At 64.7% G+C, this 56033-nt stretch carries 53 protein-coding genes and 1 pseudogene (2 of these 54 cut by a window edge); 25 read left to right on the top strand and 29 right to left on the bottom strand.

Features of this window, described 5'->3' with window-relative positions:
- The 3 genes in view from AC0L3X_RS03810 to AC0L3X_RS03800 are tightly spaced (at most 7 nt apart) and all read left to right on the top strand, a layout consistent with a single transcriptional unit that may run on beyond the window.
- Positions 1-41, top strand: partial view of a hypothetical protein gene (locus tag AC0L3X_RS03810; RefSeq protein WP_157790313.1) — the final stretch only. It extends 118 nt beyond the left edge of the window; 41 of the gene's 159 nt are visible here — the last part of the coding sequence; its start codon lies off the left edge, out of view; it ends in the stop codon at positions 39-41.
- Between the two features lie 4 nt (positions 42-45).
- Positions 46-171, top strand: a complete 126-nt coding sequence (locus AC0L3X_RS03805) for an MFS transporter small subunit (protein ID WP_014495518.1) — start codon at positions 46-48, stop codon at positions 169-171.
- 7 nt (positions 172-178) lie between these two features.
- The gene (locus AC0L3X_RS03800) at positions 179-388 is read left to right on the top strand and encodes a hypothetical protein (RefSeq protein WP_354123658.1); all 210 of its coding nucleotides are present in this window, start codon (positions 179-181) and stop codon (positions 386-388) included.
- Between the two features lie 18 nt (positions 389-406).
- Here AC0L3X_RS03800 and AC0L3X_RS03795 read toward each other — a convergent pair whose 3' ends face one another.
- The 6 genes from AC0L3X_RS03795 to AC0L3X_RS03770 form a co-directional block, all read right to left on the bottom strand.
- Positions 407-1300 (bottom strand): LysR family transcriptional regulator, encoded by an 894-nt coding sequence (locus AC0L3X_RS03795; RefSeq protein WP_135213526.1) that lies wholly within the window; start codon positions 1298-1300, stop codon positions 407-409.
- A 75-nt stretch (positions 1301-1375) separates the two neighbouring features.
- The gene (locus tag AC0L3X_RS03790) at positions 1376-2095 is read right to left on the bottom strand and encodes a haloacid dehalogenase type II (RefSeq protein WP_135213525.1); all 720 of its coding nucleotides are present in this window, start codon (positions 2093-2095) and stop codon (positions 1376-1378) included.
- A gap of 142 nt (positions 2096-2237) precedes the next feature.
- Positions 2238-3239, bottom strand: coding sequence for a class II fructose-bisphosphatase (glpX, locus tag AC0L3X_RS03785; protein WP_063983497.1), 1002 nt, complete (start codon positions 3237-3239; stop codon positions 2238-2240).
- A gap of 139 nt (positions 3240-3378) precedes the next feature.
- Complete coding sequence (locus tag AC0L3X_RS03780) at positions 3379-4695, bottom strand: homoserine dehydrogenase (protein WP_085401211.1); 1317 nt, start codon at positions 4693-4695, stop codon at positions 3379-3381.
- A 30-nt stretch (positions 4696-4725) separates the two neighbouring features.
- Positions 4726-5946, bottom strand: coding sequence for an LL-diaminopimelate aminotransferase (locus AC0L3X_RS03775; protein ID WP_014495524.1), 1221 nt, complete (start codon positions 5944-5946; stop codon positions 4726-4728).
- Between the two features lie 209 nt (positions 5947-6155).
- Entirely contained in the window at positions 6156-6431 is a 276-nt protein-coding gene (locus AC0L3X_RS03770) for a hypothetical protein (RefSeq protein ID WP_135213523.1), read from the bottom strand.
- A gap of 253 nt (positions 6432-6684) precedes the next feature.
- On the opposite strand from AC0L3X_RS03770, the gene AC0L3X_RS03765 reads away from it, so the two are divergent.
- On the top strand, positions 6685-8493 hold the full coding sequence (locus tag AC0L3X_RS03765) for a PHA/PHB synthase family protein (RefSeq protein ID WP_354131281.1): 1809 nt from the start codon (positions 6685-6687) through the stop codon (positions 8491-8493).
- 63 nt (positions 8494-8556) lie between these two features.
- Entirely contained in the window at positions 8557-8955 is a 399-nt protein-coding gene (locus tag AC0L3X_RS03760; RefSeq protein ID WP_063983501.1) for an MAPEG family protein, read from the top strand.
- Between the two features lie 19 nt (positions 8956-8974).
- Here the strand turns inward: AC0L3X_RS03760 and AC0L3X_RS03755 are convergent, their stop codons facing one another.
- From AC0L3X_RS03755 to AC0L3X_RS03740, 4 genes are all read right to left on the bottom strand, one after another.
- The gene (locus AC0L3X_RS03755) at positions 8975-9562 is read right to left on the bottom strand and encodes a class I SAM-dependent methyltransferase (RefSeq protein ID WP_085401209.1); all 588 of its coding nucleotides are present in this window, start codon (positions 9560-9562) and stop codon (positions 8975-8977) included.
- Positions 9563-9576: 14 nt separating this feature from the next.
- Entirely contained in the window at positions 9577-10623 is a 1047-nt protein-coding gene (argC, locus tag AC0L3X_RS03750; RefSeq protein WP_208071604.1) for an N-acetyl-gamma-glutamyl-phosphate reductase, read from the bottom strand.
- A 96-nt stretch (positions 10624-10719) separates the two neighbouring features.
- A complete protein-coding gene (gene argC / locus AC0L3X_RS03745; protein WP_208071606.1) occupies positions 10720-11706 on the bottom strand; it encodes an N-acetyl-gamma-glutamyl-phosphate reductase in 987 nt (328 codons plus the stop codon).
- A complete protein-coding gene (locus AC0L3X_RS03740; RefSeq protein ID WP_063983505.1) occupies positions 11703-12371 on the bottom strand; it encodes an FMN-binding negative transcriptional regulator in 669 nt (222 codons plus the stop codon). The genes argC (AC0L3X_RS03745) and AC0L3X_RS03740 overlap by 4 nt, the downstream gene beginning before the upstream one ends.
- Before the next feature lie 388 nt (positions 12372-12759).
- On the opposite strand from AC0L3X_RS03740, the gene AC0L3X_RS03735 reads away from it, so the two are divergent.
- A complete protein-coding gene (locus tag AC0L3X_RS03735) occupies positions 12760-13761 on the top strand; it encodes an MBL fold metallo-hydrolase (RefSeq protein ID WP_085401206.1) in 1002 nt (333 codons plus the stop codon).
- Positions 13762-13801: 40 nt separating this feature from the next.
- On the opposite strand, the gene AC0L3X_RS03730 is transcribed toward AC0L3X_RS03735, so the two are convergent.
- The gene (locus AC0L3X_RS03730; RefSeq protein WP_354113167.1) at positions 13802-14332 is read right to left on the bottom strand and encodes a DedA family protein; all 531 of its coding nucleotides are present in this window, start codon (positions 14330-14332) and stop codon (positions 13802-13804) included.
- Positions 14333-14603: 271 nt separating this feature from the next.
- Here AC0L3X_RS03730 and parE point away from each other — a divergent pair, with 271 nt between their 5' ends.
- The 3 genes from parE (at position 14604) to AC0L3X_RS03715 (ending at position 18963) form a co-directional block, all read left to right on the top strand.
- Entirely contained in the window at positions 14604-16649 is a 2046-nt protein-coding gene (gene parE / locus AC0L3X_RS03725; RefSeq protein ID WP_071914292.1) for a DNA topoisomerase IV subunit B, read from the top strand.
- Positions 16650-17077: 428 nt separating this feature from the next.
- Positions 17078-17860: an outer membrane protein gene (locus AC0L3X_RS03720; protein ID WP_085401054.1), complete on the top strand. Its 783-nt coding sequence runs from the start codon at positions 17078-17080 to the stop codon at positions 17858-17860.
- Between the two features lie 278 nt (positions 17861-18138).
- Complete coding sequence (locus AC0L3X_RS03715; protein ID WP_473316262.1) at positions 18139-18963, top strand: outer membrane protein; 825 nt, start codon at positions 18139-18141, stop codon at positions 18961-18963.
- 89 nt (positions 18964-19052) lie between these two features.
- Here AC0L3X_RS03715 and AC0L3X_RS03710 read toward each other — a convergent pair whose 3' ends face one another.
- Complete coding sequence (locus AC0L3X_RS03710; RefSeq protein ID WP_354131279.1) at positions 19053-19703, bottom strand: hypothetical protein; 651 nt, start codon at positions 19701-19703, stop codon at positions 19053-19055.
- Positions 19704-19842: 139 nt separating this feature from the next.
- Here AC0L3X_RS03710 and AC0L3X_RS03705 point away from each other — a divergent pair, with 139 nt between their 5' ends.
- Both AC0L3X_RS03705 and AC0L3X_RS03700 read left to right on the top strand, forming a co-directional pair.
- Positions 19843-20028 carry a hypothetical protein gene (locus AC0L3X_RS03705; protein WP_007609848.1) on the top strand — a complete coding sequence of 62 codons (186 nt, stop codon included), beginning with the start codon at positions 19843-19845 and terminating at the stop codon, positions 20026-20028.
- Between the two features lie 21 nt (positions 20029-20049).
- Positions 20050-20820 carry an SDR family NAD(P)-dependent oxidoreductase gene (locus AC0L3X_RS03700; RefSeq protein ID WP_063983511.1) on the top strand — a complete coding sequence of 257 codons (771 nt, stop codon included), beginning with the start codon at positions 20050-20052 and terminating at the stop codon, positions 20818-20820.
- Between the two features lie 366 nt (positions 20821-21186).
- Here AC0L3X_RS03700 and AC0L3X_RS03695 read toward each other — a convergent pair whose 3' ends face one another.
- Positions 21187-21954, bottom strand: a complete 768-nt coding sequence (locus tag AC0L3X_RS03695) for an outer membrane protein (protein ID WP_354113164.1) — start codon at positions 21952-21954, stop codon at positions 21187-21189.
- Positions 21955-22133: 179 nt separating this feature from the next.
- On the bottom strand, positions 22134-23393 hold the full coding sequence (locus AC0L3X_RS03690; RefSeq protein WP_354113163.1) for an FAD-dependent oxidoreductase: 1260 nt from the start codon (positions 23391-23393) through the stop codon (positions 22134-22136).
- A 121-nt stretch (positions 23394-23514) separates the two neighbouring features.
- On the opposite strand from AC0L3X_RS03690, the gene AC0L3X_RS03685 reads away from it, so the two are divergent.
- Complete coding sequence (locus AC0L3X_RS03685; RefSeq protein ID WP_028148780.1) at positions 23515-23799, top strand: hypothetical protein; 285 nt, start codon at positions 23515-23517, stop codon at positions 23797-23799.
- Positions 23800-23848: 49 nt separating this feature from the next.
- Here the strand turns inward: AC0L3X_RS03685 and AC0L3X_RS03680 are convergent, their stop codons facing one another.
- On the bottom strand, positions 23849-25369 hold the full coding sequence (locus tag AC0L3X_RS03680) for a caspase family protein (protein ID WP_354113162.1): 1521 nt from the start codon (positions 25367-25369) through the stop codon (positions 23849-23851).
- A gap of 200 nt (positions 25370-25569) precedes the next feature.
- Here AC0L3X_RS03680 and AC0L3X_RS03675 point away from each other — a divergent pair, with 200 nt between their 5' ends.
- The 4 genes from AC0L3X_RS03675 to fabA all read left to right on the top strand — a co-directional run bounded on the left by AC0L3X_RS03675 (position 25570) and on the right by fabA (position 30287).
- On the top strand, positions 25570-26580 hold the full coding sequence (locus AC0L3X_RS03675) for a helix-turn-helix transcriptional regulator (protein ID WP_354095344.1): 1011 nt from the start codon (positions 25570-25572) through the stop codon (positions 26578-26580).
- 300 nt (positions 26581-26880) lie between these two features.
- Positions 26881-28419 carry a DEAD/DEAH box helicase gene (locus AC0L3X_RS03670; protein WP_063983517.1) on the top strand — a complete coding sequence of 513 codons (1539 nt, stop codon included), beginning with the start codon at positions 26881-26883 and terminating at the stop codon, positions 28417-28419.
- A 165-nt stretch (positions 28420-28584) separates the two neighbouring features.
- Entirely contained in the window at positions 28585-29652 is a 1068-nt protein-coding gene (locus AC0L3X_RS03665) for a GGDEF domain-containing protein (protein ID WP_354075576.1), read from the top strand.
- Positions 29653-29756: 104 nt separating this feature from the next.
- Complete coding sequence (fabA, locus tag AC0L3X_RS03660) at positions 29757-30287, top strand: bifunctional 3-hydroxydecanoyl-ACP dehydratase/trans-2-decenoyl-ACP isomerase (RefSeq protein WP_354095343.1); 531 nt, start codon at positions 29757-29759, stop codon at positions 30285-30287.
- 100 nt (positions 30288-30387) lie between these two features.
- On the opposite strand, the gene AC0L3X_RS03655 is transcribed toward fabA, so the two are convergent.
- The 8 genes from AC0L3X_RS03655 to AC0L3X_RS03620 all read right to left on the bottom strand — a co-directional run bounded on the left by AC0L3X_RS03655 (position 30388) and on the right by AC0L3X_RS03620 (position 37939).
- Positions 30388-30825, bottom strand: coding sequence for a TfoX/Sxy family protein (locus AC0L3X_RS03655; RefSeq protein ID WP_354095342.1), 438 nt, complete (start codon positions 30823-30825; stop codon positions 30388-30390).
- Positions 30826-30984: 159 nt separating this feature from the next.
- Positions 30985-31326 (bottom strand): HesB/IscA family protein, encoded by a 342-nt coding sequence (locus AC0L3X_RS03650; protein ID WP_028148774.1) that lies wholly within the window; start codon positions 31324-31326, stop codon positions 30985-30987.
- 118 nt (positions 31327-31444) lie between these two features.
- Positions 31445-31816, bottom strand: a complete 372-nt coding sequence (locus AC0L3X_RS03645) for an SUF system Fe-S cluster assembly protein (RefSeq protein ID WP_354095341.1) — start codon at positions 31814-31816, stop codon at positions 31445-31447.
- On the bottom strand, positions 31813-33060 hold the full coding sequence (locus tag AC0L3X_RS03640) for a cysteine desulfurase (protein WP_354095340.1): 1248 nt from the start codon (positions 33058-33060) through the stop codon (positions 31813-31815). The genes AC0L3X_RS03645 and AC0L3X_RS03640 overlap by 4 nt, the downstream gene beginning before the upstream one ends.
- Positions 33057-34361, bottom strand: a complete 1305-nt coding sequence (gene sufD / locus AC0L3X_RS03635; RefSeq protein ID WP_354131278.1) for a Fe-S cluster assembly protein SufD — start codon at positions 34359-34361, stop codon at positions 33057-33059. The genes AC0L3X_RS03640 and sufD overlap by 4 nt, the downstream gene beginning before the upstream one ends.
- A gap of 11 nt (positions 34362-34372) precedes the next feature.
- Positions 34373-35125: a Fe-S cluster assembly ATPase SufC gene (gene sufC, locus AC0L3X_RS03630; RefSeq protein WP_028161255.1), complete on the bottom strand. Its 753-nt coding sequence runs from the start codon at positions 35123-35125 to the stop codon at positions 34373-34375.
- A gap of 62 nt (positions 35126-35187) precedes the next feature.
- Positions 35188-36684: a Fe-S cluster assembly protein SufB gene (gene sufB / locus AC0L3X_RS03625; protein WP_208071631.1), complete on the bottom strand. Its 1497-nt coding sequence runs from the start codon at positions 36682-36684 to the stop codon at positions 35188-35190.
- Positions 36685-36799: 115 nt separating this feature from the next.
- Complete coding sequence (locus tag AC0L3X_RS03620) at positions 36800-37939, bottom strand: cysteine desulfurase family protein (protein ID WP_354131277.1); 1140 nt, start codon at positions 37937-37939, stop codon at positions 36800-36802.
- Between the two features lie 342 nt (positions 37940-38281).
- On the opposite strand from AC0L3X_RS03620, the gene AC0L3X_RS03615 reads away from it, so the two are divergent.
- Positions 38282-38929, top strand: a complete 648-nt coding sequence (locus tag AC0L3X_RS03615; protein ID WP_014495555.1) for an alpha/beta hydrolase — start codon at positions 38282-38284, stop codon at positions 38927-38929.
- A gap of 8 nt (positions 38930-38937) precedes the next feature.
- Positions 38938-39450 carry a DUF1697 domain-containing protein gene (locus AC0L3X_RS03610; RefSeq protein WP_354095337.1) on the top strand — a complete coding sequence of 171 codons (513 nt, stop codon included), beginning with the start codon at positions 38938-38940 and terminating at the stop codon, positions 39448-39450.
- Here AC0L3X_RS03610 and AC0L3X_RS03605 read toward each other — a convergent pair.
- The 3 genes and pseudogenes from AC0L3X_RS03605 to AC0L3X_RS03595 all read right to left on the bottom strand — a co-directional run bounded on the left by AC0L3X_RS03605 (position 39447) and on the right by AC0L3X_RS03595 (position 41672).
- Positions 39447-39768: pseudogene (locus AC0L3X_RS03605) on the bottom strand (DMT family transporter). The gene AC0L3X_RS03610 and the pseudogene AC0L3X_RS03605 sit on opposite strands and share 4 nt — an antisense overlap.
- 10 nt (positions 39769-39778) lie before the next feature.
- Positions 39779-40456 (bottom strand): glutathione S-transferase family protein, encoded by a 678-nt coding sequence (locus AC0L3X_RS03600; RefSeq protein ID WP_354131276.1) that lies wholly within the window; start codon positions 40454-40456, stop codon positions 39779-39781.
- Positions 40457-40568: 112 nt separating this feature from the next.
- Complete coding sequence (locus AC0L3X_RS03595; protein ID WP_014495558.1) at positions 40569-41672, bottom strand: anhydro-N-acetylmuramic acid kinase; 1104 nt, start codon at positions 41670-41672, stop codon at positions 40569-40571.
- Positions 41673-41836: 164 nt separating this feature from the next.
- On the opposite strand from AC0L3X_RS03595, the gene tyrS reads away from it, so the two are divergent.
- From tyrS to AC0L3X_RS03580, 3 genes are all read left to right on the top strand, one after another.
- Positions 41837-43090 (top strand): tyrosine--tRNA ligase, encoded by a 1254-nt coding sequence (tyrS, locus tag AC0L3X_RS03590; protein WP_063983526.1) that lies wholly within the window; start codon positions 41837-41839, stop codon positions 43088-43090.
- Positions 43091-43146: 56 nt separating this feature from the next.
- The gene (locus tag AC0L3X_RS03585; RefSeq protein ID WP_208086615.1) at positions 43147-44406 is read left to right on the top strand and encodes an MFS transporter; all 1260 of its coding nucleotides are present in this window, start codon (positions 43147-43149) and stop codon (positions 44404-44406) included.
- A gap of 219 nt (positions 44407-44625) precedes the next feature.
- The gene (locus AC0L3X_RS03580; protein ID WP_354131275.1) at positions 44626-45069 is read left to right on the top strand and encodes a DoxX family protein; all 444 of its coding nucleotides are present in this window, start codon (positions 44626-44628) and stop codon (positions 45067-45069) included.
- Between the two features lie 55 nt (positions 45070-45124).
- Here the strand turns inward: AC0L3X_RS03580 and AC0L3X_RS03575 are convergent, their stop codons facing one another.
- Complete coding sequence (locus tag AC0L3X_RS03575) at positions 45125-45268, bottom strand: hypothetical protein (protein ID WP_166341029.1); 144 nt, start codon at positions 45266-45268, stop codon at positions 45125-45127.
- A gap of 161 nt (positions 45269-45429) precedes the next feature.
- Here AC0L3X_RS03575 and AC0L3X_RS03570 point away from each other — a divergent pair, with 161 nt between their 5' ends.
- Both AC0L3X_RS03570 and AC0L3X_RS03565 read left to right on the top strand, forming a co-directional pair.
- The gene (locus AC0L3X_RS03570; protein WP_085401071.1) at positions 45430-47121 is read left to right on the top strand and encodes a methyl-accepting chemotaxis protein; all 1692 of its coding nucleotides are present in this window, start codon (positions 45430-45432) and stop codon (positions 47119-47121) included.
- A 270-nt stretch (positions 47122-47391) separates the two neighbouring features.
- On the top strand, positions 47392-49086 hold the full coding sequence (locus tag AC0L3X_RS03565; protein WP_231144950.1) for a methyl-accepting chemotaxis protein: 1695 nt from the start codon (positions 47392-47394) through the stop codon (positions 49084-49086).
- Positions 49087-49225: 139 nt separating this feature from the next.
- On the opposite strand, the gene AC0L3X_RS03560 is transcribed toward AC0L3X_RS03565, so the two are convergent.
- Positions 49226-53026, bottom strand: coding sequence for a YhdP family protein (locus AC0L3X_RS03560; protein WP_354131363.1), 3801 nt, complete (start codon positions 53024-53026; stop codon positions 49226-49228).
- A 202-nt stretch (positions 53027-53228) separates the two neighbouring features.
- On the opposite strand from AC0L3X_RS03560, the gene AC0L3X_RS03555 reads away from it, so the two are divergent.
- Positions 53229-53918: a peroxiredoxin gene (locus AC0L3X_RS03555; protein WP_084795150.1), complete on the top strand. Its 690-nt coding sequence runs from the start codon at positions 53229-53231 to the stop codon at positions 53916-53918.
- Positions 53919-54028: 110 nt separating this feature from the next.
- Positions 54029-55396, top strand: a complete 1368-nt coding sequence (locus AC0L3X_RS03550) for a M23 family metallopeptidase (RefSeq protein WP_187387717.1) — start codon at positions 54029-54031, stop codon at positions 55394-55396.
- Positions 55397-55428: 32 nt separating this feature from the next.
- Here the strand turns inward: AC0L3X_RS03550 and AC0L3X_RS03545 are convergent, their stop codons facing one another.
- Positions 55429-56033, bottom strand: the 3' portion of a protein-coding gene (locus AC0L3X_RS03545; protein ID WP_063983530.1) for a DUF5666 domain-containing protein. It continues 604 nt past the right edge of the window; only the last 605 of its 1209 coding nucleotides appear in the window; its start codon lies off the right edge, out of view — the gene reads right to left on this strand; the stop codon is at positions 55429-55431.

Raw genomic sequence — 56033 nt, 5'->3', positions numbered from 1 at the left:
CGGCCGCAGCCGCGGCGAGCAACAATCCCTCGGGGGCCTGACATCATGCAGACCGCTCAGACGGCAAAGACCACGCCGCTGCAATTGGCGTTGGCCTGGAGCTTTGCGGGCATCCCCCTGCTCGCGGGCGTGATCCAGACCCTGCTCAACGCCATGAAGCTGTTTCAGTAGGCGGCGAATGCGTCCCACGAACAAGCGTGCAACGCTTCTCAGCGGCGCACGACGGTTGATAACCGACGAAGGCTTCACCATCACCGTGCTGGCCGCGGTGATCGCCGCTGCAGTTCTCGCCGTCGGCTTCGACGCGACTGCGGATATCGTCGTCGCGACGCTCGCACTTGGCGCGGTGACGGCGCTCGCCGAGACCCGCCTGCACCGGCGCGGATAGATCCAGTCAAACGAGCCGTCAGCGGCGCCTGCGCGCGCCACGCGCCGGCGTTTCCGTCACGCGCCGGGTCTGCTCGGCGGCGAGGTCGCGCATGATCGCTATCGCGCTCTGCACATGGTCGTCGGGCTGGTCGACCGAATAGACGACATAGGCCGGCATCGAGAATTTCGGCGCTCCCACCACCAGGTGCAGCCGCCGCGCCTTCAGCAGCGGCTCGACGATCCGGTGCGCAAAATAGCCGGAGCCGCCGTTGGCGAGGACGTGCTGCAGCCCGAGCCAGCCGATGTTGGCGGTCAGCGCAGGCCCCGCGAAATTGGGAAAGACGGCACTGTGCCGGGCGTAGAATTCGGGCCCCCAGTCGACATAGACGTAGCCCTCCTGCGGCTCCGGATCGCTCCTGGGATTGGTCGACACCAGCACGAGCTGCTCCTCGATCAGCAACTCGACCTTGAGGCCGGGGCGGCTTTGCGGGGTGTACATCACGCCGATGTCGATGCGTCCCTCGACCAGCCCCTGCATCAGTTCGGGCTCAAGGGCACTCTCGGCCCGGATCGAGATCTGCGGATTGGCCTCCTGCATGCGCGGCACCCAAAGCAGCAGGAACTCCTCCCACAGGCCGATGCGGCCGCCGAGCACCAGCACCCCGCTAAAGCCCTTGGGGAGGCCGACGTCATGGCGGGCCTGCTCGACGGTGCGAACAAGCGTCGAGGCATGGCGCTGAAATTGCCGCCCCGCCACCGTAAGCGTCGCGCCTGCCTTGTTGCGCACGAACAGCGTGCAGCCGAGCAGCTCCTCGAGCGAGTGGATCCGCGTGCTGACGGTGGACTGGCTGACGTGAAGCCGGTCGGCGGCGGTGATGAAATTGCCGGTGGCAACCACCGTCAGGAATGTACGCGCGAGCTCGGTATCCAGGGGCGCACCTCACACATCGACATTGTCGATATGAAAGGCGCTGTCTTGAAGGATGTCAAACAGAAGCGATGCCGCTCAGCAGCCGAGCTTGTCGGCGACCCCGCCAAAATCCTTGGCGACGATGTCCCAATTGCCGGTCGCCTCGAAGTCGACCTTCTGAAGCGGACCGTATTCGGTCGGCCGCGCCACGAACGCGGTCTTCAGCCCGTTCTTCTGCGCGGCGGCGAGATCGCCGTTGTGGGCGGCGACCATCATCACCTGCTCCGGCTTGAGGCCGAGCAGGCGCGCGGCGCCGAGATAGGTCTCGGGATCGGGCTTGTAGTGCTCGAACAGCTCGGCCGACATGATGAGGTCCCACGGCAGGCCTGCGAACTTCGCCATGTTGGTGAGCAGCGCGACATTGCCGTTCGACAGCGGCGAGATCACGAATTTCGACTTCAGCCGTGTGAGGCCCGCGACACTGTCGGGCCAGGGATGCAGACGGTGCCAGCCCTTGGTGATGTAGTCGAGGTCGGCCTCGGTCAAACCCTTGATCGCGAACTTCTCGACCAGCTTGTCCAGCGAGCGGCGGTGCAGGACGTCGAGGATGACATAGCCACGTTCGGGGTGCTTGCGCACGTCATCCATGGCGGCCGTGTACATGCCGCGCCAGCCGTCGACCAAAGCGGTCCAGTCGGCGGAGATGCCGCGGCCCTTGCCCCACCACGTGAGGTCGGTGATCAGGCTGGTGCGCCAGTCCACGACGGTGCCGAACACGTCGAAGACCAGGGCTTTGACGGAGGAGAGATCGGACATGTGCGCTTCCTCTTTTGTTGTTCTTGTCATTCCGGGGGGCGCGTCAGCACCAACCCGGAATCCAGAAGTTATGGCGCGAGATTCCGGTTTCTCCGGGCCGCGCGCTTTGCGCGGTCCCGTCGCGCCGGAATGACGAAGCGCGTCAGCCCAGGTAAAACTTCTCCAACTGCCGGTGCTCGGCCTTGATGTAACGCACGGTGCCGGTGACGGAGCGCATCACGACCGTCTCGGTCTCGATCACGCCGTCCTTGCGGAACTTGACGCCCGACAGCAACGAGCCCGTGGTGACGCCGGTGGCAGCGAACAGGCAGTCGCCGCGCGCCATGTCCTCGATGCCGTAGATCATCTTGGGATCGTTGACGCCCATCTTGGCGGCGCGCTCGCGCTTCTCGTCGGAATCCAAGATCAGGCGGCACTGCATCTGGCCACCGATGCAGCGCAGCGCCACGGCCGCGAGCACGCCTTCCGGCGCGCCGCCGGTGCCGAGATACATGTCGACGCCGGTGTTATCGGGGTCGGCGCAGTGGATTACGCCGGCCACGTCGCCGTCGGTGATGAGGCGGACGGCGGCACCGGTCGAGCGCACGCTCTCGATGATGCTGGCATGGCGCGGGCGGTCGAGCACGAGAACGGTGATGCCTTCCGGCTGGACACCCTTGGCCTTGGCGAGGCGGCGGACGTTGTCGGCGGGCGAGGCATCAATTTCGACAACACCCTTGTCGTAGCCGGGACCGATCGCGAGCTTCTCCATGTAGACGTCAGGAGCGTGCAGCAGCGTGCCGCCGTCGGCCATCGCCATGGTGGCAATCGAGCCCGGCATGTTCTTGGCGCACAGCGTGGTGCCTTCGAGCGGGTCGACCGCGATGTCGACCTGCGGGCCGGCGTTCATGCCAACCTTCTCGCCGATGAACAGCATCGGCGCCTCGTCGCGCTCGCCCTCGCCGATCACGATGGTGCCCTCGATCGGCAGCTTGTTGAGCTCGCGCCGCATGGCGTCCACCGCGGCCTGGTCGGCCGCCTTCTCGTTGCCGTGCCCGCGCAGCCGCGCCGAAGAAACCGCCGCCCGCTCCGTCACCCGCACGATCTCCAGCGTGAGGATGCGCTCGAGCAACGCGTGCGGCGGGACTGAAATATGGGTCGACATCGGCTAACTCCTTCGGAACAGTTTTGGACGGAGATCTCCGTCCGCATCAACTCGTAACACCCACAGTTCGTTCGAACCGTGTCCTATTGTTTGAGCATGACCTTTCCGGAAAACCTCTTCACACTTTTCCGGGTCATGCTCAGTTCTTCTCGATCCGGATCACCTGTGGCCGTCCGCTGATCACCTTGTCCTTCTGCACGGCCGCGAGCGCGCGTCGCACGGCGTCCTCATGCGTCGCATAGGTGATCAGGATGACGGGCACGGGCACCGCCTTGCCGTTCGCCGGCGCAGCGCCGCCATTGGGATGACGCTGCACGATCGACTCGATCGAAATCTTCTGCTCCGCGAGCCGGGTCGCGATCGCGGCCGCAGTGCCCGGGAAATCCCGCGCCAGCAGGCGGATATAGTAGCCGCCCTCGTGCCGCTCCATCGGCGCCTTCTTGGTGTCGCGCAGATGCGAGATCGGCCGGCCGAACGGATTGGCGCGGATGCCGCGCGCAACGTCGGCGATGTCGGCGACGACGGCGGATGCGGTCGCAGCACCGCCGGCACCGGGGCCGACCAGCGTGATCGGAGGAATGCCCTCGCCATCGATCGTGACCGCATTGGTGACACCCATCACCTGCGCGATCGAGGAGGATTTTGGAACCATGGTCGGGTGCACGCGCTGCTCGATGCCCTTGGCGGTACGGACGGCAACACCGAGCAGCTTGAGCCGGTAACCGAGATCGTCGGCCGCGCGCAGATCTTCCGGCGCGATGGATGAGATACCTTCGACATACACAGCGCTTTGAGCAACTTTCGTGCCGAAAGCGAGGCTGGCGAGAATGGCAAGTTTTTGCGCGGTGTCGTGGCCATCGACGTCGAAGGACGGATTGGCCTCGGCGTAGCCGAGCCGCTGCGCATCCTTGAGACATTCGGCGAAGGACAGGCCCTCCTGCTCCATCCGCGTCAGGATGTAATTGCAGGTGCCGTTGAGGATGCCGTAGACGCGGGTGACGCCGGTTCCGGCAAGCCCTTCGCGTAACGTTTTGATGACAGGGATCGCGGCGCCGACCGCTGCCTCGAAATTCAGCGCGCCGCCGTGCTTTTCGGCGGCCTTGGCAAGCTTCAGGCCGTGCTTGGCGAGCAGCGCCTTGTTGGCGGTGACGACCGACTTGCCCGCATTCAGTGCCGCTTCGACCGCAGAGAGAGCGGGATCACCGGCGCCGCCCATCAGCTCGACGAAGCAGTCGATGCCGGGATGCGTGGCCAGTGCCATGGGGTCCCTGACCCATTCGATGCCGCGCAGATCGACGCCGCGCTTCTTCGCCTTCGAGCGCGCGGTGACGGCGACGACGCGAATGCCGCGGCCGCTGCGGCCCGCGAGCACGCGGGCCTGGGTCTCGATCAAACGGACAACTTCGGCGCCCACGGTGCCGAGCCCCGCTATGCCCACTTTCAGGGGTGCAACCATGATGCTTTAGAAAACCTGCCGAAGAGAAACTTAACGCCGATTGGCGAGCGGAACGACGTTGTGCAACGTTTCGATGCCGCTTTCAAGGAAGCGGCGCACGCCGCGCGCGGCTTGTCTGATCCGTTGCTCGTTTTCCACCATGGCGATGCGGACATATCCTTCACCGTGCTCGCCGAAGCCGACACCGGGCGAGACCGCGACGCCGGATTTCTCCACCATCAGGGTTGCGAACTGCATGCTGCCGACGCTGCGGAAGGCCTCCGGCAGCGGCACCCATGCGAACATCGAGGCTTCCGGCGGCGGGATCTCCCAGCCGGCGCGGCCGAATGACTCCACCAGCGCGTCGCGGCGCTTGCGGTAGGTGTCGCGCATCTCCTTGATGCAATCGTCGGGGCCGTTCAGCGCGGCGGTCGCGGCGACCTGCACCGGCGTGAAGGCGCCGTAGTCGAGGTAGGATTTGACGCGGGCGAGCGCGGCGATCACGCGGTCGTTGCCGACCGCAAAGCCCATGCGCCAGCCGGCCATCGAATAGGTCTTCGACATCGAGGTGAACTCGACGGTGACGTCGATCGCGCCGGGCACCTGGAGCACCGAGGGCGGCGGGTTGTTCTCGTCGAAATAGACTTCGGCATAGGCGAGATCGGACAGGATCAGTATCTCGTGCTTCTTCGCGAACGCGACGAGGTCCTTGTAGAAGTCGAGGCTCGCGACATAGGCGGTCGGATTCGAGGGGTAGCAGACGACGAGCGCGAGCGGCTTCGGGATCGAATGCACGATCGCCCGTTCCACCGCCTCGAAGAATTGCGGCGTCGGCTCCGAGGGCACCGAGCGGATCACGCCGCCCGCCATCAGGAAGCCGAAAGCGTGAATCGGGTAGCTCGGGTTCGGGCAGAGGATGACGTCGCCGGGCGCGGTGATCGCCTGCGCCACATTGGCAAAGCCCTCCTTCGAACCGAGTGTCGCCACGACCTGGGTGTCGGGGTTGAGCTTCACGCCGAAGCGGCGGGCGTAATAAGCGGCCTGAGCCCGGCGCAGCCCGGGGATGCCGCGGGAGGCCGAGTAGCGGTCGGTGCGCGGCTTGCCCAGCGTCTCCTTCAGCTTCTCCAGCACATGCGCCGGCGCCGGCAGGTCCGGATTGCCCATGCCGAGGTCGATGATGTCGGCGCCGGCATTCCGCGCGGCCGCCTTGGCCCGGTTGACCTGCTCGAACACGTAAGGCGGAAGGCGGCGGATGCGGTAAAACTCTTCCATGGCTCTCTGGGCTCCGGGCAACCGGTCAGGACAGAATCGACCGGCCATGACAGCCGCTCGGGAAAGCTCTCGCCCCCTCGCGAAAATCACTCAAAATCAAACGCTTAGAGTAATATTCGACGGCAGGAGCTGAAGTCGTTCGCCCTGACTCTCGGCTGAACTGAGGTCTTTTAGCACGGCATGGCGGGGGCGCCAGCGATTACGCCGCGTTACTTGGCGTCTTTTGCGGCAACCGATTGGCGTTCGCGCGCGGCGGCCAGCTCGGCTTCAATCTTGGCGCGCTGGTCCGGCGGGATGATCGCCTGATCACGATCCGGCGGCAGATCGTGCACCGGAAGGTAGGAGCCGGGCTCCCTGGGATGGGCCTGCGCGTCGGTGGGCGTATAGTCAGCCAGCTGACTCGAGCAGCCGCCCAAGGCAAGCGCCGCCATCAGCAGCGCGCCACAGATCGGCAGCGACTTTTGCAGGTCCCTCAACGCCAACACTTGGGAAATCCCCTACTCGTCCCAATGCAAGGCTGCCGGAACTTAACCCGACAACCTGCCCAAGCTCAAACCATTGCTGCCCACAAATGGTACGAGCGAGAATACTTCCAAGGCCCACTGCGGAAGAGGTGCACGCTGATTGTGACAAAACCAAGGGGCTTTGTCGCAGTGCAGCACATGTTGGAGCTTGTTTAACGCCAAACATGCGAGCTTCGCGGTGACGAATACGGAATGAATCGTTACTGTTCTGCTCATGAGTAGCGCCACGACCGACACACCCAAATCCGAAACGAAGTTCGATGCGGAAGCCTTCGCGATGAATGTCGCGCAGGCGATGGAGAGCGGCGGCAAGGCGCTCGCCGCGTATCTCAAGCCACGCGAGAGCGGCGAGGTGCAGGATCGCCCGCCGGCCGAGCTGACGGAAGTGGTCAAGGCCTTCACGTCGGTCGCCGAATACTGGCTGTCGGACACATCCCGCGCGTCGGATCTGCAGACCAAGCTCGCCAAGGATTATCTCGACCTCTGGGGCTCGGCGGCGCGCCGCATGGCCGGCCAGGACGCCCCGCCCGCGATCGCGCCCTCGCCGCGTGACAAGCGCTTTGCCGATCCGGAATGGAAGTCGAACCAGTTCTTCGATTTCATGATGCAGCTCTATCTGCTCACGACCAAATGGGCGCAGGAGCTGGTGCGCGACGCCGACGGGCTCGACCCGCAGACCCGCCGCAAGGCGGAGTTCTACATCCAGCAGATCACCAACGCGATCTCGCCGTCCAACTTCGTGCTGACCAATCCGGAAGTGCTGCGCGAGACGGTCGCCAGCAGCGGCGAGAACCTCGCGCGCGGCCTGAAGATGCTGGCCGAGGACATCGCGGCCGGCAAGGGCATGCTGAAGATCCGCCAGTCCAATCCGGACAATCTCGTCGTCGGGGTCAATATGGCGACGACGCCGGGCAAGGTGATCTACCAGAACGAGATGATGCAGCTGATCCAGTATTCGCCGACCACGGAGAACGTGCTGCGCACGCCGCTCCTGATCGTGCCGCCCTGGATCAACAAGTTCTACATCCTCGATCTCAAGCCGGAGAAATCCTACATCAAGTGGTGCGTCGACCAGGGCATCACCGTGTTTGTGATCTCATGGGTCAATCCCGACAAGCGGCTCGGCAACAAGAGCTGGGAAGACTACATGAAGGAAGGCCCGCTCACAGCGATGGACGTGATCGAGAAGGTCACCGGCGAGTTGAAGGTGCACACCGCCGGCTATTGCGTCGGCGGCACCATGCTCGCGACCACGCTGGCCTGGCTCGCCGAGAAGCGCCGCCAGCGCGTCGCGTCGGCGACGTTCTTCGCCGCGCAGGTCGACTTCACCCATGCCGGCGATCTCCTCGTGTTCGTCGACGAGGACCAGATCGCGGCCCTCGAGCAGGACATGAAGGCGGCCGGCGTGCTCGAAGGCTCGAAGATGGCGATGGCCTTCAACATGCTGCGCTCCAACGATCTGATCTGGTCCTATGTCGTCAGCAACTATCTGAAGGGCCAGCAGCCGAGCGCGTTCGACCTCCTGCACTGGAATTCGGATGCGACGCGCATGACCGCATCGAACCACTCCTATTACCTGCGCAATTGCTACCTGGAGAACCGGCTCTCCACCGGCACCATGGTGCTCGACAACACGCTGCTCGACCTCTCCAAGGTCAAGGTGCCCGTCTACAACCTCGCCACCCGCGAGGACCACATCGCGCCGGCCGAATCGGTGTTGTACGGCTCGCAGTTCTTCGGCGGCCCGGTAAAATACGTCCTGTCCGGCTCGGGCCACATCGCCGGCGTGGTCAACCCGCCCGCCTCGAACAAGTACCAGTACTGGACCAACGACAACGTCAAGGACATCAACGTCGCCGAGTGGATGAAGGGCGCGGTGGAGCACAAGGGCTCGTGGTGGCCGGACTGGCGCGAATGGCTGGGCGGGCTCGATCCCGAGGAAGTCCCGGCGCGCGTGGTCGGCAGCGAGGCCCTGCCCGCGATCGAGGACGCGCCCGGCAGCTATGTCAGGGTTCGCGCATAGCGGACTCGCCCGCGCTTTCGTATAGACTCGCTCTCAACGCAGCGAAGACACAGGGGACGGACCATGACGCGCGAATTGTTCTGGCTGACACTGACGGTGATCCTGACCGGGATCCTCTGGATTCCCTACACCATCAACCGCTGCCAGGTTCGGGGGCTCAGTGGCGCCTTGGCCAATCCCTCGCGCGCCGACAAGCCGCAGGCGGAGTGGGCGAACCGCCTGATGTTCGCGCATGACAACGCCGTCGAAAACCTCGTGCTCTTCGCGCCGCTGGTGCTGATCCTAAACGCGATCGACTATTCCTCGAAATGGACCGTGCTCGCCTGTGCGGTCTATTTCTGGTCGCGTGTCGCGCATCTGATCGTCTATGCGCTCGGAATCCCGGTGTTCCGGACTCTCGCCTTCACCGTCGGCTTCCTCGCCCAGGCCGTGCTTGCGCTGGCAATCTTCAAGGTGCTCTAGAAATCGGGTCTCTTAGGGATCAGGCCCTGCGTACGACGAGGTTCAGCATGTTGGCTGGCGTCTCGTCGAAACTCTGGATCACGTTGGTGTCCGACGACAGCGTGATCCACGAACCTGCGCTGGCGTAAGTCATCTCGAGCCACTCCCGCGAGACGTAGCTGTAGTACCGCCCGAGGCTGTCTCGCGCGTCGCCCTCGCCCATCTTGTAGCTGGCGTAGAACACGCCTGATGGCTTGAGTGCACGGTGGATCTTTCCAAGGATGCCGGCGAGCTCGTCGCGTGGCACATGCAGCAGACAGGCGCTCGCCCAGACGCCGTCATAGGCCTCGTGCCCATCCAGCTGGTCGAACCGCATCGCCTCGACGGGATGACCAAGCCGGCGCGAGGCGATCCCGGCCATTTCGGGCGAGCCATCGGTCGCACGCACTGAAAAACCTTCGGCGAGCATCACTGCGGAATGATTGCCGGCACCGCAACCGAGCTCGAGGATCGCGCCTCCCGGCGGCAGCAGGGCGAGAAAGCCCCGCAACCGCGTCGATGCGGCCTTCGCCCAGCCGGCATAGGCCTCGGCGTTCTGCCGGTAGAATTGCAAGGTCGCTTCGTCCACCGCAGTACCTCGTGTCATGGAAACAGCGCGATCTGCTCCAACCCCGCCGTCTCGGGCAGCCCGAACATCAGGTTCATGTTCTGGATCGCCTGCCCGGCCGACCCCTTCACCAGATTGTCGAGCGTGGAAATCACGATCGCCCGGTTCTTGATGCGGTCGGCGACGACGCCGATCTGCACATAGTTGGAGCCGCGCACATTCTGGGTCTGCGGCAGCACGCCCTTCCTGGCGACATGCACGAAGGGCTCGTTGGCATAAGCCTGCTCCAGCGCGCTTCGCAGATCGTCCGGCGTCGCGCCGTTGAGCTTGACGTAGGAGGTGCAGAGTTCGCCGCGCGCCATCGGAATAAGATGCGGCGTGAAGTTGATCGTCACTGCGGAACCGGCGGCGACGCCGACCTCCTGCTCGATCTCGGGCGCGTGCCGGTGGGTGCCGACCGAATAGGGCGACAGCCCCTCGCCCGCCTCGCTGAACAACGTGTTCTGTTTCAGCCCGCGGCCGGCGCCGGTGACGCCCGATTTCGCGTCGATGACGATGTCGTCGACGTCGATCAGCTTGGCTTTCGCAAGCGGCACCAGCGCGAGCAGCGCCGCCGTGGGATAGCAGCCGGGACAGGCGACCAGCCGCGCCGACGTGATCTTCTCGCGATAGAATTCGGTGAGACCGTAGACCGCTTCGCCCTGCAGTTCGAGCGCCCGGTGCTCATGGCCGTACCACTGCGCATAGGTGCTCTTGTCCCGCAGCCTGAAATCGGCGGACATGTCGAGGACCTTGATTTTGGGATTTGCCTTGAGGACCGCGGCGATGATTTCCTGCGTGGTGCCGTGCGGCAGTCCGCAGAACACCGCATCGAGCTTGCTCCAGTCGACCTTTTCCCATTCCACGAGTTTCGGCAGGTCCAGCATGAAACAATGCGGAAACACGTCGCCCATCGACTTGCCGGCATGGGTGTTGGCGGTGAGCGCGACGATCTCGGCATTCGGATGCCGGGCCAACAGGCGCACCGCATCGGCCCCGGTGTAACCGGAGGCGCCGAGAATGCCGATCTTCTTCGAGCTCATCACGCGTACCTTTCAGGCGTCATTTGATCGTCTTGCCGGAGTCGAAAGTCGCAGCGTCGCTTCGTCCACCGGGCTGGCCTCCCGAGCAACGTTCGATCAGCTATTGTCGGCAAGGCCCAGCATCAGCCGCATGTTCTGCACGGCCGCACCCGAGGCGCCCTTGCCGAGATTGTCGAGCCGGGCGACCAGTACCGCCTGGTGATATTTGTCGCTGGCGAAGACGTGGAGCTCGAGCGTGTTGGTCTCGTTGAGCGCCTCCGGCTCGAGCTTGCCGCCCTTGGTCGCCTCGTTCTGGAGCGGCATCACCGAGACATATTTCGAGCCGGCGTAACGCTTGGCCAGCGCGGCCTGGAGGTCCGCACCGCCAAGCTTGCCCGGCAGCGCGTCGAGCTGGAGCGGCACCGAGACCAGCATGCCCTGCCGGTAGTTGGCGACCGAGGGAATGAAGATCGGCCGCCGCGTCAGTTTCGAATAGAGCTGCATCTCCGGAAGATGCTTGTGCTCGAAGCCAAGGCCGTAGAGCTCGAAGGACGGCGCGCTGCCGTCTTCGAAGCTCGCGATCATCGACTTGCCGCCGCCGGAATAGCCGCTCACCGCGTTGACGGTGACGGGATAATCGGGCGGCAACAGACCGGCATCGACGATCGGCCGCAGCAGCGCGATCGCACCGGTCGGATAGCAGCCGGGATTGGAGACCTTCTTCGCGGCCTTGATCTTTGCGGCCTGGTCCGACGTCAGCTCCGGAAAGCCGTAGGCCCAGTCGGGCGCGACCCGGTACGCGGTGGAAGCGTCCAGCACCTTCGGCGCCGAAGCGCCCATGCTGTCGACCAGCGCCACTGTTTCCTTCGCGGCCTCGTCAGGCAGGCAGAGGATGACGAGATCGACCTCCTCCATCAGCGCCTTCTTGGCCGCGGGATCCTTGCGCTTGTCGTCGGAGATCGTCTTCACGGTGACGTCGCTCTGGAGCTTCAGCCGCTCGTTGATGCCGAGCCCGGTGGTGCCGGAGCCGCCGTCGACGAAGACGGTGGCGGGCTTCTTGGCGGCGCCGGTGGTCGGGGCCTTGGTGGTTTCCGTGAGGCTCATGGCGCGCTCCTTTCGAGCATGTTGGTTTCGTTCGCGAAGGCCTCCGGCCTCACGTCCTGCATCAATTGTGCAATCTCTCTGGCGTCGGCTGCGGGTTGCGCCCCGAGCGCGTTGGCGATCGCGGTATAGTCGGCGTCCGATTTGTGCTGGTTGAGCTTGAAGCTGCCTTCGACCTCTTCAACCGTCATGACCAGGCCCACGATCCCCTTCTTCAACGCTTCCAGCCGGCCTGCCGTCATCTTCGCCGATGTCCACGGCGCTTTCGGCAACAGCCAGCTCTCGAACTTGTCGCTCAGCGTGTCGATCTGCACCGCCAGCTGATCGTCCGACAAGAGGCGCACCGGCCCGCTCAGATGCACCGACTGGTAGAGCCAGGTCGGCACCTGATCCGGCGAGACGTACCAGTCGGGCGATACATAGGCATCGGGGCCGTTGACCGCGAGCAGCCAGGAGGTCGTCCCATCCGCCAGCTTTAGCAGCGGATTGTGACGGGCGACATGAAAGGCGGCCTGCGGCGTGCCGTCAGCGGCGTAAGTCAGGTAGAACGGCAGCGGCGAGGCGACCGGCTTGTGGCCGTCGAAGGCGCACATCGTGCCGAAGCCGCGCTCCTCGGCGAATTTCAGGCTCGCGGCGCGGTCCTGCTTGAAAAAGGGTGGCGTGTACATCGTGGTCTCCTGCTGGGCCTCCTTGAGGGGCCGCCGGATCAGATCGCGCTGACAGGAGAGAGAATGCCGCGGATAGGATCCAGCGGCAAAGACGATGATCTCAAACGCGATCGACCGCCCAAACCGCTAAAGAGCGGCGGCGGCGACGGGCGAACAGGATGGTCGCGGCGTTGATCATGGCGCGCGGCTATAAGGCCAGAGGGTTCCAGGGTCAAGTCCAAATCGATGGGGCGCGACGGCTGCCGCACCACGTGACGGCAGGATGCCGCACGGATGTCATCGGGCCGCAGCGGAATTTCTCCTAAGCTTGGGGGTTCCCGAGAAAGAAAGGCGCCACAACCCCGCCGGTTCGTGCCTTTCGTTCGCAACCCAGCCCCAGGACATCGCCATGACCGAGATCACCCGTCGCGCAACGCTAGCCGGCGCCGCCGCCTCGGCGCTCCTGCCCTTCGTGAAGACCTCGCCCGCGAGCGCCGCCGCGCCCCAGGCAGCGACCCAGAATGCGAGCTTCTACCGCTACAATGTCGGCACCCACCAGATCACCGTGGTCTGCGACGGCGTCGCGACCGTCAACCTGACGGACAATTACGCGGCCGGCGCCAGCAAGGACGACATCAACAAGATCTTCGCCGAGAACCATCTGCCGACCGACAAGGTCACCCACACCTTCAATCCGGTCGTCGTCAACACCGGGCCGAAGCTCGTCGTGATCGATACCGGTCTCGGGCCCGACCAGTTCACGCAGACCAAGGGCAAGGTCGGCCAGTTCCACAACAACCTTGCAGCGGCCAGCATCGACCGCGCGGCAGTCGACACCGTCATCATCTCGCACTTCCACGGCGACCACATCAACGGCCTGCTCGCGGCCGAGAACAAGCCGGCCTTCCCCAACGCCGAGATCATGGTTCCGGCAGTGGAATGGAAGTTCTGGATGGATGACGGCGAGATGAGCAAGGGTACCGGCAATCCGATCCTTGAGAGCAACTTCAAGAATATCCGCCGCGTGTTCGATGCGCTCGGCCGCAAGGTCACGCAATACGAGTCCGGCAAGGAAGTCGCGCCCGGCATCACCTCGGTGGCGAGCCCGGGCCACACGCCGGGACACAACTCCTTCATCGTCGCGTCCGGCGCGGAAAAGGTACTTGTGCAGGTCGACATCACCGCAGGCGCAGCGTTCCTGTTCGTGAAGCATCCTGAATGGAACATTGCCTCCGACGTCGACAAGCCGCTGGCGCAAGAGACGCGGCGGAAGCTCTACGACATGGCGATTGCCGAGAAGATGCCGATCCAGGCCTTCCATGCCGCCTTCCCCGGTCTCGTCCGCGTCGAGAAGGAGAAGGATGGTTCGGGCTATCGCTGGATTCCGTCGATCTGGAACGCCTCGCTTTAGGCTCTGCCGTATCCGCTGACCGGGCGGCCGAGCTGCCCGGTCAGATCACGCGCCAGATCCATTCCATGATCTTCGCGATCACGTCGCCAAAAAGCAGCAGCGCCGCGGACCAGACTAGCGCCGAGATGAAATTGGCGGCCTGAAAACTCCAATAGGGCATCTCGAAAATGCCAGCTGCGAGCGGCACCGAGGCGCGCAAAGGGCCGAAGAAGCGGCCGATGAAGATGCTGGGCACGCCCCAGCTCCGCACGAAGGCTTCGCCCCTGGGCAGCAGTTCCGGGTAACGCGACAGCGGCCACATCTGGGCGACCTGCTCCTTGTAGCGATAGCCGAACCAGTAGGAGACCCAGTCGCCGAGCGCAGCACCGATGCCGCCGGCGATCCAGACCGGATAGAAGCTGATGCCGCTCGCCCCGATCAGCGCGCCGATCGCAACCAGCGCTCCCCAGGCCGGGATCAGCAGCGAGACGAACGCCAGCGACTCCCCGAAGGCGAGCAGGAACACGATCGGGGCCGCCCAAGCCTGGTGAGCGCGCACGAAATCGGCCAGCGCGTGCGCGTACTGCTCCATTCCAGATTGCCTTCCCGCCCCGTCACGGTCCTGTCAGATAAAAGGACTGGTAAGCCAAGGACTTGTGTGACATCAAGTCACAAAGCCGGGCCTGAGCCGGGCCCAGGTGTCAAATTGCCGGGAATTGGTGGGGCCTGCGGCGTAAAATCGCCGGGATTGGCTCCCACCCACACCCGCCGGGCGGACCTGCGGTGACCTTTGCAGGCCAGCCGTGGCATAGTCGGCCCAACCGATTCGCCGCCATCGCGGCCATCAAAGTGCATCAAAATATATGTCCAAGCAGTTGAAGCCAAAAGCAAAAGACGATTTTTTCGGCGGCGATGAGCCGAAGTCGCGTGCGCCCGCCAAGGCGGCTTCGCGCGGAACGGGCGGCGAAGCCGACTACACTGCGGCCGATATCGAGGTGCTCGAAGGCCTGGAACCGGTGCGCCGCCGGCCCGGCATGTATATCGGCGGCACCGATGAGAAGGCGCTGCATCACCTCTTCGCCGAAGTCATCGACAACTCGATGGACGAGGCGCTGGCCGGGCACGCGACCTTCATCGGAGTCGAGCTCAGCGCCGACGGGTTCCTGACCGTCACCGACAACGGCCGCGGCATCCCGATCGATCCACATCCGAAGTTTCCGAAAAAGTCGGCGCTCGAAGTCATCATGTGCACGCTGCATTCGGGCGGCAAGTTCGACTCCAAGGTCTACGAGACTTCCGGCGGTCTGCACGGTGTCGGCATCTCCGTGGTGAACGCCCTATCCTCGCTGCTCGAGGTCGAGGTCGCACGCAGCCAGAAACTCTACCGCATGACGTTCGAGCGCGGGCACCCGAAGGGCAAGCTCGAGGATCTCGGCAAGATCAACAACCGCCGCGGCACCCGCGTGCGCTTCAAGCCCGACACCGACATTTTCGGCGCCAAGGCCGCGTTCAAGCCGCAGCGCCTGTTCAAGATGACGCGCTCGAAGGCGTATCTGTTCGGCGGCGTCGAGATCCGCTGGAACTGCGCGCCCGAGCTCCTGAAGGGCGTCGAGGACGTGCCGGCGGAAGCAACGTTCCATTTCCCCGGCGGACTCAAGGATTACCTCGCCGCTGCGATCCACGCCGACACGCTGGTGCATCCCGACATCTTCTCTGGCAAATCAGGCCGCAACGGCGCGCACGGCGCCTGCGAATGGGCTGTCGCCTGGACCGCGGATGCCGACGGCTTCCTGTCGTCCTACACCAACACCGTGCCGACGCCCGATGGCGGCACGCACGAATCCGGCCTGCGCAGCGCGCTGCTGCGCGGCCTGAAGGATCACGCCGAGCGCGTCGGTCAGGGCAAGCGCGCGTCATCCATTACGTCGGAAGACGTCATGGTGGGCGCGGCCGTGATGCTGTCGGTGTTCGTGCGCGAGCCTGAATTCCAGGGCCAGACCAAGGATCGTCTCGCCACCGCAGAAGCGCAGCGCATCGTCGAACAGGCGATGAAGGATCCGTTCGACCACTGGCTATCGGGCAATCCGAACATGGCCAACCGGCTGCTCGACTTCGTGATCGACCGCGCCGAGGAGCGGCTGCGCCGTCGCCAGGAAAAGGAAACGGCACGCAAGACCGCCGGCAAGAAGCTGCGCCTGCCCGGCAAGCTCGCCGACTGCACCGATGCCGGCACCGAGGGCTCCGAGCTCTTCATCGTCGAGGGTGACTCGGCGGGCGGCAGCGCCAAGCAGGCCCGTGATCGCAAGACGCAAGCGGTGCTGCCGCTGCGCGGCAAGATCCTCAACGTCGCCTCGGCCGGCAAGGACAAGCTGACGGCGAACGCGCAGCTCTCCGACCTCGTGCAGGCGATCGGCTGCGGCCAGCTTTTGCAATATCGCGAAGAGGATCTGCGCTATCAGCGCATCATCATCATGACCGACGCCGACGTCGACGGCGCCCACATCGCCTCGCTCCTGATCACCTTCTTCTACCGGCAGATGCCGCGGCTGATCGACGAGGGCCACCTCTTCCTCGCGGTGCCGCCGCTCTACAAGCTGACCCATGGCTCGAAGTCCGTCTACGCACGCGACGACAAGCACAAGGAGACGCTGCTCAAGAGCGAGTTCAACGCCAACGCCAAGGTCGAGGTGAACCGCTTCAAAGGTCTCGGTGAGATGATGCCGGCGCAGCTCAAGGAAACCACCATGGATCCGCGCAAGCGGACGCTGCTAAAGGTGGTGCTGCTCGCCGACGACCGCGACACCACGGCGGATTCGGTGGAGCGTCTGATGGGCACCAAGGCCGAGGCGCGCTTCGCGTTCATCTCGGACAAGGCGGAGTTTGCGAGCGAGGAGCTGCTGGACGTCTGAGGCAGTCTTCCGACGTCACGCACAAAGTCCCGGCCTCGGCCGGGGCTTTTTTGTTTGCGGCTGCTCGCGGAGGCGCCCGACCCAGACCGCGTCCGCTACCCGACTCATCTTGGGGCGGAACGACTCGGCCAACGACTCACCGGCGCCAAGGCTGAGGCAGGATTGCTACCATTTCGGACAGAGCCGGATTTGCTAACGAGAAGTTACCGGAATTCGATCTTCGGAAAATGACGCAACATATTGTAATAATAGAGATATTTTTGATTTCGGCGATCACGCCCGGAATCCTCGCCGAGCGGCGTTTCCCGGCGACTGTGCCTGTCCGGCAACAGCATTTCGGTGGAAAGCGGCTATAGTCCGGGCATCAGATCACTCGGACTTCAGTGCGCTCGCGCCTGCCGGACAGACCAAAGCTTGGGGATTTTAAGATGAAGAAGATTTTGCTCGCACTCACCGCGGTTGCCGCGATGACCGGCTCGGCGTCGGCGGCCGATCTGGCTGCCCGTCCCTACGTGAAGGCCCCGCTTCCGGCGCCCGTCGCCAACTGGACCGGCTTCTACATCTTCGGCGGTGGTGGTGGTGGCCTCTCGAACTCCGATCAGTCCGTCCAGACCACGGTCGGCGCGGTTCCGCTGACGATCGGCCAGCGCCAGGGTGGCTCGGGCTGGTTCGGCACCGTCGGTCTCGGCTACGACTGGCAGTTCAACAGCACTTGGGTCGCCGGCGTGTTCGCTGACGGTCAGTTCGGCAGCATCCGTGGCACGGTTCAGGATCCCTTCTTCGGCATCACCGGCTCGCAGAAGCTGGAAGACTCCTGGGCCGCTGGTGTGCGCCTCGGCTATCTGGTTGCTCCGAACGTTCTCTCCTACGTCAACGGCGGTTATTCCGGCGCTCACTTCGGCCAGACCAACTTCCTGACGCTGGCCGGCGTTCCCGCTGGTGCCCACCTCAACAGCTACAACCGCAATGGTTGGTTCGTTGGCGGCGGCGTCGAGAACAGCCTGAACATCTTCGGCATCTCTTCGCCCGGCTGGTTCATGAAGACCGAATATCGTTCGGCCTTCTACAACGCCAAGACCCAGGACGAACTGATCGACGGCACCAACCTCCCGACCGGCAACAGCATCCGCGCCAACAGCTGGAACCAGACGATCTCGACCTCGCTGGTCTACCGCTTCAACTGGACCGGTCCGGTCGTCGCGAAGTACTGATCTGTTCTGAAATTCAGACGTCAAAGCCCCGGCATTGTCCGGGGCTTTTTCGTTGCGGCTTCTGTTTTGCGGAGTTCAAGGCTCGATACATCGAGAGCTCCGGTGCGCGGTGCCCCAGCGGGTCGTGCCAGTCCGGAGGCGTCGCCTCAAGCTCTGCGTTCCCAATTCATATGTACCTGACCGGCAACAGCTTTTTGGCTGGAACCGCCTATAGCTTGGTCATCCGATGACTCGAAGTTCAGCGCGCGCGCCGAACAGACCAAGGTTGGGATTTAATCATGAAGAAGTTTTTGCTCGCTCTGACGGCATTGGCGGCGATGACCGGTTCGGCCGCGGCGGCTGACCTTGGGGCCCGCCCCTATGTGAAGGCTCCGGCGCCCGCGCCAGTGCAAAGCTGGACCGGCTTCTACATCTTCGGCGGTGGCGGCGGCGGTCTGTGGTCCGCTGACAGCAACATCCAGAGCACCGGTGTTGCCGGAGGGTTCGGTGCCTTCGGACCGGCGGGCACCGCTATAACCCGCGATACGCGCCTGGGCGGCAGCGGCTGGTTTGGAACCGTCGGCGCCGGTTACGATTGGCAATTCAACGGCCGTTGGGTGGCCGGCGTCTTTGCTGACGGACAGTTCGGTGACATCAGTGGCTCGCTGACCGACCCCGCCTTCTGGCAAACGGAAGGCCGCCAAAAGCTTCGCACCAGCTACACGGCCGGCGCGCGGTTAGGCTATCTCGTTGCGCCCAATGTCCTGTCTTACGTCAACGCCGGTTACTCGGGTTCGGAATGGTCAGGCACGTCTCAGACGTTTCTGGGTGTGGGACCGGGCGCCAGTACCGCGACGCAGACGACCACTGGCTCCTTCCACCGCGATGGCTTTTTCGTTGGCGGTGGCGTCGAGAACAACCTCGACATTTTCGGAATTGCTGCGCCCGGCTGGTTCATGAAAACCGAATACCGTTCGGCGTGCTATGACCGCATTTCCCGGCCCACGACGTTTGCTCCGGGCAATAATTTCGGCGCGCCGGCGGTGGGTCTGACGGGCACCGCAATTACCTTCAAGCCCTGGGTCCAGACCATCAGCACGTCGCTGGTCTACCGCTTCAACTGAAGCGCCCCAACTCCTGAGACAGGTCCTGATCCAGTCTGGTTAGACGTCAAAGCCCCGGCATCGTCCGGGGCTTTTTCGTTGCCGGATTGTCAGCGGCCGACGCTCGCCTTCAGAGATCGGTACGCCTCTCCAAGCCGGTTCTCGATCCCCGCCCAGTCGGCCTCGGCGATCGCCTCGCCCCGCGCATCGCGAAACGCCATGGCCTCTGCCCGCGCGATGCCGAACTGCCTGATGCCGGAATCGTCCGCGCTCCTGCCGTAGGTCAGCGCCGCCACGCGTGCGATGGTGAGGCCATAGTCGCGCGGGTCCACCGCCTCGCGCCGCGCCCGCCACCAGTCAAGCTCGAGACGGGCGGCCTCGTGCGCGTCGAATGCCGCGGGCGCGGCCGATGCAAGATCCCGGTAGTATCCAACGAGCGCTGGCAGGGCCGCATCGGCCTCCCGGCGTGACCGCGTCGGCTGGAACGTCCTGGCGGCCCCGGCGGCGCCGAACGCGATCTGCAAGCTTCCTAGCGGCGAAAAGCCGAACTGCGTCCGCGTCGATTCGTAGAGATGGTAGAACAGCGCGGCATAGCGCTTGTCGTAATAGTCGCGCCACATCGCTGTCTCGAGCCGCGCCATCTCGGCCGGATCGAACGCCCGCAGATCCGCACGACGCGGAATGACGGCATAGGCCGCCACCAGTGCGGCCGCAGCAGCGATGCCAAGGGTGCTACCAAGGATCATCTTCCGCACGGACATGGATCCTCCCAGCGGCCCTGCATCCGCAGCCATTGTATCCAAACCGAAGCTACGGCTAGTCTGGCGGGAAGTTTTCGTGACAAGCGGCGATCGTTGATGCCGTAGGCCACGACAGAGGCAAACCAACGGGGAGGAATGCATGCGCAGATTTCTGCTGATCGCAGGCCTGTTTGCCCTCGCCGTCGGGCTGCTCTGGATCGGACAGGGAACGGGCACCGTCGCCTGGCCGCGGTCGAGCTTCATGGTCAACCAGTTGCAATGGGCCGGCTATGGCGCAGCCATGGCCGGCTTCGGACTGGTCCTGATCTGGCAGAGCAACCAATAGAAGAAACCAGGGAATACAAATATGACATCCAACCGGTTCGATCTCCGCGGCAAAGTCGCGATCGTCACAGGGGGCAATGGCGGCATCGGTCTTGGCCTCGCCCACGGACTCGCCGATGCCGGCGCCGATATCGCCGTGGTCGCACGTAACGAAACCAAGTCGGCCGCTGCCGTTGCCGATCTCAGAGAGCGCGGCGTGAAGGCGATTGCCGTCACCACCGACGTCACCGACAAGGCGGCGGTCGCGGCCATGATCGACCGCGTCGTCAAGGAGCTCGGCCGGATCGACATCCTCATCAACAATGCCGGCATGAGCATCCGCAAGCCGCCGCACGAGCTCGAGCTCGACGAGTGGAACAAGGTGATCGACACCAACCTAACCAGCGCTTTCGTGTGCTCGAAGCTGGCCTATCCGGCGCTGAAGGCGTCGGGCAACGGCAAGGTGATCAATATCGGCTCGATGATGTCGATCTTCGGTGCGAGCTTCGCCACCGCCTATGCGGCAAGCAAGGGCGGCATCGTGCAGTACACGCGCGCGTGCGCCAATGCGTGGGCGCCCGACAACATCCAGGTCAACGCCATCCTGCCGGGCTGGATCGACACCGACCTCACCCGCGGCGCGCGGCAGCAGGTCTCGGGACTGCATGAGCGCGTGCTGGCGCGCACGCCCGCGGGACGCTGGGGCGATATCGACGACTTCGCCGGCATCGCCGTGTTCCTCGCCTCGCCCGCCTCGAACTTCGTCACGGGCACTGCGATCCCCGTCGACGGTGGATTCTCCGTGATGGCGTAAGCTTGCCCCGCGGTCGACGAAAAGGCCCCGGCAGATGCCGGGGCTTTGAAAGCTCTCACGTTCGGAGAGATCAGTACCTTGCGACGACGGCCGAGGGACCGAAGCGGTAGTTCACGCCGACGCGCACCGCATCAACGACATGGCTGAACGATACGTCGCTGAGTACGTGGGGCAGAAATAGGCAAGTGCTATTTACCTACTGCACCCTTATGCACCGTCACGGTCAGTTTCCGGAGATGACCATCCGCTGCGCCGTCCCGCCCGTGGCGACAACGACGCGCGAATCGGCAGAAGAAAGCCCCGGACGGAGCCGGGGCTTTCAGTTGTTGGCAGTACTTTTTTAGCTTCGGTCGTTTGTTGACGTGCTCAGTAGCGCGCGATGACCGGTGCGTCGAACTTGTAGCTCGCGCGCACGACGGCCCACTGGATGTCGCGCGGCTTGGCATCGAAGGTGTAGTTACCCGAGGTGCCGCCGAGCTGATAGGTCTGGCTGCCGAAGGCCGCGTAATTGTACTCGAGGCCGACGATCCAGTTGCGGGTGATGCCGTATTCCCAGCCGGCGCCGACGGTCCAGCCGTTGGCCCAGTGGGTCTGACCGCCCGAGCCGGTCGAGGGCGCAACGGTGTCGCTGACGTTGAGGCGGTTGTTCACGCCGGCATAGCCGCCCTTGATGTAGAACAAATTGTTCTGCACGGCGAAGCCGGCGCGGCCGACGACGGTCGCGAGCACGTTGGCGCGCCAGGTGAAGATGTCGTCAGCGGCGCCGAAGGCGGTGTTGACGACCGTACCCTTGTTGTCGAGGCCGGAGATCGTGCCTTCCATGCCGAACACGTAGTTGTTGGCCTGCCAGTTGTAGCCGATCTGAGCACCGCCCATGATGCCGGCGCCACGCTGGCGATAGCCCTGGCCCGGAACGAGATCGCCGAACGGCGCGCCGGCCCCGTTGTTGATGAACTGCTCGTTGGTCCATGCGCCACCGATGTGGCCGCCGACATAGAAACCGGTCCAGTTGAACAGCGGCTCCGCATAGGCGGGCGCCTTCATGTAGCGCGCACCGAGATCGGCGGCTGAAGCGGCGCCGGTCGAAACCAGAGCGGTCGTGCAGGCGAAGGCGGCAATCAATTTGTTACGCATGGTACACCCCGTGTCCTTTGATGGGTGCACGGTCACACGCAGGTCTTACTCAAATTTGAATCAAGAAAGTTAAGACGCCGGATTGGCAAGCGGCACGACGTGAATCCGTTTGCGCTGTTGCGCGCACGCAACGCGCGGCGCGCGATTTAACGCCGCGTTATCCCTACCGACCTCCTGCACTATGACGCCGGCGCGGCCTTGGATTGCACGTGCTCGGGCCGCACGCCGAGCGCAATCAGGCGCGCCGGAAGACCCTGGAGCCATGGCAGCGCAGTGATCAGGCGCACGACCAGCGGCACCTTCAGCGGCCGATCGCCGCCCTGCAGGGCGCCGCTGATGATGTTGTTCTGCACGATCACCTGCATGCGCTGCGTCATCCTCACCGGGAATTCGCGGCGTCGGCGCACGGCATCGAGTTCATTCTCGGTTGGGCAGCCCTGCCGAAGCTTGTCGGCCAGCAAATTGGCGGTCGCGACCGCGTCCTGCACGGCGAGATTGACGCCGACGCCACCGACCGGCGACATCGCATGCGCGGCATCGCCGATGAGAAGCAGGCCCGGCCGCGTCCAGCGCGCCAGGCGGTTGATCGCGACGGTGAGCAGCTTGACGTCGTCAAAGCTCTTCACATCGGCAATGCCGGATCGAAGGATCGGCGCCATGCGCACGACGTCGTCGAGCAGCGCCTGCAATCCCCTCGCCTTCACCGCCTCGTATTGTCCCTTCGCGATGACATAGGCGCACTGCCAATAGTCGCCGCGCTCGAACGTAACCATCATCTTTCCGGGCTCGATGCGCGCGAACAGGTTCTCGGTCTCGTCCGCCTTGCGGCCGACGCGGAACCACAGCACGTCCATCGGCGCGCCGATCTCCTCGACGCGGAGCCCCGCACGCTCGCGCACCGTCGAATGCCGGCCGTCGCAGGCAATGGTGAGATCGGCTTCGATGTCGATCGGCCCATCCGGTGTCATCGCGCGCACGCCGGCGATGGTCTCGCCGCGACGGATCAGATCGACGGCTTCCGTATTCATCATCACCTTGAGCGAGGCGAAGCGCTGGCCGGCCTCACGCAGGAAATTCAGGAAGTCCCATTGCGGCATGAAGGCAATGAACGGGTACTTGGTGCGGAGCCGGCGGAGATCGGCGATCCGCACGGGCGTGCCGCCAAACAGACCGTCCATCATCTGCAGGCGCTGGTGCGGCAGCTTCAGGAACCCATCGATCAGGCCGAGCTCGTCCATCACCTGGAGCGTCGAGGGATGCACGGTGTCGCCGCGAAAGTCGCGGAAGAAATCCGCATGCTTCTCCAGCACCACGACGTCGATGCCGGCGCGTCCCAGGAGATAGCCGAGCATCATGCCGGCCGGCCCGCCGCCGACGATGCAACATCGGGTTCTCACGGAGTGACGCACGGTGTGCTCTGGGGTATCAGATTCCGTCATCAACTCCTCGCTTACAACTTTAGTACTCTGTGCGGTGCAACAAGCCGGAATTGGTTTGCCGCAACGCCGAATGGCCGGTAGCGTTGCTGATAATTTCGATTGATTTCAGGATGATCCCGCGTTGCGCACCATACTGATAGTGCTTGGCATCTGGCTGCTGATCAACGTGCTTTTCGTCGTGATCATGCTGCCGCCGCGCAAGCCGCGGAAGCCGGATCCTCAGGAGGCGGGCACGCTCGCGCCGGCACGGATCGACCAGAACGGCTATCCGTTCGAGGAACAGGAGAAGGTCCTGCTTCGCCATGTGGTCATCTCGATCGCCATGGGGACGTTCTTCTCGCTTGCACCGCCCTTGATGGAAGCGATCGACTCCATCAAGCGCTACATCGGGAAGCGTCGCGGCTAGTTTCCCGCGCCAACTGCGCTCGCCGCCCAACAATGGAACCGCAGACCGCTCAGTTGTTGCTGCGGTTCGCGGCCCGAAAACTCTTGATTTCCGACACGCTGCCATCGCGGTAGGTCAGTTCCACCGAGACGAACTGCGTCGCCGGGGCAAGCTTCATGTAGAGCGGCATGCCGGCGCTGATCGCGCTGGGATCGCGCATGTCGCAGCCCGGCATCTTCAACACCTGGTTCGGAACGGCGGTGTCGATGCCGATGCGCACCTCGCGGATGGCGCAGCGGTAGGACACGAGATGCGTGTAATAGACGAGCAGCCCGTTGAACTCGCGGAACGACAGCCAGCTCGTCGCGGTCATGTCGAGAATCTTGCGCTGGTCGCGGATCAGCGCGGCCTCGGGATCGAACCTGATCGGGAATGGCCCCTGCATGTCGCCGGACTGATCGACATAGCGGACCTCGATGGTGCCGGCCTGCGCATCCGGCGGCAATTCGATCGACGGGTTCGGCATCCGCTTGCGCGTGCGCGGATCGAGCGTGTCGATGAAGCCGGTCTCGCGGAAATCGCCATTGCCGGCCATGCGCCAGGAAATGCCGAGCGTCGGGTCGGCGAAGGAGAACACCACGCTCCAGCCGCCATTGTGCCGCGAGAAGCTGGCGATCGGCGCGTTGGTGGTTTCTTCCTTCGGCACGCGCGGTACCGACACCGGCGGGAGAGCCGCGAGCTTCTGCGGCGGCGGATCGGCCGGGCGCGCAGCGGCCGTCGCGTCCTTGGCAACACCACTGAGGAACACGTCGTCGACCATCTGGTCGAAATAGACCGGCACCTGCCTGTGCTTGACGGTGTCGGCCATCTCGCTGACGAGACGGCGGGTGCGCTGCGCCACCTGCACCAGGTTCTCGCCGGGCTGGAGCAGCTCCTTGGCGAAGGTGCGCGTGAACACCGAATTGGGATTGGCGTCGTCGTTGGAGAGACGATCGAGTGCGGTCTGGCGGGGACCTGCGGAGAACACCGAGAACACGCCTTCGGGCAGCTGCACCATCGGCGCGAGGCCGCCGCCGCCGGCGACCGCGCGGGTGCCTTTGCGCTCGAACGGGTTGTTGCGGCAGGCGTCGAACACCAGGATCGACGTGCGCGCCTTCTTGTTCTGAAGGCGCTCGACGATGCGGTCGGCCAGGATGGAAGCGTCGCGCACCAGCTCTTCCTGCCCTTCGGTCGCCGCCGGTACGTCAGTCGGCAACAGGTAGTTCTGGCCCGCGATCTCGAAGCCGTGGCCGGCGTAGAAGAAGAATGCGGTGTCGCCGGGCTCGATCGTCCTGTCGAACGCGAGCAGCGTCTCGGAGAATTGCTGCCGGCTCTGGTTCTCGGCGACCATCACCGAGAAACCGAGCTGCTTCAGTGTATCGCCCATGGTGCGGGCGTCGTTGACCGCCTTGAGGAGCTTGGGGACGTTCCTGTAGTCGTTGTTGCCGACGACGAGCGCAACGCGCTTCTCGGCTTGTGCGGGCAGCGCGAAGCCGCTCAGGCTCACCGCAAGGCCAAGGGCCGCCAGAATTCTGAAAAGCCGACGCGTCATCGTAAAATTCCCGTTGCAGAACGGCGCTCCGCCGGCCCCCTCGAACAGCGATTCATTGGAACCCTCTGCCGTTGATGATAGTCGGTCCAGCCATATCGACGGTTCAACGCGCAGAGCCCACGGGTTCCGTCATCTGGACTATGGCAGATTCCTCCGGAATCTGCTTTTTCTAGGAAGCTGCGCTGCAAGCGGGGGCTGCCGTGTATCGATGGTGTACTGACGAGGTCGAGCCGCATGACCGGTTCGACTATTGGCGCGAGGTCCGGTCCAAGGGCCTGTTCGGCGTCACCGCCGAACTCGAGCGCGAGCGCCGCGCGGACTTCTACGGCGAATTCTCGCTGCGCCAGCTCGGCGGCGGTGGACTCGTCGAGCTGAAGGCGTCGCACTACACGGTCGAGCGCAGCAACTCCGACATCGCCTACGCGCCCGGCGACAGCATCTGCGTCTACCAGCAGCTCGGCAGCGGCGGCTGGTTCGGCGGCATGCGCACCGGCGACTTTGCGATCGCCAACGGCAGCTTCGCCACCAGCCATACCGACCAGCCCTATCGCACCGCGCCGCTCGGCGCAGGCGGCTTCCACCTGCGCATCCTGAAGATCCCCGTGAGCAGGCTCTCCACGCAGGACAGGCGCATGCGCGAGCTTGCGCCCCGGACCTTCAGCGATCCCGGCCTGGCGCCCCTGCTCGGCGCCTGCTTCGCCGACCTCGATGAAGCCGCCGCGGGCGATAACGGCGCCACTGATGCGACCTCAGTCGCCCAGACCTCCTTGGATCAAGCCTCCTTGGATCAAGCCTCGCTCGTCCAGGCCTTGGCCCATCTGGCCCTGATCGAGCGCGGCATCGTGCGGCCCGGCAGCCGCCGTGGGCAGGCCGCGCTGCGGACCGCCCGGCTCTCACAGGCGCGCCGCCTGATCGCGCGCCATCTGCAAGACCCCGATCTGGCGCCGGCGATGGTGGCCGACCAGCTCGGCGTGTCCGTGCGTCACCTGCACATGCTGTTCGAAGCCGCGGCGAAGAGCTTTTCGCAGACCGTGACGGACGAACGCCTGAAACAGAGCCGCCGCCTGATGCGCGAGGCGCCGGACCGGCTGATCGCTGATATCGCGACCTCCTGCGGCTTCGAGAGCTTGGCGACCTATTACCGGGTCTTCAACGCCGCCTACGGAATGGCCCCCGGCGATTTCCGGGCCCGGGGCCCGGAAGGGCGTTAGCCGTCCCTCCGGCAGCCATCGCCCGGTTAGCGGTGGAGGCGGAAAAGCCCAGCCGGGCCCGCTATTTGGGCAAAAACCTCAGGTTTTTTAGGGTCTTCCCGCGCCCGCTCCATTGACTTTGGCCGATTCCCGCCTATGTTCCGGGGCGACGCGGCTCAGATCGAAGACCGATTCTTGAGCCTTGCGCTTTGTTCGCGTGAGTCAGCACCCCCAGCTTCTTTGAGAGCGCGCCGTTTCGGGGTGGAACGCGACAGCCTTAATTACCCTCGATTCCGAACGGCGGTTTCGACCAGAGGCTCAATGTCCTTTTCAAATCTCGGACTGTCCGAAAAAGTCCTCGCCGCAGTGGCGGCCACAGGTTACACCACCCCCACCCCCATTCAGGAACAGGCGATCCCCCACGTCCTCGCACGCAAGGACGTGCTCGGCATCGCCCAGACCGGCACCGGCAAGACCGCGGCCTTCGTGCTGCCGATGCTCACCATCCTCGAAAAGGGTCGCGCCCGCGCGCGCATGCCGCGCACGCTGATCCTGGAGCCGACCCGCGAGCTCGCGGCGCAGGTGAAGGAAAACTTCGACCGCTACGGCGCCGGCCAGAAGCTCAACGTCGCCCTGCTGATCGGCGGCGTTTCCTTCGGCGACCAGGATGCCAAGCTGACGCGCGGCGTCGACGTGCTGATCGCCACCCCCGGCCGCCTGCTCGACCACACCGAGCGCGGCGGGCTCCTGCTCACCGGCGTGGAGCTGCTCGTCATCGACGAAGCCGACCGCATGCTGGACATGGGCTTCATTCCTGACATCGAGCGCGTCTGTAAGCTCGTCCCGTTCACGCGGCAAACCCTGTTCTTCACCGCGACCATGCCGCCGGAAATCCGGCGCATCACCGAGACCTTCCTGCATAATCCGCAGAAGGTCGAGGTCTCCAAGCCCGCCACCACCGCCGTGACCGTCACGCAGTGTCAGGTCCCGGCCGGGCGCGAGGCGCATGAGAAGCGTGAATTGCTGCGACGCCTGCTGCGCGAGGCCAAGGATCTCCAGAACGCGATCATCTTCTGCAATCGCAAGCGCGAGGTCGCCGTCGTTCACAAATCACTGCAAAAGCATGGTTTCAGCGTCGGCGCCCTGCATGGCGACATGGACCAGTCGGCCCGCACGGCGGCGCTCGAACAGTTCCGCAAGGGCGAACTGCCGCTGCTGGTCGCCTCCGATGTTGCCGCCCGCGGCCTCGACATCCCTGAGGTCAGCCACGTCTTCAATTTCGACGTCCCCCACCACCCCGACGACTATGTTCACCGCGTCGGCCGCACCGGCCGCGCCGGCCGGTCCGGCATGGCGATCTCGCTCGTGACGCCGCTCGACCAGAAGTCGATGGTGGCGATCGAGAAGCTGATCGGCCAGAGTATTCCGCGCGCCGAGGGCGATTTCGAAGTGCCCGCGGACGCAGGCGAGCAGAGCGCACGTTCGCGCGAACCGCGCGGGCGCGACCGTGAACGTTCCCGCGGCGGACGCGGCAAGCCGCAGCGTGGCCGCGATCGTGAGCGCAGCCACGAGCCCCGCGAACCGCGCGGCGAGGCGAGGCCTTCCGCAGAGACACAGCCCGCTCCTGAAGCGAGACCTGCACGTGAGCCGAGGCCCGCACGGGAGGCGAGGCCTCCGCGTGAAGCGAAGCAATCATCCGAGCCGCGCGGTGGATCGCGCCAGCAAGCCAATCCATCGCATGTGCCGTCGATCGGCCGCCCCGAGCCGCGCCGCCAGCGCGAGGCCGATACCGAGCCCGGCGATCACTCGCACCTTCCGGCGTTTCTGCTCCGGCCAGTGCGTTCTCCCGCCGGCGCCTGACGCGCCGGCGCGACTCAGGTTCGGTTGAGCAGAGCCGCTTCACACTTATTCTGATGCATTCGCGAACGTCTGTTTACAGAGCGTTCACGATCGTCCGTTAGCCTGCGAACATAATTTAAGTATTGCTGCGGTCGATGGCGCACCGACCGCTGTGGGGTATGTTCAGTGGTCAAGGTGCTCGACGAACACGAACGCACGATGGCGTTCGCCGAAGTGGCTCTCGGTCAGATCCGCTCGCTTCGACAGACTGCAATTCCCCGCAATTACGAGATCTGGTACGTCTACGCCACCGGCTATAACGCGCCGCTCAACAAGATCATCAACGAGACGCTGGCGCGCCACGGCAAGCTGACCGAAGGCGATCTCGAGCAGATCTACGAGACCTATCTTTCCCACATCAAGACCACCGACCGCATCGACAAGGTCGGCGCACGCGTCATCGGCGAGATCGACGACGTGATGAAGGTGCTGAGCGAAGCGCTCGGGATGACCGGCTCCTACGATGCCAGCCTGTCGGGCGCGACCGAGCAACTGTCGTCGGCCAAGAGCCGCGACCAGATCAAGTCGGTCGTCGAGACGCTGCTGCGTTCGACCAGCGAGATGCGCGAGACCAACAAGGCGCTGGAAGACCGGCTGACCCTGTCCAAGAACGAGATCAGCAATCTCCAGCAGAGCCTGGAGGCGATCCGCGCCGAGAGCCTGACCGATCCGCTTACGGGATTGGGCAATCGCAAATATTTCGATCGCATGATCGGCATGGCCGTGCAGAGCGCGCTCGCCTCCGGCGAGCCGCTGTCGCTGCTGCTGTTCGACATCGATCATTTCAAATCGTTCAACGATTCCTACGGCCATCTCACCGGCGACCAGGTGTTGCGGCTGGTCGGCCTGTCTATGAAGCAGACCATCAAGGGACAGGACATCACCGCGCGCTATGGCGGCGAGGAATTCGCGGTCCTGCTGCCCAACACGGCGCTGCGCCAGGCCCTCACCGTTGCAGATCATATCCGCCGCGCCGTGATGGCGAAGGAATTGAAGAAGAAATCGACCGGCGAGATCCTCGGCCGCGTCACCATCTCCGTCGGCGTCTCCATGCTCAAGCAGGGCGACGACCCCGACGCGCTGATCGAGCGTGCGGATGCCTGCCTCTATGCCGCTAAGCGCAACGGGCGCAACCGCGTGATCTGCGAGGCCGATCCGGAATTCGCGATCGAGTCGCACAGCCGGGTGGCCTGACGCCGAAGCAGCGCGCCGAAGAGACGGCCGGCGCTTGACATTCCAACCCGCCGAACGACATCTTCCCCGCCGCCCGACTGCGAGCGTCGAGAGGACTTGTCGTCTTGCCCAATCCCCATGACTTTCACACACCGCAACCATCCTACACCAGGGACGAACTGCTGAGATCGAGCGACGGCGGCTATTTCGGCCCGGGCAACGCGCAATTGCCGGCCCCGCCGATTCTCATGATGGATCGCATCACCGAGATCAGCCTGGACGGCGGCGAGTTCGGCAAGGGCCACATCGTCGGCGAGCTCGATATTGTGCCCGGCCACTGGTTCTTCGATTGCCACTATCGCGGTGACGCGATGATGCCGGGAAGCCTCGGTTTGGATGCGATGTGGCAGATGATCGGCTACTGGCTCGGCTGGTCGGGCTCACCGGGCAAGGGCCGCGCCATCGGCGTCGGCGAGGTCGAAGCTACGGGATTGGTCACACCGGAGACGCGACGCGTGCGCTACGAGGTCGCCATGCGCATGGTCCGCCGCGGCAAGCTGGTGCTCGGAATTGCCGACGGTCGCGTGCTGGCCGACGGCGTCGGTGTCGTCATGGCCAAGGACATGAGGGTCGGACTGACCAAGGCGGTGGACTGAGGTCTCGTAGGGTGGGCAAAGGCGCGCAAGCGCCGTGCCCACCATCTCTCCAGCACCTTTATCCTGAACGGTGGGCACGCTTCCGCCTTCGCTCTACGAGCTACGGCGGACGAGTCGCTTTGCCCACCCTACGAACCGCTTTCTTGGCTGCTCGCTTCTTCACAGTCTTCTTCGCCGGCGTTTTCTTCGCCACCGCCTTCTTCGCCTTCGGCCGCTTCTTCACCTTGGCGCGCTGGGCGGCGGCGAGCGCTGCCCTCGCCCATTGCGCAAGCTCCTCGGAATCGTCGAACAGGCGCGCCGGCAATTCCCAATAGGAATTCACCAGCACGGTTTTGGCGCGGGTCGAATACTGGAACGGCTTCGAGCCTTCCGCTTCAAAGTCCGGGATGGTGACCTCGTCGGCGCGGAAGAACAGGCCCGCGCGCAAGGCGAGTGCGAAGTTGATGCCGTCGGCGGAGATGCCGTAGCCGGAGAACATTTTTCGGATGGTGACGGGGCCGAAATCGGCGAACAGGTCGATCAGGAATTCGCGGTCCATGGCCAAGCTGTCTCCCCACGGTCGTCCCCGCGAACGCGGGGACCCATAACCACAGGGAGGAGTTTAGCGAAGACTACCAGCCAGGAAAGCTTGGTACTGATACCGAGCGTCATCGCCAGATCACGCGGTATGGGTCCCCGCGTTCGCGGGGACAGCGACTTACCCGTCGATCTTCGCGGGCCGCAGCTCGACCGACTCGCCGCAGCCGCAGGCGGAGACCTGGTTGGGGTTGTTGAAGACGAACTGGGCCTGCATCTTGTCGGCCTTGTAGTCCATCTCGGTGCCGAGCAGGAACAGCACGGCCTTGGGATCGACCAGGATCTTGACGCCCTTGTCCTCGACGACCTCGTCGGTCGGGCGGACATCATGGGCGTACTCGACCGTGTAGGACTGGCCGGCACAGCCGCCGTTCTTCACGCCGACGCGCAGGCCCACGATCTCGGAATCGGCGCGGCTCGTCAGCTCGCTGATGCGCTGGGCGGCGGCATCGGTCAGCCGCATCACCTGCGGACGCGGGCGCCGCGGTTTCAGAGTGGATGCTGGTGTTGGGCCGGACGATATCTGTGTCATGTCAGTGATGTGGTCCGTTGCTGAGCGAATTCAATGCCAGAGTTACGCGTCACCACATATTGAGGACGAGGCGGGCCTCGTCGCTCATGCGTTCCGGCGTCCATGCCGGCTCCCAGATCACCTTGACGTCGACCACGCCGACGCCGGGGACGCTGGCGACCGCGTTCTCGACCATGGTCGGTAGCTCGCCGGCGGCCGGGCAGTTCGGCGTCGTCAGCGTCATCTGGACGTCGACGGAACGGTCGTCCTTGATCTCGACCTTGTAGATCAGGCCGAGCTCATAGATGTCGGCCGGGATTTCCGGGTCGAACACGGTTTTGAGGCCAGCGATGATCTCGGTGGTGAGACGCTCGGTCTCCTCCGGCGGCAACGCCGACTGGGTCTCCATCGGATTGGCTTTGACTTCGGCCGTGTCACTCATGCGAACAAATCCCGCGCCTTCAACAGCGCCTGTGCCAGATGATCGACTTCTTCCCGCGTATTATACATGCCGAACGACGCCCGGCAGGTGGCGGTTACATTGAACCGCTCTAAAAGCGGCATCACGCAATGGGTGCCGGCGCGCACGGCGATGCCCTGGCGGTCGATCACAGTGGCAACGTCGTGGGCGTGGGCGCCCTTGAGCTCGAAGGAGATCACCGGGCCCTTGCCCCGGGCGGTGCCGATCAGCCGCAGCGAGTTGATCTCGCGCAGCCGGTCCTGGGCATAGGTGGTGAGATCGTGCTCGTGGGCGGCGATGCGCTCCTTGCCGATCGAATTGACGTAGTCGATGGCCGCGCCAAGGCCCACGGCCTCGACGATCGCGGGCGTGCCGGCCTCGAACTTGTGAGGGGGATCGCCATAGGTGACGATGTCGCGCGAGACCTCGCGGATCATCTCGCCGCCGCCGTTATAGGGACGCATCGCGACGAGGTGGTCGTACTTGGCCCAGAGGATGCCGATGCCGGTCGGCCCGTAGACCTTGTGGCCGGTAAAGACGTAGAAATCGCAGCCGAGATCCTGGACGTCGACAGGCAGATGCACCGCCCCCTGGCTGCCGTCGACCAGCACGGGAATGCCGCGCGCATGCGCGATCTTCACAACGTCCTTGATCGGGACAATGGTGCCGAGCGCGTTCGACATCTGCGTGATCGCGACCAGCTTGGTCTTCGCGGTCAGCAGCTTCTCGAACTCGTCGATGAGGAAGTTACCCTCGTCGTCGACCGGCGCCCACTTGATCACGGCGCCATGGCGTTCCCTGAGGAAATGCCACGGCACGATGTTGGAGTGGTGCTCCATGATCGAGATCACGATCTCGTCGCCCTCTTTGATGTTCGGTTCGCCCCAGGACGACGCGACGAGGTTGATCGCCTCCGTCGCGTTGCGGGTGAAGATGACCTCTTCGGTCCGCGGCGCGTTGATGAACTGCGCAACCTTGCTGCGACCGCCCTCATAGGCCTCGGTGGCGGCATTGGCGAGGTAATGCAGGCCGCGATGCACGTTGGCGTATTCGGATGTATAGGCCTGCGTCATGCGGTCGAGCACGGCGCTCGGCTTCTGCGCCGAGGCGGCGTTGTCGAGATAGACCAGCGGCTTGCCGTAGACCTGCATGGCGAGCGCCGGAAAATCCTGGCGCACGCGTGCGACGTCGTAGGCACCGTTCTTGACTGCGGGATGCGTGCTCATTGGCGCCGCTCCAGCCAGAGCTCGGCGATGCCGATCACGTGCTCGCGCAAACCGTCATCGGCGATCTGCTCGATCGCTTCGCCCACGAAAGCCTGGATCAGCAACGCCTGGGCCTGCTTCTCCGGGAGGCCACGCGCCTTCAGGTAGAACAGCAGGCTGTCGTCGAGCGCGCCGGCAGTGGCGCCGTGGCCGCAGGAGACGTCATCGGCGAAGATCTCGAGCTCCGGCTTGTTGTCGGCCTCGGCTTCGTCCGAAAGCAGCAGCGCGCGGGTCATCATCTTGCCGTCGGTCTTCTGCGCGTCGGGACGGACGATGATGCGGCCCTGGAACACCGAATGGGCGCGATCGTCGATCACCGCGCGGAAGACCTCGCGGCTGACGCAGTTCGGCACGGCATGATCGACCACCAGCGTGGTGTCGCCGTGCTCGGTCTTCTGGAGCAGGTTCACGCCGTTGACGGAGAGATCGCTGCCCTCGCCTGCCAGCGTGATGAAGCCCTGCAGGCGGCTGACCGCAGCACCGGTGGTCATGTTGAAGAAGTTGAGTTTCGTGTTCGCGCCGACCGTGACGAACTGCGAGGTCACGTTCACCGCGTCGGGCGCATCGTCCAACAGGCGGATATGCGCGACGTCGGCATTGTTGCCGACCGAGAGGATGACGGCGTCGTTGACCTGGTAGGCCTTGGCACCGGCCGCCACAAAGCTCTCGATGATGGTGGCGCGAGCGCCGTTCCCGACCGCGATCCGCGAACGGCTGAAAGCCGACGCGGACGAAGCGGTCGCGATGTGGATGATCTGGATCGGCGCGGACAGCTGCGCACCGTCGGCGATCGACAACACGACGCCGTCGGTTGCCAGCGCCGCATTCAGCGCGATCACGGCATCGGTGGCCGCGGTCTTCAGGAGACCTGCGTCCTTCTCCAGCGCTTCCCGCAGCGTCTTGAGGCCCGCCTCAGAGGCAAGCGCCTTGACGTCGGAGAGATCGGCCGCGAACACGCCGTCGACCAGCACCAGCTTGCGAGCACCCGCAATCGCATGCGCCTTGACGGCATCCGCAGCGCGCTTCAACGCGGCCGCATCAGGGCTAGTCGCAAGCGGCAGCACCTCGCCGACCAGCGCACGCAGGTCGGTATATTTCCATTCCTCGATCCGGCGATGCGGCAGGCCGAGACGCTCATAGGTCTCGAACGCCTCGCGGCGTACCGCGATCACAGAAGGCGGACCCGGCAGGCGGCCTTCGGCGCTGGCGAAGAGATCGCTCACCGCACGGCCGTTTCCGGTCTTTGCCACAGCAACGTTCATCCTAAAATTCCTTACGCGGCATCCTCGAACTGGGCGTAGCCGGACGCTTCCAGCTCCAGCGCCAAGTCCTTGCCGCCGCTCTTCACGACACGGCCCTTCGACATCACGTGCACGACGTCGGGCACGATGTAGTTCAGCAGCCGCTGATAATGGGTGATGACGACCATCGCGCGCTTGGGCGAGCGCAGCGCGTTGACGCCGTCGGCCGCAATGCGCAGCGCGTCGATGTCGAGGCCGGAATCCATCTCGTCGAGGATGCACAGGCTCGGCTCGAACAACGCCATCTGCAGCACCTCGTTGCGCTTTTTCTCACCGCCGGAGAAGCCGACATTGACGCCGCGCTTGAGCATGTCCTGCGGGATGTTCAGCGACTTCGAGACCTCGCGGACCTTCCTCAGGAAGTCCGGGGTCGAATATTCGCTCTCGCCGCGCGCCTTGCGCTGCGCGTTCAGTGCGGTGCGCAGGAAGGTCATGGTGGCGACGCCGGGAATCTCGACCGGATACTGGAACGCCAGGAACACGCCCTTCGCGGCGCGCTCGTTGGGATCCATCTCCAGCAGGTCCTCGCCCTTGAACAGGATCTGGCCGTCGGTAACCTCGTAGCCGGGCTTGCCGGCGATGACGTGGGAGAGCGTCGATTTGCCGGAGCCGTTCGGCCCCATGATCGCGTGAACCTCGCCCTCGTTCACGGTCAGCGTCAGCCCGTGGAGGATCTCACGCTCCTCGACACGAACCTTCAAATCCTTCACTTCAAGCAAAGCCATCTTGGTGTCCAGTCTATTCAAATGATGCATGGAGCGCCGTAGCGCACCGCGAGGGTCGGCGATTAGCCGACCGACCCTTCAAGCGAGATCGAGATCAGCTTCTGCGCTTCCACCGCGAATTCCATCGGCAGCTGCTGAAGCACGTCCTTGACGAAACCGTTGACGACGAGGCCGACGGCTTCTTCCTGGGTGAGGCCGCGCTGGATGCAATAGAACAGCACGTCCTCGGAGATCTTCGAGGTCGTCGCCTCGTGCTCGAACGTCGCCGAGGAGTTTTTGGCCTCGATATACGGCACGGTGTGCGCGCCGCATTTGTCACCGATCAACAGGGAATCGCACGCCGTGAAGTTGCGCGCGCCGGTCGCTTTCCGGTGCGCGGTGACGAGCCCGCGATAGGTGTTCTGCGACTTGCCGGCGGCGATGCCCTTCGAGATGATCCGGCTCGACGTGTTCTTGCCGAGGTGGATCATCTTGGTGCCCGAATCGACCTGCTGGAAACCGTTCGAGATCGCGATCGAGTAAAACTCACCGCTGGAATTGTCGCCACGCAGGATGCAGCTCGGGTACTTCCAGGTGATGGCGGAGCCGGTCTCGACCTGGGTCCAGGAAATCTTGGACCGATCGCCACGGCAGTCGCCACGCTTGGTGACGAAATTGTAGATGCCGCCCTTGCCTTCCGAATTGCCGGGATACCAGTTCTGCACCGTCGAGTATTTGATCTCGGCATCATCGTGCGCAACGAGCTCGACCACGGCGGCGTGCAGCTGGTTCTCGTCGCGCTGCGGCGCGGTGCAGCCTTCGAGATAGGAGACGTAGGAGCCCTTGTCGGCGATGATCAGCGTGCGCTCAAACTGGCCGGTGTTGCGCTCGTTGATGCGGAAATAGGTCGACAGCTCCATCGGGCAGCGCACGCCCGGCGGCACATAGACGAACGAGCCGTCGGAGAACACCGCCGAGTTCAGTGTCGCGTAGAAATTGTCCGAGGTCGGAACCACCGAGCCGAGATATTTCTGTACCAGCTCGGGATGCTCGCGGATCGCCTCCGAGATCGGCATGAAGATCACGCCGGCCTTCTTCAACTCCGCCTTGAAGGTCGTCGCAACCGAGACCGAATCGAAGACCGCGTCGACCGCGATCTTGCGCCGGGCCGGATCCTGATCGCCGGGCTTCGGCTCGACGCCCTCGAGCATCGCGACTTCCCGCAGGGGAATGCCGAGCTTCTCGTAGGTCTTCAGAATTTCGGGGTCGATCTCGTCGAGCGAGGTGACCGTCTTCTTCGGCTTCGGCGCCGCGTAATAATAGAGGTCCTGGAAGTCGATCTTGGGATAGTCGACGCGCGCCCAGGTCGGCTCGGTCATGGTCAGCCAGCGCCGATAGGCCTCGAGCCGCCACTGGAGCATCCAGGCGGGTTCGTTCTTCTTCTCGGAGATGAACTTGACGGTCTCTTCCGACAGTCCCTTGGGGGCCTTGTCGGACTCGATCAGGGTCTCAAACCCATAACGATACTGATCGACGTCGATGCGCTTCACGCGCTCGACCGTCTCTTGCACGGCTGGCATTCTATCCTCCGCTCGCGGTTTCAAGGACCGCGGTGGATCACAAACTTGGACGAGTATTACGATGTTTTTCGGCAGAAAGCACGCGCTTAGAACCGTTCAAGCCGTGTTTCGTCGCTTAGGCTCTAAGTAGGGTATTACCAAGCTTTCGCCAAGCCTCTAACGCCCTGTTGATGTCATCTGGTTCCGTGGACCAGCCCAGACTGAGACGCACCGCTCCCTGGGAGACGGTGGCATCATACCCCATCGCCGACAGCACGTGAGACGACTGCACCTTGCCTGATGAACAGGCCGAGCCCGAGGACACAGCCACGCCTTCGAGATCGAAGCCGATCACAGCGGTTTCGGCCTTCAGACCGGGGGCAGTGAAGAGGATGGTATTTGGCAACCGCTTGATGTCATCCGCGAAGACCATCGCCCCGGCAATCCCGCGGATACCATTTTCCAAGGAATCTCTGAGGGTTACCATCCGCTCCGCATCCTCCGGCAGAGCCTGAAGGGCCGCTCTCACCGCCGCCCCGAAGCCGGCGATGCCGGCGACATTCTCGGTTCCCGCGCGCCGGCTCAGCTCCTGTCCGCCGCCCCGCAGCACGGGTTCCAGTCCAGCGATCCCTTCCGCCAGGACCAGCGCGCCGACGCCCTTCGGGCCCCCGATCTTATGCGCGGAAAAGGTCGCAAGGTCTGCGTCCACAGCCTTGATATCGAACGGGATTTTTCCCAGCGCCTGGATCGCATCGACGTGCAGGAGCCCCCCCGCCGCGTGGACGATCCCGGCAGCCTCTGCGATCGGCTGAATTGCGCCGGTCTCGTTGTTCGCAGCCATGATGGAGACCAGCGCCGGTGGGCCGTCACCGAGCAAAGCCTGCAGACGGTCGAGGTCGATCACGCCGGCGCATGTGACCGGGATCTGGCTGACCTTCTCCGGTGGGAATCGGCCGCCCGACAGCACCGAGGCATGCTCGACGGCCGAGACCAACAGGCGCTCGACAGGACCGCCGGACGACCCCCGCAGACCGGGCGACAGCGCCAGCGCATTGGCTTCGGTTCCCGCTGAGGTGAAGACGACGTTCCGCGGCAATGCACCAACGGCCGCCGCGAGCGTGGCACGAGCTTCCTCAACCAGCCGGCGCGCCTCGCGCCCCTCGGCATGAACCGAGGACGGATTGCCGATCAGCTCCCAGGCAGCGAGCATCGCGGTCCGCGCTTCGGCGCGGAGCGGCGTGGTCGCATTCCAGTCGAGATAGATGCGGCTCGGCATGAGGTATCATGTTACTCCATGGATCAGGCTGGTGTGCCCGTCCTGGAGCCCGACATGGGCCCCCGTGGAGCACTTGGCAACTCGATTCCGAATCCCCACCGCTCAATGACGCCGCCATGACGCGCTAACATCTTGAGCCCATTGCCGGATGTTCAAGATGCTTGCTTTTTGACCCTCGCCTCATGTTAGAACGCCCGCGTCAGTTCACCGCGCGCCGCTCGCGCACCATCCGGCGCCGCTCCACTCTTCCATTCGCGGTTTGATCGGCACAGCAGTCGATGAAGTCCGCACAATCGGTTGATTGCTGAAGAGCGTCTTCAAGGGATCAATCAAGAGATCATCATGCCTGAAGTCATTTTCACCGGCCCTGCTGGCCGTCTCGAAGGCCGCTATCACCCGGCCAAGCAGAAGAACGCGCCGATCGCGATGATCCTGCATCCGCATCCGCAGTTTCACGGCACGATGAACCATCAGATCGTGTACCAGTGCTACTACGCCTTCGCGCATCGCGGCTTCTCGGTGCTGCGCTTCAACTTCCGCGGCGTCGGCCGCAGCCAGGGCTCGTTCGACCACGGCACCGGCGAATTGTCGGATGCGGCCGCAGCCCTCGACTGGGCGCAGACCATCAATCCCGAAGCGCGCGCCTGCTGGGTCGCCGGCTTCTCGTTCGGCGCCTGGATCGGCATGCAGCTTTTGATGCGCCGTCCCGAGGTCGAGGGCTTCATCTCGATCGCGCCGCCGGCCAATCTCTACGACTTCTCGTTCCTGGCGCCCTGCCCGTCGTCGGGCCTGATCGTGCATGGCGAAAAGGATGCGGTGGTGCCGCCCAAGGACGTCAACACGCTGGTCGAGAAGCTGAAGACGCAGAAGGGCATCGTGATCGACCAGCAGGTCATCCCCGGCGCCAACCACTTCTTCGACGCCAAGCTCGAGCCGCTGATGGAAACCATCACGGCCTATCTCGACATGCGCCTCGCCAACGTGCGCTAAGCCCTCAAATGGGCTCCTTCGTCGCCTTGCTGCGTGCCGTCAATGTCGGCGGCACCGGCAAGCTGCCGATGAGCGAGCTCAAGGCCATGTGCGAGGAGCTCGGCTTCGCCGCCGTACGCACCTATATTGCGAGCGGCAACGTCGTCTTCACGAGCCGCAAGTCGGAAGCTGCAATCAAGACCGCCCTCGAAAAGCGCCTGCACGCCTACGCCGGCGCGCCGGTCGGGGTGCTCGTGCGTAGCGCCGCCGAGATGACGCAAGTCTCGGCCGACAATCCCTTTCCAAAGGCTGCGCCCAATCGCACCGTCGCGATCTTCCTCGACAGGGCGCCACCTGAAGACGCGCTTACCAGCATCCGCGGCCAGAACAGCGAAGAGCTCCGCCTCGGCCGCCGCGAGATTTACGTGCACTATGGCGACGGCATGGGGACATCGAAGCTCGTCATCCCCGCCGCCAAGACCGGCACCGCGCGCAACATGAATACCGTCGCAACGCTCGCGAAGATGGCCGCGGAGATCTAGGCCAGCTTGAGCGCGGCGATCCCCATCAGCACGAGCGCGATGCCGGCAAGCTTCATCGCACTCAAGGTCTCGCCGAACAGCACCACGCCCAACAGGAAGGTGCCGGCCGCGCCGATGCCGGTCCACACCGAATAGGCGACGCCGACCTCCAGCACCTGCAAAGCGCGCCCGAGCAGGAAAACGAAGGCGGCGAGCAGCACCAGCGAGGCGATGCTCCAGCCTGCCCGCGTGTAGCCTTCCGCATATTTCATCGAGATCGCCCAGCCGACATCAAGCACCGGCGATCACCAGCATCAGCCAGGCCATGGATTGCGACATTGGCGTGCGCTCAGGCCGCAAGCTTCAGCAGATGCGCGTCGTGGCGCACCAGGAAGGCACGCAGCAATTGCGGATAGTCCGCGCCGACCGCGGTGCGCACGCTCGGACGTTTCGCAAGCTCCGCGCGCCATGCGCGGACCTTCGGCAGATCGCTGAAGATGCCGTGCTCGGTCAATTCGTCGAACAGGTCGAAATAGCGGAAGATCGGGGCGAAGACCGCATCCACGAGGCTGAACGCATCGCCTGCGAAGTAAGGCCCTGCGCCGAGCGCGGCCTCCACGCGCGCGAATTTCGCCGCAACCGCCTGGCGCTTGCTTTCGAACGTCGCCGGATCGGTCGTGGTCTCCAGACCCCAGAGGTCACCGAGGATCGCCGAGCCGAACTCCATCCAGGCGCGATGCTCGGCGCGCTTCAACGCATCCGCCGGATGCAGCTTGAGGCCCGCCTGCGTCTCCTCGATGTATTCGCAGATCACGTTGCTCTCGAACAGCGCGACCTCGCCCTTCTCCGTCGTCACCACCAAGACCGGCACCTTGCCGAGCGGCGAGAGTTTCAGAAACCAGTCGGGCTTGTTGGCGAGATCGATGTCGATCCGCTCGAACGGCACGCCCTTCTCGTTGAGCGCGATCACGGCGCGCTGCACATACGGGCAAAGCTTGTGGCTGATGAGTTTCAGTGAAGCGGTCATGGCAATGATCCCGGCGGTTTGATGCAACTGCATCCAATATAGATGCAATTGCATTCACTCGTCAAGATCAATGCATTTGCATCAACTGACCTTGGATCTTAAGGCCCGGACCTCAGGGCCGTGCCATCACGCCGCCCGTCATCGGCATCGGCACCCCCGTCGTGGCCGGGTAGGACAGCGGCAGCCCCTTGAGGCCGCGGGCGGCCAGGAAGCCGAAGGCCTGCGCCTCGATGGCGTCGGAGGCCCAGCCGAGCGTCTCGGCGGCCTCGACCGTGGCCGACCCTACCCGCTCCCGCAGCATCCGCAGCATGGTGAGGTTGCGGGCGCCGCCGCCGCAGACGATCCAGCTCCGCGGCCGGCGCGGCAGGAGCGAGATGATCCGGGCGATCGCCGCCGCAGTGAAGGCGGTCAGCGTCGCGGCGCCGTCGGCCGGCGGGACGTCGCCGAGCTTCAGCGCGGCAAAGTCGTTGCGGTCGAGCGATTTCGGCGGCGGAGCCGCGAAGAACGGCAGTTCCAGGGCCCGCGCGATCCAGGCTTCGTCCGCCTTGCCGAGCGCTGCGAACTTTCCTTCCGCATCGAAGGCCTGGTTCATGGTGCGGTACATGAAATCGTCGAGCAGCGCGTTGCCCGGTCCGGTGTCGCAGGCGATCAGCGTGTCGTTGCCGTCGATATAGGTGATGTTGGAGACGCCGCCGATATTGACGACGACGATCGGCCCTTCGCGCTCCAGCGAATGGACGAGCGCCCGGTGGTAGACCGGCACGAACGGCGCGCCCTGCCCGCCGGCCTCGACGTCGGCGGCACGGAAGTCGTGCATCACGGGGATATGGATCGCCCTGGCGAGCGCCGGCGCATCGCCGATCTGGACCGTCAGCCGCTTCTCGGGGCGATGCAGCACCGTCTGGCCGTGGAAGCCGACGATGTCGATGTCCTCCGGCTTCATCCGGTTCTGGGCGATGAAGGCGGCCACAGCCTCGGCATGGGCCAGCGTCACCGCGCGCTCGGCCTCGGCCAGAACGCCCGGGCGGGCGTCGCGTCGCGGCAGGTGCACGGCCTCGCTCAGCGCCTGGCGCAGCAGATTGCGCTCCGCCGGGCTGTAGGCCCGGTAGCCGGACGGCCCGAACGCCTTCACTTGCTTTCCGTCGGTTTCGATCAGCGCGACGTCCACCCCGTCCAGCGAGGTGCCGCTCATCAAACCGAGTGCCGTCAACATCATGGATCAGCGTCCTCAAGAGACCCCCTCCGGCATGCCGATCTTGTGCCAGAGGGACACATCTTATAATGCCACAGGCAAAGTGGCGGGTGGCAATCAAGTTCCCACGGGAGACCCTTAAATTGCACCCGAAACAGTAAACCAAGAATTGTCAGGCTCGCCGACAGATGACTGCATTTAAATCGGATTTCCTCAACACCCTGCAGGAACGTGGTTTCATCCATCAGTGCTCCGATTTCGAGGGGCTGGACGCGCTCGCCGCCAAGGGCGAAGCGACCACCTATGTCGGCTACGATTGCACCGCCCGCTCGCTGCACATCGGCAACTACCTGACCATGATGATGCTGCACTGGCTCCAGCAGTCCGGCAACAAGCCGATCACGCTGATGGGCGGCGGCACCACCATGGTCGGCGATCCCTCCGGCAAGGACGAGACCCGCGCGATGCGCACGGTCGCCGAGATCGAGGCCAACAAGGAATCGATCCGCGGCGTGTTCGCAAAGGTGCTGCGCTACGGCGACGGCAAGAGCGACGCCGTCATGCTCGACAATGCGGAGTGGCTGACAAAACTCAACTGGATCGAGATGCTGCGTGACGTCGGCCGGCATTTCTCGGTCAACCGCATGCTGACCATGGACTCCGTGCGGCTGCGCCTCGAGCGCGAGCAGGAGATGAGCTTCATCGAGTTCAACTACATGGTCTGCCAGGCCTACGACTTCGTCGAGCTCGCCAAGCGCACCGGTTGCAAATTGCAGATGGGCGGCTCGGACCAGTGGGGCAACATCATCATGGGCGTCGATCTCGGCCGCCGCATGGGCACCCACCAGCTGTTCGCGCTGACGACGCCGCTGCTGACGACCGCATCCGGCGCCAAGATGGGCAAGACCGCGCAGGGCGCGGTCTGGCTGAACGCCGACCAGTTCTCGCCGTATGATTTCTGGCAATACTGGCGCAACACCGAGGACGCCGACGTCGGCAAATTCCTGAAGCTGTTCACGACGCTGCCGATGAGCGAGATCAGGAAGCTCGAGGCGCTCGGCGGCTCGGAGATCAACGAGGCCAAGAAGGTGCTTGCGACCGAGGCGACCGCGCTCTTGCATGGACGCGACGCCGCAAACCAGGCGGCTGAAACCGCGCGCCGCACCTTCGAGGAAGGCGCACTGGCCGAAAGCCTGCCGACGGTGGAAATTCCGCGCGGCGAGCTGGACGCCGGCCTCGGCGTGCTCAACGCCTTCGTCAAGGCAGGCCTGGTTGCCTCCAATGGCGAGGCACGGCGCCAGATCAAGGGCGGCGGCCTGCGCGTCAACGACGAGTCCGTCAGCGACGAGAAGATGGCGCTGTCTGCTGCCAATCTGACGCCTGAGGGCGTGATCAAGCTGTCCTTCGGCAAGAAGAAGCACGTCCTCATCCGGCCTGCATAGGCTTATGAGCTTTTGATGCTTGTCAGGGCGCGCCGAAGCGCGCTCCCTGACCGGCAATGGATCAAAACACGCCCAGGGAAACTTCGAGGGAACAAGCCGTACGCACGCAGCGAGATGCGGTGCGCACCGCACTCATCGTGCTCGGACTGTGCTTCACGCTCGCCGTCCTCGGCCGCGGCCTCAGCGAGAGCTTCACTGTCTTCCTCAAGCCGATCTCCGAAAACTTTGGCTGGGACCGTGCGCAGGTCGTCTCGATCTACTCACTGACCTGGTTGATCAGCGGGCTGACCGCGCCACTGGTCGGGCGCCTGTTCGACCATTCCGGACCGCGCATCGTCTACGCACTCGGGCTTTTCCTGCTCGGCTCGGCCTTCCTGATCGCGGCGCACGCGCAGGCGCTCTGGCAATTTCAGCTCTCGATCGGCCTCTGCGTCGGCATTGGCGTCGCCTTCATCGGCATTGTGCCGAACTCGATCCTGCTCGGCCGCTGGTTCGGGCCACGGCTGCCGACCGCGATGGCGGTGGTCTATTCGGCAATGGGTGGCGGCGTGCTAGCGCTGCTCCCGACTTCGCAGCTCTTGATCGATCATCTCGGCTGGCGTGAAGCCTATCAGGTATACGGCTTCGCCGCGCTCGGCCTGCTCGTGCCGCTGCTGCTTCTGCCTTGGCGCATGTTCGCGCTCGGCTCGCCGCGTGTCAGCAAGAAGACCGATCCTGATTTCATCGACAACGGCTGGACGCTTGCGAGCGCGATGCGCCACCACGCTTTCTGGGCGCTGTTCTCGACCTTCTTCTTCACCGCGGTCGGCATGTATTCGATCGCCGCGCAGATCGTGGCCTACCTCATCGACGCCGGCTTTCCGCCGCTCCAGGCCGCGACCGCCTGGGGTTTTTCGGGCGTGGTGCTGGTGTTCGGCATGCTCGGCGTGTCCGCGCTCGACGGGCTGATCGGGCGCCGGCCCTCGGTGCTGCTCAGCTACGCGATCTCGATCATCGGCATCGTCCTGCTCTGGCTCTTGCAGTATTATCCGAACATCATCCTGCTCACCGGCTTCGTCGTCTGTTTCGGCAGCATGATGGGCTCGCGCGGCCCGCTGATCACAGCGACCGCCATGAAGATTTTTCGCGGCAAGCGCGTCGGCACGATCTTCGGCACCATCTCGATCGGCAGCGGATTGGGTTCGGCGTTCGGCTCATGGAGCGGCGGCCTCATCCACGACTTCACGCACGGCTACAATCTCCTGCTCGTCTTCGCACTTGCGAGCGTGATCCTCGGAATGATTCCATTTCTGATTGTCCCTGCCTTGCGGGAGTAGGTCTCCCCGACGTAACCTGCACCCCTCCGCGTCACCGGGAAATTACGGGCGACACACGCTGCACCGCGTGCGAAACCGTCGGGCGCAACCGGAGTTAAGGGACGAACTGCGATATTTTGTCCACATGACAAAAATGTCAGCGCCGAATTGACCCCGGGTGGCTTGCGAGGCCGAACTGAATACGGTCCAAGTCGCCCATTGGATGGAGGGCACAAACCAATGAACTTTCCCTATCTCACTCGCTTTGAACCGGTTCTCCTGAGCCTGTTCCGCTTCATCACCGGCCTGCTGCTGCTTCAATTCGGCGTGGCCAAGCTTTTCAAGTTTCCGCCTTTGCCGATGTTCGCGAAAGTCGAACTGATGTCGCTTTACGGCGCGGCCGGCACGCTTGAACTGGTGCTTGGCGCACTGTTGATCCTCGGCCTGTTCACCCGCCTCGCCGCTTTCATCCTCTCCGGTGAAATGGCCTTCGCCTACTTCATGGGGCATATGCTCAAGGGCGAGACGCCGGTGCTCCTGCCGCTGCTCAACAACGGCACGCTCGCCATCCTGTTCTGCTTCGCCTGCCTCTATCTCTCGGCGGCCGGCGGCGGCCCGATCAGCGTCGATGCGGCGCTGGGCAACGAACGCGCCTCGACCGGCGGCGCATTTGCGCGACGCTGACGCGCGCAATTGACGCTCAAGTCACGGATGGCACCGGCAGCTTTGCCGGTGTCATCTACCGCGAGCCCAGCACGTTCCAGATCAGGACGAGGGCCGCGACGAGCAGCGCGGACATGATGAGGCGGTGAACGAATCGGTTCATTGCCGCTCCCGCCAGGCTCGATGACCACCAAAGTCCAGGATCGATCTTCTCCAGCATACGCGCTGACGTGCGCCGACGCATGTCGCTTTGCCTGCACGGTTGCGCATCAGGCTGCGAACGGTCACGCGGGCGGCCGGCGGCCGCATGCCTATGTTCATGATTGGTAAGAACTTCATGCTACCGATGCGAGCAATAACAACCATTTAGTAGAGGCTGCGATGAAGCTGCTGAGCCATCTGAAGATCCGCACCAAGCTTACCAGCATGGTCTGTCTTGCGGCTCTCACAGTCACAGCCATCATCGCGGTATCGGCCTTCCTCAGCAAGAGCCGCATGATGGAGGACCGGGTCCAGCAGATGAAGACCGCGGTCGACATGCTCTACAATCTCGCCCAGTCGGTCCAGGACGACGTCACCGCCGGCAAGCTGACGCAGGCCGAGGCCAAGGCCCAGTTCCACATGCGCGGACGGCGCATGACCTTCAACGGCAACCAGGGCTATCCGGTCGTCTACAACGCCGACACGTCCCTCCTCGTCAACGGCGCCAACCAGCAGCTCGAAGGCAAGATCACCGGCGCGATTGACGCCAACGGCGTCCTCATTGCCGACGCGATCCTCAAGGCCGGCGAACAGAATGGCGGCGGCGTGGCCTCCTATCTCTATCCCCGCCCCGGCCAGACCGAAGCGGTGCGCAAGACCGTGTTCGCGCGCAAGTTCGCGCCCTGGAACGCGACGATCAGCTATGGCCTCTATGTCGACGACATCGACGCCGATGTGCGCGCGCTGACGCTCGAGCTTGCCGCGGTCGGCTTCGGCCTGATGCTGCTGATGGCGACGCTGTCGTGGCTGATCGCCCGCGACGTGCTCGGCGCGCTCGATCGCCAGAAGACCCGCATGCAGGAGATTGCCGACGGTGCCATCGACAAGCCGGTCGAGGAGACCGGCCGCGGTGACGAGATCGGCCGCATGGCCGAGACCCTCGAAATGCTCAGGCAGACCGCTTTGACGGCGCGCACGCTGGAGTCCGAACAGGTCGCCGCCAAGAGCCGCAGCGAGCAGGAGAAGCGTGACGCGCTGATCTCGCTCGCCGACCGCTTCGATGCCTCGGTCGGCCAGCTCGTCGGCCTGATGGCCTCGGGCTCCGGCGAGCTCGAGACCACCGCCAAGTCGATGTCGTCCACGGCCGAGGGCACCAACCGCCGCGCCGCCGTGGTCGGCTCGGCCGCCACCGAAGCCAGCCAGCGCGTCCAGACGGTCGCGGCTGCCGCCGAGGAGCTCTCCTCCTCCATCACCGAGATCAGCCGCCAGGTCGCGCAATCCGCCGAAGTGACCGGCCGCGCCGTGGACAGCGCACGCCGCACCGACACCATCGTCCGTGCGCTCTCAGACGGCGCCCAGCAGATCGAGCACGTCGCCGAGCTGATCTCCAGCATCGCGGCGCAGACCAATCTGCTCGCGCTCAATGCCACCATCGAGGCCGCGCGCGCCGGTGAAGCCGGCCGCGGCTTTGCCGTCGTCGCCTCCGAGGTGAAGTCGCTGGCGAGCCAGACCGCGGAAGCCACCCGCGAGATCGGCGACAAGATCGCCCAGATCCAGGGCGCGACCAAGGAGGCCGTGGACGCCATCGGTGGCATCACCGCCACCATCGAGGAAGTCAGCCGCATCGCCACCTCGATCGGCGCGGCCATCGAGGAGCAAGGTGCCGCCACCGCCGAGATCGCCCGCAGCGTCTCGCAGACCGCGGAGGCGACCAAGGAAGTCACCACCAATATCGGCGGCGTCAGCACCGCAGCGAACGAGACCGGCAATGCCGCCGGCATGGTGCTCGCAGCCGCCTCGAACCTCTCCAAGCAGGCCGAACAGCTCTCCGGCGAAGTCGGGACGTTCCTCGCGGGCGTCCGCGCGGCTTAAGCCGCGCAACGCTACGCTGGTTCTAAACGCGACGAAGCATCGGCGAATCGATGCATCGATCGAACCGACACGCGATCGCACGAACGCGATCACGACGCATTTTTCTGGACACGTCGCCGCAGGCATCGGCGTCTTCCCTGCATATGCGTGTCCATGGCTGCGCAGATTGCGCCGCGTCTGAACACGCCGTGCCCTGCGTTCAGGAATGGTAAGGACTTCCTGATACGGCTGCGCGAGAACTAGCATTTTGCAACCGTTCGCGAGGCCGTTATGACGCTGCTCAGTCACCTGAAAATCCGCACCAAGCTTGCCAGCATGGTCTGTCTTGCGGCGCTCACCGTGACTGCCCTCATCGTCGCGTCAGCCTATCTCAGCAAGACGCGCATGCTCGAAGATCGCGCGCGCCAGATGCAGACGGCAGTCGATCTGCTGCACGGCTTCGCGCAATCGCTCCAGGACGAGGTCGCCGCCGGCAAGATGACGCTCGCCGATGCGCAAGACCAGTTCAAGCTGCGCGGCCGGCGAATGAAGTTCAACGGCGGCCAAGGCTATCCCGTCGTCTATACCGCCGATTCAACAGTGATGATGAATGGCGGCGCGCCTCAGCTCGAGGGCAAGAACAACGGCATCAAGGATGCCAATGGCATCGTGATCGGCGATGCCACGGTGGCCGCAGGCAAGCAGACACCGGAAGGCAGTATCCTGTCCTATTTGTTCCCGCGTCCGGGCGAGACGGTTCCGGTTCGCAAACTGGTGTTCGCCCGCCAGTTCGCCCCCTGGAACGTCGCAATTGCCTACGGTCTCTATGTCGACGACATCGACGCCGACGTGCGCGCGCTGACGCTGGAGCTCGCCGCAATCGGCGTTGGCCTGATGCTGCTGATGGCGACGCTGTCCTGGTTGATCGCGCGCGACGTGCTCGGCGCGCTCAACCGCCAGAAGACCCGCATGCAGGAGATTTCCGAAGGCGCTATCGACAGGCCGGTCGAGGAGACCGATCGCGGCGACGAGATCGGCCGCATGGCCGAGACGCTCGAAGTGCTCAGGCAGACCGCTTTGACGGCGCGCACGCTGGAGGCCGAGCAGGTTGCCGCCAAGACCCGCAATGAGCAGGAGAAACGCGACGCCCTGATCTCGCTCGCCGACCGCTTCGATGCCTCGGTCGGCCAGCTCGTCGGCCTGATGGCCTCGGGCTCCGGCGAGCTCGAGACCACCGCCAAGTCGATGTCGTCCACGGCCGAGGGCACCAACCGCCGCGCCGCCGTGGTCGGCTCGGCCGCCACCGAAGCCAGCCAGCGCGTCCAGACGGTCGCGGCTGCCGCCGAGGAGCTCTCCTCCTCCATCACCGAGATCAGCCGCCAGGTCGCGCAATCCGCCGAAGTGACCGGCCGCGCCGTGGACAGCGCACGCCGCACCGACACCATCGTCCGTGCGCTCTCAGACGGCGCCCAGCAGATCGAGCACGTCGCCGAGCTGATCTCCAGCATCGCGGCGCAGACCAATCTGCTCGCGCTCAATGCCACCATCGAGGCCGCGCGCGCCGGTGAAGCCGGCCGCGGCTTTGCCGTCGTCGCCTCCGAGGTGAAGTCGCTGGCGAGCCAGACCGCGGAAGCCACCCGCGAGATCGGCGACAAGATCGCCCAGATCCAGGGCGCGACCAAGGAGGCCGTGGACGCCATCGGTGGCATCACCGCCACCATCGAGGAAGTCAGCCGCATCGCCACCTCGATCGGCGCGGCCATCGAGGAGCAAGGTGCCGCCACCGCCGAGATCGCCCGCAGCGTCTCGCAGACCGCTGAGGCGACCAAGGAAGTCACCACCAATATCGGCGGTGTCAGCACCGCAGCGAACGAGACCGGCAACGCCGCCGGCATGGTCCTCGCTGCGGCCAGCAATCTCTCCAAGCAGGCCGAGCAGCTCTCCGGCGAGGTCGGCACCTTCCTGGCAGGCGTGCGCGCGGCCTAAGCTTCCCGACGCCAATCCCTCCACATGCGTCATGGCCGGGCTTGTCCCGGCCATCCACGTTTTTATAGCCGCTCTGCACGAAGAACGTGGATGCCCGGGACAAGCCCGGGCATGACGAGCACCTGCGAATTTTAGTGGGTTATCGCCGCGCGAGGGTGCAGCCGCTCGAGAGCTGGCGCGTCGATCCGGTCGAGCCGTCGTTCGACTGCGAAGGGAATTCCTCGAACGGCGTGTTCTGTTTGCCGGTGTTGAATTCGAAGATCTTGCGGAACACACCCGGCACCATGGCCGAAACCGGATTGACGCGCATCACCGGCGCGGCCGGCGTGCCGACGACCTCGTAGGTCACGCCGATCAGGCCTTCCTTGTCGCCACCGCCCAGGAACAACCCGAGCACCGGAATCTGTCCGAACATGTTGTTCAAGCCGTACATCGGCACGAAGGTGCCGCTCATGCAGACCTGGTTGCCGGGATAGTCGATCGAGCCCTCGATGGTGGCGCCGATCATCGGGCCCTTGACGACGCCATCGCGGATCGTCAGCGCGCCGTTCTGGCGCGTGAACTCGGCGCGCAGCGCGCTGAAGGAGACGCCGTTCCCGGTGCCGTTGGGCGCGCCGGCGGCAACGCGTTCGAGCTGCGCCTCGCCCTTCACCGTGAAGTCGCGGACGTTGATGAGGCCCTCGCGCGTCGTGTTCGGCTCCGACGTCGGCGGCTCCATCGCCACCACCATCTGGCCGCCGATCGCCTTGGTGTAGGTGTCGGTGAAGCGCAGCAACGCGCCGGCATCGTTGGTCTGGAGGTAGATCACCTCGCGATTGCCCTGGGCGCGGCCGCCGCGCAAATCGGCTGCCACCGGCGTGTCGCGGCCGATCTTGCCGTTCAGCGTGAAGGCTTTGACGGTGCCGTTGCGCCGCGACATCTTGCCGTCGACGCTGCGCATCGCCTCGCCGTTGAAGCCCGCGACGGCACCGAGCTTCACGTCGATGTCGAAATCGACGTTCTTCATCTTGTTCTTGGCGTCGTCCTTGGAATTGCCCGAGATCGCCGACTTCAGGAAACCGCGGCCGTCGAACACATCCCCGCGCATCGTGCCCCGCACCACCCCGTCCTGGCCACGCTCCACCTTCAACGAGGCCTTGTCGCCGTCGGACGGAGCGTAGGTCGGGAAGTTCGCGTTCATGAGGTCGCCGTTCGGATCGACCTCGAGCGAGCCCTTGATCGAGGCGCCGCCGCCTTCGACGACGATGTCCTCCAGACGCGTTGATTGCGCCGTCGGCACCACCTTGAAGCTGGCCTTGGCCGACTTGCCCGGCAGCTTGACCCAGCCGGGCAGGATGTTGTCGAGCTTGACCGAGGTCAGGTCCGCCTCGACACCGAGCTTCGTCGTCTGGTCGGGACCTCCGGCGATCTTGCCCGACAGCTTGATCGGCAGCGATCCGCTCACGGCAGGGCTGAGGTCGAATCCGAGACGCGCGCGGCTCGCATCGTCGAGCGTGGCCTGCAATTTGACGTCAGCGTCGCCCTCGGTCGGCTTGCGGTAGTCCAGCGAAGCCGCCTGCCCGTTGATCTTGACGTCGCCCTTGACCTGATAGCCCTGGTTGTTGGCTGATACCTTGAGGTTGTTGGCCTCCAGCTTCTGGTTCATCACCAGCTTGTCGGCGGCAAAGCCGTTGAGGTCGGCGCTGACGGCGTAGCTGGTGTCGCCCTTGGTCAGCGCGCCCTTGACCGGCAAGCCGAGCTGGATGTTCGCCGAGAACGTTCCCTTGCTGGTGTTGGGATCGACGAACGTCGCCGACAGATCGCTGAGCCGATCATTGGAGAGGATTTCGGCGGCGGCCGCCACGGGGCCGTCGGCGCGGAACCTGGTCCGCGATGGCGACGGCTTGGGCGCCATATCCGGCACCTCGAAGACGAAGTCGGAGATCGTGACCTTGCGGCCCGCCGGCGTATCGGCAATGCCCTGCCCGATATTCACGGTCGCGGTGCGCCCGGTCACACGCGCCTTCAAATCGGCATCGTGCACCACCGGCATGCCATCCACGGGGCGGACCGCGACGCCACTCGCGACGATGTTGACCGACAGGCCGTCGTCGGGAATGGGCGGGCCCTTGCGCGGGAGGTTCTTCGTCGGCGAATTGACGCCGATCTCGATGCGCTGGAGCGTGCCGCGCTCGATCCGCTCGATCACCCATTCGCGCAACTCGGGAACGACGAGCGTCGGCCACATCCGCTTGAGCGCGGAGGCCGACATCGGCGTTCCCGCAAAGCCCAGCGTCAGCCGCGGCTCGCCCGAATAGTCGATGGCGCCGGTGCCGGCGACGCCGATCTCGCCATTGCTGATATCGGCTTGCGTCAGCAGCATGCGCTTGTGGTCGGTGTCGAAGCGGAAGCCGATCGCGATGCGGTTGAAGACCAGCGGGGGCTCGTTGTCGATGCCGCCCAGCAGGATCGAGCCGCCGCTGAAGCCAAGCTGCCAGTCGTTGATGGTGCCGTTGGGCGGCTCGAGATGGGCCAGAAGCGTCAGGCGGTTCGCGCCCGAGAGAATCTTGAACGGAGCGACCAATACCCGCCGGTTCGAATCCCACTCGACGTTGATCTCGGCCGAGTCGATCGCCATCGGATAGTCAGGCGTGTCGGTGTCGATGATGTTGCCCGCACCGACCGCGATCTTGCCGCGGAAGAAGGTCGGCACGCCGTCGCGGCCGAGCTCGCCCTTGAGCTCGCCGGTCAGCGGCAGGTCGGCGGTGTAGGTGAAGTCCTTCACCCGGAGCGCCAGCAGGATGTTGGCGGTGGAAAGCTTATCGGCGCGGATGTCGACCGAACGCACACCATTCTCGGCAGGGCCGATCGTGGCGCGCAGCGACCACGGGCGCGCGCCCTCCTCGCCTAGGCTGAGCGCGACGCCGCCATGGCTCGGCCGGCGCAGGCTGAGCGTGATGTTCTCAAAGCTCCATTTGCTGCCGCGCTGCTGATCGTCGACGATCAGATTGCCGTTCTTCAGACCGATCTCGTTGAGGTTCTGGCCGTCGAGGCCGGTCATGCTCAGACTGTCGAGCCAGTCGAGGCCCTGAAGAATGCCGCTCGGGGCAGCGGCCTGGGGAGCAGCCTGCGATGCGTCCGGGCTTGCAGGTCCGGTGGCGAATGGCGGCGGCGGGACACCGTTGCGCGGGAATGTCGGCGGCAGGCCCGCTTCCTTCTTGGATGCGACGCCGGTTGCCAGCGGCTTGGCGGTGTCGCCGGCGGACACGGTGACGGTGCCGTCGGGCGCAATGCGGATCGCCAGCTCGGCATCGACGAGGTTGAGGCTTTCCGCGCGCAGGTGCCCCATCAGGAGACCCGCCCCCGACAGCTTCACTTCGGCCTTCGGCGCGGTGGCGACGATGGCGTGATCATGGTCGCGGACGACGATGTCGCGGATGCGCACGGCGATGCGGATCCGCCCGGCCCGCTCGATCTGGGTGCCGCCGACCTCCACAGTGTTGCCGTGGCCGATATTGTCCTCGATGGCAGCAGCGAGCCAGGGTGTCGCGATGTCGAGATTGATGGGACCCGCACCAAGCCGCCACCACAGCGCGCCGAAACAGCCGATGAAAATGACGGCAAGGGCTCCGACCACGATGGCCAGCCGCTTCAGCCAGCGATCAGCCGCCAGCCAGCGGCGCATTGACGCAAACCCGTCACCGAAACGATGGAAGCCTGAATTGGAACGCGACAACAGCCGGCGCGCCCGATAGCCCGCCGCTGCTTCCTGATCCGGATCCCAGTCGGCGTCGTCCCATTCCTGCGGCTGCTGTTGACCGCCGCGCCGATCGAAATCCCGATTGTAATCCTGGGGCGACGTATTCCTTGCCATTGCCTCTCGATACAGGCGCCCATCGTAGGATTGAGCACCGCCGGGACCGCAGCCGTCCGCGGGAAGCGAAGCTCCCCGCGCCGGCATTGCCGCCATACCTCGAATGTTCCTGCTGTTCGTCATTTCGCCCCGGGCGCGCGTTCAACGAGCAGTGGGGTGGTGCGTGGAATTCCTTGTAACCATACCCCGGCGTCGCCAGACTTGCCCAGACGAGGGCGATTCCGGCACACCGGACGAGAGCTGCAATACCGCTTTGGTTGACCCGCCGAAAGCGACGAAAGGAAGGCGTATGTCCAAGAAATCCCGAAAGAAATCGTCCAAAACGCCCTCCGGCATCGCAACAGCTAAAAAGAAGACCCCGACCAAGCGGGCAACGACTCAAACAAAGTCCGCGAAAACACAGCGGACGCAGGCGAGCAAATCAACCAGGACCGTAGCAAAAGCAGGATCACATAAGGCCGCGTCGAAACAGTTAAATTCCTCCAAATCGGCCTCCGCGCCCGCGAAGGCGAAGCCGGCCCTGACCGAAGGCCAGAGGGCGCCCGCCTTCCGGCTGCCCCGCGACGGCGGCGATGTGGTCTCGCTCGCCGACTATGCCGGTCGGAAGCTCGTCCTGTTCTTCTATCCCCGCGCCGACACGCCCGGCTGCACCCGGGAGGCGATCGATTTCACGCGGCTGGCGGACGCTTTCAGCGCTGCCGGCACGGCCCTGCTCGGCATCTCCGCCGATCCGTTAAGGGCCCAGGAGAAGTTCCGCGACAAGCACAGCCTCGGCATGCCCCTCATCTCGGATGAGAAACACGAGATGCTGGAGGCGTACGGCGCCTGGGGCGAAAAATCTATGTATGGCAAGAGCTTCCTCGGAGTTCTTCGCACCACGATACTGCTTGGTGCCGACGGCAAGGTAGCCAGGGTCTGGCGCAATGTCCGCGTCGACGGCCACGCCGACGAGGTGCTGGAAGCGGCAAGAGGCCTTTAACCAATCCGTTAAATTCGAGTGGTTCCGTTTCCGGAAAATTAACCATGACCGGCCCAGATTGCTGCGGCAATTAGGCCGTACGGACTCATCCGACCGGCGCGGGAGTGCCGATGTCGAAAAGTTCTGCCCAATATTCGCAGTACCCCCAACATCACGCGCACGACCACGGACGGCCCCTCCATCGCCGTCCTGCCGCCGCCGTGGCTGCAGCCGCGATCCCCCTTCCCTCGACCGACGACGCCTACACCATCGTGCACCACGGCAAGCAGGTCCGCCTCGGACCTGTGGTGTTCTGGATCGTGGTCGGCACCGTCGTGCTGCTCGGACTCTGGTCGGCCGCGACCGCGACCTATTTCGCCTTCCGCGACGACGTCCTGACCCGGCTGATCGCACGTCAGGCCGAGATGCAGTACGCCTACGAGGATCGCATCGCCGAGCTCCGTGCCAAGGTCGACCGCACCACCAGCCGGCAGCTGCTCGACCAGGAACAGTTCGACCAGAAGCTCGACCAGATCATGAAGCGCCAGACGGCGCTGGAGTCCCGCGCCACGGCGCTCGGGGCCATGCCCGACGTGACCGGATCAATCCCCCGCACGGCCCCGCAGCGCGGTGATTCGAGCCAGGGCGCGACGCAGGGCACGCCGAAGCCGTCGCCGATCAGCGACACCGTGATCTTCGTGGCACCGCCCGATCGCGAAGCACGGCTTGAGTCGCGTGCGCTGACCGTCGCGGCACCGCCGACCAGCCAATTCGCCAAGAACCAGGGTTTCGACAACGTCCTGGTCCGGCTCACGACCTCGCTTGACCAGGTCGAGCGTCGCCAGATGGCGACGCTCAGCGCCGTCGAGGAAGGCATGGATTCACGCATGCGCCGGATGCGCGGTGTCGTCAGCGACCTCGGCCTCAATCTCGCCAGCCTCGAAGCCGCCGTGCCGCGCTCCGCGATGGGCGGTCCTTTCGTGCCCGTCAAGCTGACGGCCAATGCCGGGCCGTTTGAGAAACAGCTCAACCGCATCAATGTTACCCGCGCCGAGATGGATCGGCTCAATCGCACGCTGGCGCTGGTACCCTACCGCAAGCCCGTCATCGGCGAGGTCGAATTCACCTCCGGCTTCGGCGTGCGCAGCGATCCGTTCCTCGGCCGGCCCGCGATGCATACCGGTCTCGATTTCCGCGCCGCGACCGGCGATCCCGCCCGCGTCACCGCCAACGGCAAGGTGGTCTCGGCCGGCTGGTCCGGCGGTTACGGCCGCATGGTCGAAGTCGATCACGGCAACGGGCTGTCGACCCGCTACGGCCATCTCTCCGAGATCAACGTCAAGGTCGGCGAGATCGTGAAGCTCGGCCAGGTCATCGGCCTCGTCGGCTCGACCGGCCGTTCCACCGGCCCGCACCTCCATTACGAAACCCGCATCGACGGCGAAGCGGTCGATCCGCAGAAGTTCTTGCGCGCCGGCGTGCGGCTCAGCGCGGGCTAAGCCCGCACCACGCGCTTTCAGCGTGGCCGCGCCTACCGCCGGCCGCCGCCCATCCCGCCTCCGGGACCTCCAAAGCCGCCACCGCCCATTCCACCGCCGGGTCCCATGGGCCCACCGCCGGGCGAACCAAATCCGCCGGGGCCTGACGGGCCGCTCGAGCCCGCCGGCGCGGAGCCGGGATTCGCACTTGGGCCAGGTCCAGGGCCAGATCCCGGCGCAGGTCCACCACCGGGCGCGCCGGGCTGGCCGCCGCTCGGAGTGGTGGCACCGCGGTTCGGATGCAGGATCGAGCCGCCGGGCGACCGATTGGGACTGCCGCCACCGGATGGAGGGGCTCCAGGCCCCTGACCGATGGCCTGAGCCGACTCCACCTGGAAGCCGCGCGAGCGATCGAACACGCCGTTGACCACCATGCGGGCTTCGCCGGCGGCCGGGCCGAAGCGCGAACCGTCACGAGCCACGAAGCCGGAGCCGAGCTGGAGGTTCGATCCCACACGCTGCACATAGGCCTCGATCGAGAGGCGGCTTGCGCCGACGAGATCCGAGAAGTCGTCGATGCGCGTGCGCGCGGCCTGCATCGTGCCCTGGCTCGAACGGCCCTCGATCTGGGCGCGCTGGCCAACCAGCAGCGGATCGA

This window comes from Bradyrhizobium sp. MI1.7 (assembly GCF_055811795.1).
This window is presented reverse-complemented; position numbering and strand designations above follow the sequence as displayed.

Excerpts from the sequence above, each read along its gene's own strand:
- AC0L3X_RS03565 (WP_231144950.1), top strand. The coding sequence starts at position 47,392 with ATGACGCTGCTCAGTCACCTGAAAATCCGCACCAAGCTTGCCAGCATG.
- AC0L3X_RS03560 (WP_354131363.1), bottom strand. The coding sequence starts at position 53,026 with ATGCCGGCGCGGGGAGCTTCGCTTCCCGCGGACGGCTGCGGTCCCGGC.
- AC0L3X_RS03555 (WP_084795150.1), top strand. The coding sequence starts at position 53,229 with ATGTCCAAGAAATCCCGAAAGAAATCGTCCAAAACGCCCTCCGGCATC.
- AC0L3X_RS03570 (WP_085401071.1), top strand. The coding sequence starts at position 45,430 with ATGAAGCTGCTGAGCCATCTGAAGATCCGCACCAAGCTTACCAGCATG.
- AC0L3X_RS03720 (WP_085401054.1), top strand. The coding sequence starts at position 17,078 with ATGAAGAAGATTTTGCTCGCACTCACCGCGGTTGCCGCGATGACCGGC.
- AC0L3X_RS03710 (WP_354131279.1), bottom strand. The coding sequence starts at position 19,703 with ATGTCCGTGCGGAAGATGATCCTTGGTAGCACCCTTGGCATCGCTGCT.
- AC0L3X_RS03700 (WP_063983511.1), top strand. The coding sequence starts at position 20,050 with ATGACATCCAACCGGTTCGATCTCCGCGGCAAAGTCGCGATCGTCACA.
- AC0L3X_RS03775 (WP_014495524.1), bottom strand. The coding sequence starts at position 5,946 with ATGGAAGAGTTTTACCGCATCCGCCGCCTTCCGCCTTACGTGTTCGAG.
- AC0L3X_RS03780 (WP_085401211.1), bottom strand. The coding sequence starts at position 4,695 with ATGGTTGCACCCCTGAAAGTGGGCATAGCGGGGCTCGGCACCGTGGGC.
- AC0L3X_RS03645 (WP_354095341.1), bottom strand. The coding sequence starts at position 31,816 with ATGAGTGACACGGCCGAAGTCAAAGCCAATCCGATGGAGACCCAGTCG.
- AC0L3X_RS03715 (WP_473316262.1), top strand. The coding sequence starts at position 18,139 with ATGAAGAAGTTTTTGCTCGCTCTGACGGCATTGGCGGCGATGACCGGT.
- sufC (WP_028161255.1), bottom strand. The coding sequence starts at position 35,125 with ATGGCTTTGCTTGAAGTGAAGGATTTGAAGGTTCGTGTCGAGGAGCGT.
- AC0L3X_RS03695 (WP_354113164.1), bottom strand. The coding sequence starts at position 21,954 with ATGCGTAACAAATTGATTGCCGCCTTCGCCTGCACGACCGCTCTGGTT.
- AC0L3X_RS03730 (WP_354113167.1), bottom strand. The coding sequence starts at position 14,332 with ATGGAGCAGTACGCGCACGCGCTGGCCGATTTCGTGCGCGCTCACCAG.
- AC0L3X_RS03650 (WP_028148774.1), bottom strand. The coding sequence starts at position 31,326 with ATGCGGCTGACCGATGCCGCCGCCCAGCGCATCAGCGAGCTGACGAGC.
- AC0L3X_RS03610 (WP_354095337.1), top strand. The coding sequence starts at position 38,938 with ATGGGCTCCTTCGTCGCCTTGCTGCGTGCCGTCAATGTCGGCGGCACC.
- AC0L3X_RS03595 (WP_014495558.1), bottom strand. The coding sequence starts at position 41,672 with ATGATGTTGACGGCACTCGGTTTGATGAGCGGCACCTCGCTGGACGGG.
- AC0L3X_RS03680 (WP_354113162.1), bottom strand. The coding sequence starts at position 25,369 with ATGACGCGTCGGCTTTTCAGAATTCTGGCGGCCCTTGGCCTTGCGGTG.
- AC0L3X_RS03615 (WP_014495555.1), top strand. The coding sequence starts at position 38,282 with ATGCCTGAAGTCATTTTCACCGGCCCTGCTGGCCGTCTCGAAGGCCGC.
- AC0L3X_RS03740 (WP_063983505.1), bottom strand. The coding sequence starts at position 12,371 with ATGTACACGCCACCCTTTTTCAAGCAGGACCGCGCCGCGAGCCTGAAA.
- argC (WP_208071606.1), bottom strand. The coding sequence starts at position 11,706 with ATGAGCCTCACGGAAACCACCAAGGCCCCGACCACCGGCGCCGCCAAG.
- AC0L3X_RS03800 (WP_354123658.1), top strand. The coding sequence starts at position 179 with ATGCGTCCCACGAACAAGCGTGCAACGCTTCTCAGCGGCGCACGACGG.
- AC0L3X_RS03580 (WP_354131275.1), top strand. The coding sequence starts at position 44,626 with ATGAACTTTCCCTATCTCACTCGCTTTGAACCGGTTCTCCTGAGCCTG.
- sufB (WP_208071631.1), bottom strand. The coding sequence starts at position 36,684 with ATGCCAGCCGTGCAAGAGACGGTCGAGCGCGTGAAGCGCATCGACGTC.
- glpX (WP_063983497.1), bottom strand. The coding sequence starts at position 3,239 with ATGTCGACCCATATTTCAGTCCCGCCGCACGCGTTGCTCGAGCGCATC.
- AC0L3X_RS03655 (WP_354095342.1), bottom strand. The coding sequence starts at position 30,825 with ATGGACCGCGAATTCCTGATCGACCTGTTCGCCGATTTCGGCCCCGTC.
- AC0L3X_RS03735 (WP_085401206.1), top strand. The coding sequence starts at position 12,760 with ATGACCGAGATCACCCGTCGCGCAACGCTAGCCGGCGCCGCCGCCTCG.
- AC0L3X_RS03790 (WP_135213525.1), bottom strand. The coding sequence starts at position 2,095 with ATGTCCGATCTCTCCTCCGTCAAAGCCCTGGTCTTCGACGTGTTCGGC.
- parE (WP_071914292.1), top strand. The coding sequence starts at position 14,604 with ATGTCCAAGCAGTTGAAGCCAAAAGCAAAAGACGATTTTTTCGGCGGC.
- AC0L3X_RS03640 (WP_354095340.1), bottom strand. The coding sequence starts at position 33,060 with ATGAGCACGCATCCCGCAGTCAAGAACGGTGCCTACGACGTCGCACGC.
- AC0L3X_RS03670 (WP_063983517.1), top strand. The coding sequence starts at position 26,881 with ATGTCCTTTTCAAATCTCGGACTGTCCGAAAAAGTCCTCGCCGCAGTG.
- AC0L3X_RS03765 (WP_354131281.1), top strand. The coding sequence starts at position 6,685 with ATGAGTAGCGCCACGACCGACACACCCAAATCCGAAACGAAGTTCGAT.
- sufD (WP_354131278.1), bottom strand. The coding sequence starts at position 34,361 with ATGAACGTTGCTGTGGCAAAGACCGGAAACGGCCGTGCGGTGAGCGAT.
- AC0L3X_RS03600 (WP_354131276.1), bottom strand. The coding sequence starts at position 40,456 with ATGACCGCTTCACTGAAACTCATCAGCCACAAGCTTTGCCCGTATGTG.
- tyrS (WP_063983526.1), top strand. The coding sequence starts at position 41,837 with ATGACTGCATTTAAATCGGATTTCCTCAACACCCTGCAGGAACGTGGT.
- argC (WP_208071604.1), bottom strand. The coding sequence starts at position 10,623 with ATGAGCTCGAAGAAGATCGGCATTCTCGGCGCCTCCGGTTACACCGGG.
- AC0L3X_RS03705 (WP_007609848.1), top strand. The coding sequence starts at position 19,843 with ATGCGCAGATTTCTGCTGATCGCAGGCCTGTTTGCCCTCGCCGTCGGG.
- AC0L3X_RS03575 (WP_166341029.1), bottom strand. The coding sequence starts at position 45,268 with ATGCTGGAGAAGATCGATCCTGGACTTTGGTGGTCATCGAGCCTGGCG.
- AC0L3X_RS03585 (WP_208086615.1), top strand. The coding sequence starts at position 43,147 with ATGGATCAAAACACGCCCAGGGAAACTTCGAGGGAACAAGCCGTACGC.
- AC0L3X_RS03620 (WP_354131277.1), bottom strand. The coding sequence starts at position 37,939 with ATGCCGAGCCGCATCTATCTCGACTGGAATGCGACCACGCCGCTCCGC.
- AC0L3X_RS03690 (WP_354113163.1), bottom strand. The coding sequence starts at position 23,393 with ATGACGGAATCTGATACCCCAGAGCACACCGTGCGTCACTCCGTGAGA.
- AC0L3X_RS03760 (WP_063983501.1), top strand. The coding sequence starts at position 8,557 with ATGACGCGCGAATTGTTCTGGCTGACACTGACGGTGATCCTGACCGGG.
- AC0L3X_RS03550 (WP_187387717.1), top strand. The coding sequence starts at position 54,029 with ATGTCGAAAAGTTCTGCCCAATATTCGCAGTACCCCCAACATCACGCG.
- AC0L3X_RS03805 (WP_014495518.1), top strand. The coding sequence starts at position 46 with ATGCAGACCGCTCAGACGGCAAAGACCACGCCGCTGCAATTGGCGTTG.